The organism is Streptomyces sp. NPDC002787 (assembly GCF_053592095.1).
This window is the reverse complement of record NZ_JBSFVC010000017.1, coordinates 113,090-170,760: the sequence shown is the minus strand read 5'-3', so window position 1 is coordinate 170,760 and position 57,671 is coordinate 113,090. Positions and strand designations below refer to the sequence as shown.

Genomic DNA, 57,671 nt, shown 5'->3' with positions numbered 1-57,671 from the left:
AGCACACAGCGCGCGGTGTCATCGTCCGCGACGGGTGTGAGCGTCTCGGGCACCGCGCCGTCGACGGTCAGCTGCCACCGGCTCAGGTGCCGGGCGTCCCGGACGAACAACCCGTCCGGGGAACTGCCGCCCCGCACCCCGCTGATGTCGCCGCCGTCGCTCACGGCGGCGAACGTCCCGCCGCGCACGAGCAGGTGATGCCGGTCCGTCATCCCCGGTCCCCTCCCTTGTCACCCATGCCGAACCTGACCTTGTCGTCGTGGTGCCGTCCGTCGCCGGCTTCGCGGTCACCGTCACCGGTGCCGTCGTGGTCGCGGTCGTGCGCGTGCCGGTGGCCGTGGTCGTCCTGGTGCAGCAGGTCGAGAGTGAGCGCGGCCGTCCAGCTGAAGCCGAGCGTCCCGCAGGCCTCACCGGTGTACGGGTCCACGTACTCGGCGAACCCGGAAGCCCCCGCCGTCTCCAGCAGCGCCGCCCGCAGCGCGTCGGCCCGCCCCCACTCCCCGTGCAGCCTGAGTCCCCGCTCCAGCATCCAGTTGGTGTTGAACCACGCCGGACCGCGCCAGTAGCGGTGCGGATCGAACGCCTCTCCGGTGAGGTCGTACGACGGCACGAGCCGGGTGGTCTCGCCCAGCCCGAAACGGGGGCCGTGGACCGTCCGCACGAGCGCGCCGGCGATGTCGCGGGGCAGGCCGGGGAGCAGGAGGGGGAGGAGCCCGGAGACGCCGCGCTCGGGGACGAGGGCGTCGGTGGTGGCGTCCCGGCAGAAGAACATCCCCTCCGCCGGGTCCCACAGCCGCTCCACCAGCGCCGCCGTCAGCCGCTCCGCGCGCGCGTGCCGGGCCGTCCCCGGCGCGCCCAACTCCTTCGCGATACGGGCCAGGGCGTGCTCGGAGGCGATGAGCAGGGCGTTGAACGCCGGGTCCTCGACGGCGAACTCGCCCGCCCCGGCCCCGCTTCTCCCGCCCACCCGGTCCCGGTACCCGGCGTCCCGGTAGTCCGTCGCCAGCCGCACGTACCGTCCGTAGTCCAGATCCGTCGGCCGGTCCTCGGCGGCGCCGTGGTCGAGGTCGGCCCGACGGAACGAGCGGGCCGGGGCCGGGGTGATGCGGGCGAGGGGCGCGTCCCAGGTGGGGCTGTTGTCCATGCCCTGCTCCCAGGGATGGACGACGGAGGCCAGTCCGCCCCGGCCCAGGTCGCGGCGGTCCAGCAGATAGCGGTGCCAGGCGGCGAGCCCCGGATACACCCGGGACAGGAAACCGCGCGCCCGGGACAGCCCGGGGTCGGCCCGGTGCACCAGCCACGCGGCCAGCGCGTGCACCGGCGGCTGCACGATGCCCGAGGTCTGCGGGGCGCGCGGGGCGCCCGTGGCGCGCCCCGCGGTCGAGGAGCGCCAGAAGTCGGGGCTCGGGAAGTACGCGTCGAGCGGCACGGAGGGGTTGAAGACGATGTGCGGGATCCGTCCGTCGCCCCACTGCGCGGACAGCAGCGTCTCCAGCTCGGTCTGCGCCCGCAGCGGCGACAGATGGCGCAGCCCGATCGCGACGAACGCCGAGTCCCACGACCACTGGTGCGGATACAGCTTGTGCGACGGCACCGTGGACCGGCCCGTCCAGTTGGCAGCCAGCACGTCCGCCGCCGCGCGGTGCAGCGAACCGGCCGAGGCGGCCGAACCGGCCGAGGCGGCCGCATCGTATACGTCCGCTTCGCGAGGCACGCTCGTGCCTGGTCGAAGAGGCGTGAGCTGGGTTGTGCGGTCCACGCAGGGCTCCCTGAGGACAAGGTGCCGACCGGTTCGGCAGTAGCTACCGTAGGGTTACGTCTATTTAACACGCAAAACTCAATATGTAATGCAGAGTTGGTGAGCGCAAGAGGGTGCGCGGCAGCGGATTCCCGGGGCCCGCGACAATGGCGGCATGAGCAGAAGGGCCGTGAAGGTGGGCAGTCACGCCGGTGCCGGAGATCTGCTGGAGCTGGTCCGCAGCGGCCGGGCCACCACCCGTGGCGCGCTCCAGCAGGCCACGGGCCTGTCCCGGGCCACCGTCGGCCAGCGCCTGGACCGGCTCTTTCGCGCGGGCTGGCTCCGCGAGGGCGCCGGCGGCCCCGTCGACTCCCCGCTCGGTGGCCGCCCCTCGATCACCCTCGAGTTCGACGACGAGCACGCGGTCGTCCTCGCCGCCGACCTCGACACCCGCCACGCCCGCGCCGCCGTCCTCTCCCTCACCGGCGAGATCCAGGCCGAGCACGCCGGCACCCTGGTCATCGAGGAGGGCCCCGAGGCCGTACTGGACGAACTCGGGCGGTGGTTCGCCGAGCTCCTGGAGAAGGCCGGCCGTCCGGCCGACGCGGTCTGCGGCATCGGCCTCGCGGTCCCCGGCCCGGTGGACAGCGACACCGGCCGCGTCGTCCAGCCGCCGATCATGCCCGGCTGGGACGGCTACGACATAAGAGGCCGCCTGGCCCGCGCTTTCACCGAACACGCGTCCGGCCTGGCCGGGATCCCGGTGCTCGTCGACAACGACGCCAACCTCATGGCGTACGGCGAACAGCGCACGGGATACGCCGACTGCTCGGCGTTCGCGCTGGTCAAGGTGTCCACGGGCATCGGCGCGGGGGTTGTGGTCGGGGGCTCGATATACCGGGGCGTCGACGGCGGCGCCGGCGACATCGGCCACATCCGGGTCCCGCAGGGCGCTCAGGCGCTGTGCAAGTGCGGCTCGTACGGCTGTCTGGCGGCGGTCGCGAGCGGTGGCGCCGTGGCGCGACGGCTGGCGGAGGCGGGGGTTCCGGCGGCCTCGGGATCGGATGTGCGGGATCTGCTGACCGCGGGGCACCCCGGGGCGACGGCGCTCGCACGGGAGGCGGGCCGGGTCGTCGGGGACGTCCTGGCGACGGTCGTGACCCTGCTGAACCCCGGCGTCCTGATGATCGCCGGGGATTTGGCCGGAACCCCCTTCGTCACGGGCGTTCGCGAACTGCTCTACCAGCGGGCCCTGCCCCGCTCCACCGCCCATCTGGACGTGGTGACGTCGCGGTTGGGGGAGCGGGCGGGCCTGGTCGGGGCGGGTGCGCTGGTCGTCGAGCACCTGTACGCGCCGCGGCGGGCGGAGGAGCGGCTGGCGGCGTTGGGGGTGTGAGCCGGTCGTGTGAGCCGGTTGGGCGGTTGTGCGAGCCGGACGTGTGGCCCCGCCCTCGGGGGGCATGGTCGTATGGCGCCCGAGTCCTGTGACGGGCGTGTTTCCGTCCCGGAGACCGGTCCGCATGGTGAAATCCGGGGCCCTCGAACCGCGTGATTCTCGCCACCCCTGATAGGGGTTGCGCTCAGATGAGCGAATCGTGGGCGACTCCGCGACTTCAAAGGGTGGCACTCGGTGCCACCCTTTGATCGTTCATCGAGCGAACTCGTGCGTGTCGATTGCCGCTCATGTGAGCAAAATAGCGGTCGGGTGATGCTGGTCGCGTTCAAGAGGTGAACGCATTCCGCCGTCGTTCCTTGCCAAGCCTTGACTTTCGATGTCCTGGCGGACGGGTGGTTACAGGCGCATGACGCGCAAGTGGACGTACCCAGGTGCCTTCGATCTGGGTATGTTCCTCGCCGTCAGGGCAGCCACCGCGTCCTCAAGGAGTTGGGACCTGTGTCGGAAAACAAAGATCCCCACGTAGGCCACGAAGCTCAGCGCGTTGAGGGCGTGAAGTTCGTCTATGACTTCACCGAGGGCAACAAGGACCTCAAGGACCTCCTTGGCGGCAAGGGCGCGAACCTCGCCGAGATGACCAACCTCGGTCTCCCCGTGCCCCCCGGCTTCACCATCACCACCGAGGCCTGCAAGGTCTACCTCGACAGCGGCGACGAGCCCGTGGCACTCCGTGACGAGGTCAGCGCCCATCTCGAGGCCCTCGAAGAGAAGATGGGCAAGAAGCTCGGCCAGGCCGACAACCCGCTCCTCGTCTCCGTCCGCTCCGGCGCGAAGTTCTCCATGCCCGGAATGATGGACACCGTCCTCAACATCGGCCTCTCCGACAAGTCGGTGAAGGGCCTCGCGGACCAGGCCGGCGACGAGCGCTTCGCCTGGGACTCCTACCGCCGGCTCATCCAGATGTTCGGCAAGACCGTCCTCGGCGTCGACGGCGACCTCTTCGAGGAGGCGCTGGAGGCGGCGAAGACGGCCAAGAAGGTCGTCGTCGACACCGAGCTGGAGGCCGCCGACCTCAAGAAGCTCGTCACCAAGTTCAAGAAGATCGTCAAGACCGAGGCCGGCCGGGACTTCCCGCAGGACCCGCGCGAGCAGATGGACCTCGCCATCCACGCGGTCTTCGACTCCTGGAACACCGACCGCGCCAAGCTGTACCGCCGCCAGGAGCGCATCCCGCACGACCTCGGCACGGCGGTCAACGTCTGCTCCATGGTCTTCGGCAACCTGGGCCCCGACTCCGGCACGGGCGTGGCGTTCACCCGCGACCCCGCCTCCGGCCACCAGGGCGTCTACGGCGACTACCTGCAGAACGCGCAGGGCGAGGACGTGGTCGCGGGCATCCGCAACACCGTCCCCCTCGCGGAGCTGGAGTCGATCGACAAGAAGTCGTACGACCAGCTGATGCAGATCATGGAGACGCTGGAGAACCACTACAAGGACCTCTGCGACATCGAGTTCACCATCGAGCGCGGTCAGCTGTGGATGCTGCAGACGCGGGTGGGCAAGCGGACGGCGGGCGCGGCGTTCCGCATCGCCACGCAACTCGTCGACCAGGGCCTGATCGACGAGGCGGAGGCCCTCCAGCGCGTGACGGGCGCCCAGCTCGCGCAGCTGATGTTCCCCCGCTTCGACGAGGACGCGAAGGTCGCGCAGGTCGGCCGCGGCATCGCCGCCTCCCCGGGCGCGGCGGTCGGCAAGGCCGTCTTCGACTCGTACACGGCGGTGAAGTGGTCGCGTTCGGGCGAGAAGGTCATCCTGGTCCGCCGCGAGACCAACCCCGACGACCTCGACGGCATGATCGCGGCGGAGGGCATCCTGACGTCGCGCGGCGGCAAGACGTCCCACGCGGCCGTGGTCGCGCGAGGCATGGGCAAGACGTGCGTCTGCGGCGCCGAGGAACTGGAAGTCGACACCAAGCGCCGCCGTATGACGGTGCCGGGCGGCCATGTGGTGGAGGAGGGTGACCTCATCTCCATCGACGGTTCGTCGGGCAAGGTCTACCTGGGCGAGGTCCCGGTCGTGCCCTCTCCCGTCGTGGAGTACTTCGAGGGCCGGATGCACGCGGGTGCCCAGGACGCCGACGAACTGGTCGAGGCGGTCCACCGCATCATGGCCTTCGCGGACCGCAAGCGCCGACTGCGGGTCCGCGCCAACGCCGACAACGCCGAGGACGCGCTGCGGGCCCGTCGCTTCGGCGCCCAGGGCATCGGTCTGTGCCGTACGGAGCACATGTTCCTCGGCGACCGCCGTGAGCTGGTGGAGCGCCTGATCCTGGCGGACACGGAGGTGGAGCGCGAGGAGTCCCTGAAGGCGCTGCTCCCCCTCCAGAAGCAGGACTTCGTCGAGCTGTTCTCGGCGATGGACGGCCTGCCGGTGACGGTCCGTCTCCTCGACCCGCCACTGCACGAGTTCCTCCCGGACATCACGGAGCTGTCGGTCCGCGTGGCCCTCGCGGAGTCCCGCCAGGAGCCCCACGAGAACGAGCTGCGCCTGCTCCAGGCCGTCCACCGTCTGCACGAGCAGAACCCGATGCTGGGTCTGCGGGGTGTCAGGTTGGGCCTGGTCATCCCGGGCCTGTTCACGATGCAGGTACGGGCGATCGCCGAGGCGGCGGCCGAGCGGAAGAACGCCAAGGGCGACCCGCGCGCCGAGATCATGATCCCGCTCGTCGGTACGGTGCAGGAGCTGGAGATCGTCCGCGAGGAGGCCGACCAGGTCATCGCGGAGGTCGAGGCCGCGACCGGTACGTCGCTGAAGCTGTCGATCGGCACGATGATCGAACTCCCGCGAGCGGCCCTGACGGCGGGCCAGATCGCGGAGGCGGCGGAGTTCTTCTCCTTCGGCACGAACGACCTCACGCAGACCGTCTGGGGCTTCAGCCGCGACGACGTGGAGGCCTCCTTCTTCACGGCATACCTGGAGAAGGGCATCTTCGGGGTGTCGCCGTTCGAGACGATCGACAAGGACGGCGTGGGCTCCCTGGTGAAGCTGGCCGCCGAGGCCGGCCGTGCCACCCGCCCCGACCTCAAGCTCGGTGTCTGCGGCGAGCACGGCGGTGACCCGGAGTCCGTCCACTTCTTCCACGAGGTGGGTCTCGACTACGTCTCCTGCTCCCCGTTCCGCATCCCGGTGGCCCGCCTGGAGGCGGGGCGCGCGGCCTCGCAGTCGGCGGGCAGCGACCACCGCTGACCCGAGGCTCGCGCCTCGCGCCTTGAAAACCCCGGAACCGCCGCTTGTCCCCGACCGACCCTCACCGATGGGCGGCGGTTCCGGCTCACGAAGAGAGGGCGGCACCCCGTGCGGGGGGTGCCGCCCTTTCGTTCGTCTGTCGGGGCCGCGCTGCTGTGCTGCGGCGATCACCTGATGTGATGGCGCTGCGAAAGAAGATCGTTTCTCTATGCGTGTGACACATTACATTCCGTGATGTGCGGTGTGTCGACAGTGACGGCCGCCGAATCACGGAGGCATGCATGAAGAAGGTATGGGTGGGTGTCGCGGCGGCTGGTCTGATCCTCGGCGCGTCGGTGACGGCGTTCGCGGCATCGGTGAAGGGGGACATCCCGCTGCTCCATACGGCAGGCGTGGAATTCAGGGGCGGTGAGTACAAGTTCAACGAGCCCGGCACCAACCACGGAGCCTTCGAATGGTGGGGGAGGCTCAAGGACAAGTATCCGAATGACGGTCACAACGTCTATGTGCAGGTACGGGTCGAGGGGCACGGCTGGGCCCGCTACTACGGCAAGCAGCGGGCGACGGTCTCGATGCACCACGCCGACTGGGACGGTGCTCAGCGTTACACGGACAACGCCGAGATCCGCGTGTGTCGTGACCGGGGTTCTCTGCGGCCGGACAACTGTTCCCCGACGCAGAAGTACGCGTACAGGCGCGACTGAGCCTGGCCATTGTCCAGAGCCCAGGCACCAACGCCTGGGCTCGTACTCTTTCTAGGGGAACAAGATCAATACGTCAGAAGTCCTGTCTGCGAAGGGTGTTGACCTCTTCTATGGGGAGACGCTTGCTGTCAGGAACGCGGAGATCTCCCTCCGGCGGGGAGAAGTGGCGGCAATCACCGGGCAAAGCGGGTCCGGCAAGTCGTCGCTGTTGTACTGCCTGGCCGGCGTCCTGCCGGTGGCCTGCGGCGAAGTCCGCTTCGAGGGGCGTTTGCTCGCGGACCTCGATGACGAGGAACTCAGTGCGCTGCGACGCGAACGGTTCGGTTTTGTCTTCCAGTACGGCGAACTCCTGCCGGAGCTGACCGTCGAGGAGAACACGGCACTCCCCCTCCGGCTGGCAGGGCAGCGCAAGGCCGAAGCGCTCGTCGCCGCCGGCGAGGTCCTTGGACGGCTCGGCCTCGCGGAGCTGCGTGAGCGGCGGCCGTCCCAGGTGTCCGGAGGCCAGAGCCAACGCGTCGCGGTCGCACGTGCCTTGGTGCACAAGCCCGCCGTCGTCTTCGCGGATGAGCCGACCGGCTCGCTCGACAGTGCCAATGCCACGGCCGTGCTGGAGGAATTCCTGGCCCTTGCCCGGTCTCAGGGCACGGCCGTGGTGCTGGTGACCCATGACGCCCAGGTGGCGGCCTGCGCGGACAGTCGGTACACCATGCGCGACGGTGTGCTCTCCAGCCATGTGCGGGAGGCGCCGTGACGGAACTCTGCCTGGGCCTACGGCTGCTGCTGGGAAGTGGCCGAGGGAGCCGGGTGCGTTTCCTGCTCATGGTCGTGGGAAGCGCCATCGGGGTGTGCTGCCTGTCCGTCGTCCTCGCGATCCCCGGGATCCTTGCCTCTCAGGACGCACGCAAGGCGGCACGCCAGCCCAACTGCTCGAACGGGCGCGGTGTCTGTACATCAACTGTGGGGGACAGCTTCGCGCTCAACCGACTCGACCCCTATGGTTCGGAGCCCCTCACCCGGATCTTCGTGGCCGTGGGGAAGAGGCGCGTCGATCCGCCTCCTGGCATCTCCGCACTTCCGCAACCCGGACAGGTATGGGTCTCGCCGCGGCTTCACGACCTTCTCCGTGATGACCCTGGTCTTGCCCGACTGCTCCCCGGTAGGGAAACAGGGACCATCTCAGCCGCAGGGCTGGCGCATCCTGACGAGTTGTACGCGTACATCGGCGTCAGCCATGGCGAACTCAAGGGCGGTGCTCGCCTGACCGCCTTCGGGGCCGCATATACGAGAGATCCCACCGTGGAACCCTCGACACTCGGCATCCTCCGCTTCACCCTGGCCGGTGTCGTACTGCTGCCGCTGGCCGTCTTCCTCTCCGTCTGCGCCCGACTGTCCGCCGCGGCTCGGATCAGACGACTCGCGGCGTTGCGACTGCTGGGACTGAGCCGAAAGGGGACACAGCGCGTCAACGCGGCCGAGACGGTCGCGGCCGCCCTGCTGGGTGCGGTCGTTGGCTTGGGCGCCTACTGGACACTCAACCAACTCGTCGCGCGGGTCGGACTGCCGGGATTCAAGTGGTATCCGTCCGACGGCGCGTTGCCTGTGTCAGCGCTGCTCATCTGTCTCGTGGGCTGTCCCGCGCTCGCGTGGTTCGTGGGCCGGGCCGGAGCGCGGAGAGCGGCGACCGATCCGCTGGCCGTGCGGCGCAACGCGGTGGAGAAGCCACCTGGCATGTGGGGTCTTCTGCCGCTGGTACCAGGACTGGCCATCGTGATCGGGTACTGCGTGGCCGGTGCGACGGGGCACATCCCCGAAGACACCTCACTCTCCTCGATCCTGATCCCCCTCGCCGTGGTGTCGGTCGGCGCCGGACTCGTCCTGACCCTCCCCCTGCTCTCGCGCACCCTCGCCCGCAAGGTGGCTCGTTCCACCGGCTCGCTCTCCCTCGGTCTCGCCATGCGGCGCAACGAGGTGGAACCCGGCGGTGCCCTCCGTGTGGCAACCGGGCTGGTGCTGCTCGTCTATGCGGCTTCACTCACACAGGGGGTGCTCGTCGAACTGGACCAGGTGTCCAAGAACACCTCACCCATCCAGGTCTACAGCATGTCGCTCGATGACGTCTCCCCGGAGAAGCAGCGTGCCCTTACACAGGTGTCGGATGTCCGTAGCGACGCGGTCTTGGCGTACTCGTGGACGAAGCCCTTCACGAACGCGCCGAGCGTCAGTGCCGTGTTCGCCACTTGCGACCAACTGCGCAGGGTGGCTTCAGCGCTCGACAACTGTGTGGAAGGACATCCCGCACGGCTGATCGTTCCCGATCAGACCTACGACGAGCCCAGCAAGCCAGGAAGCCGTTACCCCTTCCACCTGCGGAACCCTGAGGGACAGCGTCACATCATGACGGTCCGCGTGCCGCGGCAGACGGTCCGCTACCACGACGCGTCGGGGTTGCCGGTGATCGACAGCGGTGCCGTTCTGATTCCTCCGTCATCCCTGCCGGCGGGCTTCCGCCCCCAAGAGGCCACCCTCGTTCTCGTCAGTGATTCGGCCGGGGAGAGCGTGAGTGCCGTGCTTGAAGGGATCGCACGCGTGGACCCGACGATCGAGGTCATGACCGAGGGTGTAGACGTCGCCTCACTGCAGCAGATCACCGTCATCAAGACCCTCCTCGCCGTAGGCATGGTCCTGGGCCTGGTGATCGGTGTCGCCGCCTACGTGGTGGCCGCCACCGATCGCGCCGTCGAACGCCGACCACAGGTCACCGCGTTGACCCTGCTGGGTGCGCGCCCCCGCACCCTGCGGGCCGTCCAAGTGGCGCAGCTCGTGCTGCCCTTGGCCATCGGACTCGCCCTGGCCGTGGTGACCGGCAAGATGGCCGAGTCGAGCTATCTGGTGACCGGCGGTGGGGCCGTCTACTGGGACGGGGACGGGGTGCCGCTGTTGTTGGTGTGTGCGGTGGGGGCCGTGGCTGTGGCCGCGGTCGGGGCGTTGCCGCTGGTCGGGCGGCGGATCGACCCCGAGCTGATCCGGAGGGACTGAGTGGTGGTGAGGTGAGGAAGGGCGGCGCCCCCTGCGGGTGCCGCCCTTTCGCGTATCGAGGCTGAAGTGTGGCTGGTTCCGCTGCGGTGTGCGAGCAGGGCCTTGACTGGCACTCGTCGTTCTCCATCGCACCGATGGCCGAGGGCACGCCCAAAACCGCTTCGCAGAGAGGTACTTGGCATCGGAAGATACGGGCAGCGCCGTGGGACGAGTTCGAGGGAACCGGAGGGATCGTGATGCACGATGCCGCGCAGAGGTTCCTGGAGGAGTTCGGTGGACTGACCGTGGTCGTCAACGGCCCGGGATCAGCTGTGCGCGCACGCCGTTCGAGTTGGATCCGGATCTGGCCGTGGGCGAGGAGGACCGGTTCTCGGAGTGGGGCGAGACGATCGGCCGGTCTCCCTTCCCGCTCGGGGAGCTCGATCACGGCCGGTTCTTCCTGGGCATCGACGAGGTCGGCGAGATCCACCTCGTGGAGGGCTGGATCGCCGGCTTCGGGCCGATGCCGCAGGCCCTTGAGAACCTGGTCCTCGGGGTGACCGCTCGCTCGATCGATGCCGGTGGCGCGCTGTAGGGGGAGGCTGGGTACCGTCGTGGTTTCGGTTGGCCGAGCCGTGGTTGCCGAGTGGGTAGAGAGCGATGGGAAATCCGTGAGCAGGCAGCTGGAGACGACCACACTGTGGCGGCCCACCGGTCCCGTCGAGTTGGAGTTGGTGCGGGAGTCGGGATGGCGGGCCTGGCCGCCTCGGCTCCCTGAGCAGCCGATCTTCTATCCGGTGCTCAATGAGGCCTACGCGGTGAAGATCGCTCGGGACTGGAACGTGAAGCACGACGGCGCCGGGTTCGTGACGCGGTTCGAGGTCGACGCCGAGTTTCTGCGCAGGTATCCGGTGCGGCAGGCCGGTGGCGAGTCGATACTCGAGTTGTGGGTGCCGGCGGAGGAGCTCGGGGAGTTCAACGAGCACATCGTGGGGGAGATCGAGGTCGTCCACGAGTTCCGTTGACGCCCAGTGAGTTTCGCTCGGGGCCCGGTGGGTTTCGTCGCGCGTCATGGCCGTCGTCGCTCCCCGGGCCTAGGAGTTGTCTTCAAATGTCACGCCCACATCAGGAGCGAGGCGAGGGTGACGGCTGCCTGGTAGGGCTCGGCGGTCTTCTCGTAGCGGGTGGCGATGCCTCGCCACCGCTTCAAGCGGTTGCACGTTTCGCCGCTTGTAGAGCTGCTTGTCGAAGGCGGGGCGCTGGCGGCACCCCGCCAGATGGCCCCGCGCCGGTCGACGGATTCCGCGACGAGGGTCCAGCGGCGGGCGTCGACGGCCGGGGCGGCCCGCACGGGACGTCGGCATCCTGGACGTGCCGTTGTTCCGCGAAGGCGACAGCAACACCTCGCCAAGAACCAGGCTGGGAGGTGGTCGGCCGAGCCACGTCGGCCCATGGCGCATCACCCCTCACGTCGGCGGCGCGCCAAGCCGTTGCGGGGCAGCCGTTCTGCCGTCTCGCGTGAGGGGGGCGGGTGGCTTGCTAGCCACCCGCGCGGTGTGCACCTACAACGGTGTGTGTCTGGCGGATGCGGTCAGCGACGGCCGCGGAATTTGCCCAGCAGGCTCTTGGCCTGGCCCCGACGACGGGGGTCGGCAGCGGCCCGCCGCGCCTGCTCGGCCGTACGACGCCCTTGGGGGCTCCTTGCGAACTGCTTGATACGTTCCATCATGCGTGGCATGCGGTTCCATCCCCTCGGTACCGGCGAGTGCCTTCCTCGACTCGACTACCCCTTGTGGGACGACTCAGCCGTCCCAGTGGCTGGGATGTGCGGCTCGTGGACGGGACAGGGGGTGGGCGGCGTGGATGTCCCCCGTAGTCTCCCGACGTCATTCACTGTCACAGGGCAGTGCCCGTTTGAATCCAGGGTCGGTAGGACACGAACGATCCGGGGGGAAGTGCCCGAGCCCCTGCCGGCCGCGGCACGACACCGCGAGGTCTGATCAGCCGAAGGCCCCGACGAGTCGCACACCGTCCTCGCCGAATCGGTGCATCGCCCGGCCCCGACTCGACCAGGCTGAAGACACGACGGTAACCGGCTGCGAGCAGAAGTGCCGTGGCGTCCTGCTCGGAAGCCACGGCGTTCGCGCCGATCACTGCCGCCGCGTCGTTCCACGCTGTTCGGCAAAGTGGCGGATCCGCTGTTCGGTCCAGCTCAGCATGGCTGAGCCGATGCATGCTCGGGGCAAGAAGTAGCCGCGGTGGAGGTAGAGCCGCGTATCGTCCCGCTCTTGCCACCAATGGCGCTGTGGCCTTCATCGTCGCGGTACGGCCGGAACCCGCAGCCGATCGGAAGGCCATGTCCTGGCGTGCCACCCGACATGACCGGATGATCTCGAACTTGAGGCAGGCGCCGCCCCCTATCCATGCAGCGGCGTCTGCGGCCGTTCCACGAGCTGGCCGCGTTCAAAGCGGGTCCGGTCCCGGCGCGGAGAAGGGCGACGGCGGGGGGCGAGTTCAACGCCCGACAACGGGCCTGGACGGACTCGACGAGCCTGAAGACCACGGCCAGGTCGGCGGCGGGAGAGGCACCGCGAGTGCCCCTGGTCCGCAGCCGGACGGTGTAGAAGGCGGACTCGATCGATTCCTGGTCCGCGGGTGGATCCAGTGCTCGGCCGGGAGGTCACCCGACGACAGGCGGTGTGGGTGGAGCAGTGGCAGCACCTCTCTGACCGCCGGGGGCTTGCGGCACCAAGGCGGCAGGATCGCCTAGGAGAACCGCTTGCGCTCGCCAGTGGCCTCGTCGACGAGCGTGTCGTTCAGGCGTGGGACCTCGACCGCGACCGCACCGGCCGTGGTGGTGACCTTCCGAGGCTGGTGGTAACCGTTGCCGGACCACGAGCCGTCGCCCGGTCGTGTCCCGCTGGTCGCCGAACGGGAATCGCGATCGGGTGATCGCTGCGCAGGCACGGCGACTGAGGCCTCCTGGGCTGCCGCTGCTCGCGGTGCTCTTCTCTCCGGCAGTACGACGGTTCGGGCGCCTGAAAAATGGTTCGGCGAGGAGTGGAACCCGGACCCGGTCTGCGGTGTACCAGATGTAGCACGTGGCAGCCGGCCACCGCAGATCGGGGGATCCATGAGGGCTCATATGCTGAGGGCGCTGTTCGGGGCTGTCGCCGCAGTCCTGCTCCTGGCGGCGTGCGCCGTCGAACCGGCGGGCGGGTCGGCGGGTAACTCCGTGAAGCCCGGCCGAACCGCCGTCCATCCACCGCCCATCCCGTCGGCCCCCGGCCTCCCGGGATGGTCCCACAGCCTCGGCTTCGCCGCGGACGGATCCGGCTTCGCCCTCCTTGCCGAATGCACTGACGAGCGTTGCCGTCAGCATGTCGCCGTACTGGACAGGAACGCGGGGAGGTGGCGCCTGGCCGAGTCCCCGTTGCCGGATGTGATGGGCGACTTGGGCATCACCGCGGGGCTCCATGTCCTGGGGGCGGGCCGCGCCGTCATCATCGACCATCAGGAGGACTGGACCCGACCGGGTTCCACCTGGTTCACCCGCGACGGCGGCGGTACCTGGACGGCCGGCACCCAGAAGCCGCGGGGCACCACGGCGACGGTCCCCGAGGGTGCCCTCCTCGTCGACGAGTGCTTGGAGCTGGACGCGTCCGACCCCGCCAACACCTGCGCGCGCAACCGACTGCTCGTCGTGATGCCGGACACCGGCGAACACCGCGTGCTGGAGCGGCAGCCGCCACTGAAGGGCGTCCTCACACCCAGCGGCGACGTGGCGCGTAACGCGCTCTTCGTGTCCGGCGAAGACCCCGAATCCGGCCTGCCGACACTGGCAAGGAGCAAAGACCGCGGCCGCACCTGGCATCTGACCGATATGGCGAGCGCCTCGAAGGAGGGGCGGGGTTTCCAGGTCGTTGCCGGAGGGGGCGACCTGTACGCGCAGCAGACGGGCCGGCTCCCCGACCACGAAGGGGTGAAGAACGGCCTCCGCGCGCTCCACACCAGCGCCGACGGCGGCCACACCTGGACCCGCCTATGGACCTACCGCGGCGGCATCGAGCCGCTCTCCTCGCTCGGAGACGTCGTCGCGGCCGACGACGGCAGCCTCACGGTGTACGGAGAGCGTGGGGTATGGCGGAGCACCGATCGCGCCAGGACGTTCCAGCGGATCGGCGGTACGCACGGCGCGGCGGGGTCCATAACCAGTACCCCGAGCGGCTGGCTGTGGGCTGACAGCTACGGCAACGGGCACTACCGGATATCCACCGACGGAATCCACTGGCAGGAGTTCACCGTCGGTTCCGACTGAGCACTGTCACCACCGGCTCGACGGCGGTCGACACCGGGGGCCGTGAGTGGATCACAGCGTGCACGACAAGGTGAGGTCGACATGGACGACGAGGCCCCAGCCGCTTGCGGTGGCGGTTGCCGTGGAGACAAGTCAGATGAGGAATGCCCCGGCGAGCAGGGTTATGCCGAGTGTCTGACGCAGGCTTTCGGTCAACGCCGTCAACGCCACGGCGGTACAGACGAGGACGGTCAGGATCACCTGACCCGCGACGCGGTGCCGGATACGGCACAGGCGCTGTTTCGACGAAGGCTCTAGCGATGAGGGTGGCGGGACGATGTGGAGCAGCAGATGCTTGCCGAGATAGTCACTGATGCGTTCCACAGAGGCCTACCGCCCCGTCATCGTCGCGCCCGGCGGCGCGCGACGACCAAACGCATGGCCAGAGCGACGGCCAGCAGAGCCCAGGCCACGGCGCAGTACCCCCAAGCGGTCGTTCCCCGCACGGCACCGACGGAGGTCCACACCGTCCACAGGACGACCACGACACACAGCGCGGTCCAGGCGATGTCTGCGATAGGGGTAGGTAACTGGGCGCGCTGTACGGTCCCGCGTTCGAGTGTGCCAAGCCCCGACCGGTGTGGTGTCTCCCATCGCTTCATGGATGACTCCTCCTTGTTGGCGGTGTGGGTGTTCCGGGTGCCCCGAGGGTGGGGCACCAAGCGGTGAAGTGCCGGGTCAGAAGCGGAAGGCGGAGCTCCGTGGGTGCCGGGTTGATGACGATGGAGCTCCCGAGGTAGCCGGTGCCGCCGGTCAGGCCAGCGATGGCGGTAGGCGGGGAGGGGGCCGCGTGCTGTGCGCTGGCTGGGGCCGACGTCGTTGCCGCGCTGAGCTGGGATGGGATCTTCGCGGCCGTCCTGGCCGACGCCGACGCGGAGGGCCGGGTCGACTGGTCGATGGTGAGCGTCACGAGTACCGCATGCCGCCAGGAGAACCAAAGTTTTGCGTGGAAATGGGTTCGGTGAATTCCGGGGAGCGCGGAGCAGGGGGGCGCCCCCTGGCTCCGCGCTCCCGAGTTCTGTCGTCAGGTGCGGAACGGGCCCGTCACCTCGTAGGTGATGCCGCCCGATGAACTGCCGCTCGTGCCGCGCTGGCTGGAGAAGTACAGGCGGCGGCCGTCGGGGGAGAAGGCGGGGCCGGTGATCTCGGAGGAGGACTGGCCGTCGATGCGGAGGAAGGGGGCGATGACGTCGTTCGGGGTGATGACGCAGATCTCCATGTTGCCGCCGTCCTCCGCGACGAAGAGGTCGCCGGAGGAGGTGCCGGTGACGTTGTCGACGCCGGTGAGCGGAGCGGTGCCACCGGTGACCAGGGAGTCGTCGTAGGCGAGTTCGATGGTCTGGGCGGCCGCGTTGTACTGCCAGACGCGGTTGTCGCCCTTCGTCGTGAACCAGCAGGTGTCGTCGGCGTAGTAGCAGCCCTCGCCGCCGTTGAAGCGCTTGGCGCCGGAGACCTGGTTGCGGGTGGCGGTGGCGCCGGTCGGGTCCGGTACCCGGGACCAGGTCACCGGGCCGCTGGTGCCGGTGCCGGCGACCAGGACCTCCAGGGTGCCCGAGGACAGGTCGCCCCAGGTCGTCGGCCGGAAGCGGTAGAAGCAACCGTCGGTGACGTCCTCGGTCATGTAGATGACGCCACGGGTGGGGTCGGCGGCCGCCGCCTCGTGCTTGAAACGGCCCATCGCGTCCCGGCGGACCGCCGCCTTCACGCCCCACGGGTCGGTCTCGTAGACGTAGCCCCGGTCCACCTCCTCGCAGGACAGCCAGGTGTTCCACGGGGTCTTGCCACCGGCGCAGTTCTGACGGGTGCTGGACAGGATGCGGTACGCGGACGTGACCGTGCCCGTCGAGGAGAACCGCACCGCGCTCGCGCCGCCGGACGGATTGATCTCGGAGTTGGAGACGTAGATCCAGCCGGTGTCGTCCGCGTAACAGGCGCCGCCGTCGGGGGCGTTGTGCCAGGTGTACGACGTGCCGGGCACCGTCTGGCCGGAACGGGCGATCACCCGGCTGGTGAACCCGCTCGGCAGTCTGATGCCGTTGGCGTTCGGTGAGCCGAGGGCCCCGTAGGGACCGGCGCCCGGCTGGGCGGGCGCGGCATACGCGGCGCCGCGCCACAGGGTCCCGCCGAAGACGGTCGATGTGCCGCCGAGAACGGCCGCGCGCAGGAGAGTACGACGTTCCACTGTCGCTCCAAGTAGTGCCTTGACCGGCCCGCCTGCCGGTCGGCGGCGGGGTCGCGCGGTGTTGGAACTTAGGGGAGCATGGTTGACGGGGCATGGACAGTCCATGACTCCGCGGCGGCGTTCACAGGTGGTGCGTGGGCGACGCACAGGCGGGGGCGGGCCGGAGGCCCGAAAGCGGCGCCGGGAACCGCGCGATCCGCTCACGCCGGCAGCGGTGGGGCCTCGCGGCGGCGCTGGTTCGGGCGGCCTCCGAAGCCGTGGCCGTGGGTGTGGGGCGGGGGTTCCGCCGACGGCAGGCGGACGACGGCGTCCAACCCGCCCGTGGTCGCCTCGCGGAGCGACACCTCGCCGCCGCTGGCGTGGGCGAGGCGTTGGACGAGGGTGAGGCCCAGACCCGACCCGCCCTTGGGGGCGCCGGGTGCGCGCCAGAAGCGGTCGAAGGCCCGGGCCCGCTGCTCGGCCGTCATCCCGGGCCCCTCGTCGGTGACATGGAGGTCGACCCAGTTGGGCCGGGCGTCGCGCAGCGGCCGGCGGGCGGGGACGTGGAGCCGTAGCTCCATGGTGACCGTGCTGCACGCCGGGGAGGTGCGCAGCGCGTTGGAGAGGAGGTTGTCGAGGATCTGCTCCACGGCTCCGGGCACGGCCGTCACCGGGCCGACCGTACCGGCGAAGAGGACGAGCGAGACACCCTCCCGTTCGAACAACGGCGCCCACGTACGGTGCCGTTCCGCGCAGATCGCGCCCAGGTCGACCTGTGCCGGGGTGGCCGCCGTCTCCTCCAGGCGGGCCATCGCCAGCAGGCCCTCGACCATCCGGGCCAGCCGGTCCGTCTCGGTGACGGCCGCGTCGAGGCTCGGCCGGGCGCGCCGGGCGATGTCCGGCTCCAGGTTCTCCAGCCGTAGCCGCAGCGCCGCCAACGGTGTCTTCAGCTGATGCGAGGCCTCGCCCGCGAAGGCCCGCTGGGAGGCCAGCAGATGTTCGAGGCGGGCGGCGGTCGTGTTGAAGGCCGCCGCGAGGCTCCGTACCTCCGGCGGGCCCGAGGTGACCACCACACTGGTGGCCGCGCCGCCCTCGGCCAGCCTATGCGTAGCCTCCTCCAACTGCCGGATGGGGCGGCCCGTCCAGCGCGCGAACGCGAACGCCACCGCCGCGACGCCGGTCAGCACCGCGAGCCCCACGAGGGCCAGCAGCAGCCAGACCGCGAAGACCCGCGCGTGCACCATGGTCGTGGGGAGGGTGACGCGTACGGCGCCCTGGGTGGGGGCGGTTGTGGTGGCGGCGGCGGTGGCGATGGAGGCTGTGGTGGTGCCCGTGCCCGTGTCCGCGCCCGCGGTCGCCGTCGTGTGGCCGACCGGGGCCGCGACGGACAGGTAGTGCACGCCGCCGGTCGTCGTCGTACGGACGTCCGTGGTGGCCCGGCCCCGGAGCGCGGCGGAGATCTCGGGGAGGGAGGACAGGGTCTGTTCCTCGTCGTCGGACAGGGAGTGCGAGGAGGCCAGCAGACTCCCGTCCGCGTCGACGATGACGACCTTCCCGCCGATGCGCTCGGCGCAGTGCCTGGCCCGTTCGACCAGCTCGTCGGGGCGGTGGGCGGCCAGGGACAGCGCGGCGTACGCGGCGACCGACTCCGCCTCGTCGTTGGCCGAGTTGACGATCCGCTCGCGTTCGGCCCGTGAGTAGACGAAGCCCAGCGGGATCTCCAGGCCGAGCAGGACCAGGGCGGCGAGGCTGAGGTAACTCAGCAGCAGACGGCGGGTCATGACGCCCTGGACTCGGTTGTGTGGTCCCTCCCCGACGACGCCCCCGCCTGCCCACGCCCTCGCCCGCGGCCGGGCCCATGACGCCGGGGCTGCCCCTGACCCGGCCCGGGGGTGCGTACGGCGAGCCGGAAGCCGACACCACGCAGGGTCTGGATCCACGCCGGGTCGCCCAGCTTGCGGCGCAGGGTCGCGACATGCACGTCCAGCGTCTTGGTCGGGCCCTGGTAGTGCTCGTCCCAGACGCGGTTGAGGATCTGCTGCCGGGAGTAGACCGCGCCGGGGTCCTCGGTGAGCAGCGCCAGCAGTTCGAACTCCTTCGGCGTCAGCGCGACCGGCACCTCGCCCACCCACACCTGCCGGGTCCGCCGGTCCACGACCAGCGGGCCGGGCGGCGGAGCCGAGGCGTCACCGGCCGCCGTCGCGTCGGAGGGGGTACGTGGTTCCGGCGGGGCCTGCTCGTACGACGGGGGCTCGTAGGCGGGGCGCTCGTAGGCGGGGGAGTCGTAGAGCGGCGTCCCGTGCGCTGGGGTGCCGTGGGCCGGGGCGCCGTACGTCTGGCTCCCGATGGCGGGAGTGCCGTGCGCCGGGATGCCGTACATCTGCTGCGCGCCGTATGTCTGCGCGCCGTATGTCTGCGTGCCGTGCGGGGGAGTGCCTTGTGTCGCGGCGCCGCCACCGCCGCCGCCGAAGGCAGGCGTCCCGAAGGCCGCGTTGTCGGGGACGGCCGGGGTTCCGTGCGCGGGGGTTCCCTCGAACGGTGCTCCGGAGGCCGAGTCGAACGGCGCTCCCTGCACAGAGGTCGCCTCGAAGGGTGCTCCTCGCATCGGCGTTCCGTGCGCAGGCGTTTCCGAAGCGGGTGTCTCATGCGCGGCCGACCAGTCGTACTCGGACCCGCCAAGCCCCGACCCGCCACGCCCGGCACCGCCAAGCCCGGCACCGCCAAGCCCGGCATCGGCGGCAGACCGGCTCGTGCCTCCGGCAGCCGGCCCCCGGCCCGCGCCCCCGAGATCGGCGCCCCCGAGATCGGCGCCCCCGAGATCGGCGCCCCCGAGACCGGCGCCCCGGCTCGCGTCGCCAGGACCGGCCCCCCAGTCCGTGCCCCCGACGCCGGAGTGACTCGTGCCCTGGGTCCCGTCGCGCCCCGCGCGCTCGGCCGCGAAATCGCCGTCGGCCGCCGTGAAGTCACTCCCGGCCGACCCGAAGTCACTCCCGGGCCGGAAGGCGCTCCCGGACCCGGAGTCGCTCCCGGCCCCGAAGTCACTTCCGGGCCCGAAGGTGTCGTTCTCGCCCCGGCCGCCGATGCCGCCCCGGGTGGCCGACTCCCGCAGTGCCGCCAACTCCTGGGAGGACAGCACCTGTTGCCCGTGCGGCTCGATCCGGGCCCGGGCCCGGGCCTCGACGCCGGCATCAAGCCCGATGCCCGCTTCAACCCCGTCCCCGTCCCCGCCCCCGAACCCGATGCCGTTGCCGGACCTCCCAGACCTCCCGGACCTCCCGGACTCGGTCAGCGCGACCCCGCCTCCCGGCCGCTGATGGCGGCGTGACACCGCCCTGATGCGGGCGACCAGTTCTCGGATGCTGAATGGTTTCGCCAGGTAGTCGTCGGCGCCGAGCTCCAGACCCAGTACGCGGTCGGCCTCCTCGCCGCGCGCGCTGAGGATGATGATGGGGACGTCGGAGGTCCGGCGGATGCCGCGGCAGACGTCGATGCCGTCCATGTCGGGCAGGCCGAGATCCAGCAGGACGACATCGCCGTGCGGACCTCTCAACCCTTCCGCGCCGGTGGCCACGTGGTGGACCGTCAGGCCGAAGTGCCGCAGCCCGTCGGCGAGCGGTTCGGCGATCGTCTCGTCGTCCTCGATGAGCAGCACTCGTACGCCCATGGCGGCCTGTCTCTCCAGAAGGTCGGGACAACACGAGTCCCGTGCTGTGGGGTCGCCACGCTACAAGAGAACGAACAGAAACGTGCAGGGAATCCGGAGCATTGTGAAATGACCCTCAGAAACCGCTTGTATTCGGTCGCTCGACCTGCGGCGAAGGGGTGTCTGGCCGAAATCTGTGGAAAACCTGGCGGCGCTTTAGTGTTCGCTTAACCTTCCTCTGGTCATCGCCCCCCTACGGTCGTAAGAGCTGGTCGGAGCACCTCAGGGAGGCATGATGAAGGCGTTGCTGGATCGCGCCCGGTCGTTCAAGCGACGGGTGGACTTCGAGAGTGACGAATACCGGAAACTGGCCGTCGGGCAATTTCCCGAGGCGCTGTTCATTACCTGCTCGGACTCGCGGGTGATTCCCGCTCTGATCACCGGAGCACGGCCCGGCGAGATATTCGAGCTGCGAAACGCGGGTAACATCGTGCCGCCGCACGACGCGTACGGGGCCGCCTCCGGTGAGGCCGCCACCATCGAGTACGCGCTGGAGGTGCTCGGCGTTCACGACATTGTGGTGTGTGGTCATTCCCACTGCGGGGCGATGGGCGCGCTGAAGTACGGCGCCGACCTGTCCGGCCTGCCCAGGGTGGACGCCTGGCTCGACTACGCCCGGCCCGCGCTCGAACCGGTGCTCGGCGGCAGCGGCGGTGACGGCGGCGCTGACAGTGGCCGTGACGCCACGTCGTCGTCCGAGGACCCCGCTCTGCGCGAGGTCGTCCAGCTCAACATCCGCAACCAGCTCGCGGTTTTGCGCGACTACCCCGTGGCCCGGCAGCAACTCGATGCCGGACGGCTCCGGTTGCACGGCTGGTACTACGAGATCGACACCGGCAAGGTCCACGAGCTGGGCGCGGACGGCGCCTTCCAGGTGCACGGCTCATGAGCGGCGCGCACGGCCGCCGGCACGCGGCGGGCGCCCGCAGGCATGCCACCGCCCCCGGCCATCCTCCCGACATGCCCGACTATGCCCCCAACGTACCTGCGGACATGGGGGGTTGGTCGGACCCCGACGACGCTTGGCGGGAGCAGAGCGGCCGTGGGCGAGAGCAAAACGGCGATCACCGAGAGCCGGACGGCCCCCGGCGGGCAGACCGAGGTGCCAAGAAGTCCGGCGCGCCCGGCCGAGGTGCCAAGAGGTCCGGCGCGCCCGGCCGAGGTGCCAAGAGGTCCGGCGCGCCCGGCCGAGGTGCCAAGAGGTCCGGCGCGCCCGGCCGAGGTGCCAAGATGCCCGGCGCCCCCGGCCGTATCGACCTCGGTACCGAGATCACCGCGTCCCTCGTCGTCTTCCTGGTCGCGCTGCCCCTCTGTATCGGCGTGGCCGTCGCCTCCGGGGTGCCGGCCGAGCTGGGCATCATCTCCGGCGTGATCGGCGGTCTGGTGGTCGGCGCCGTGCGCGGCAGTACCCTCCAGGTCAGCGGACCGGCGGCCGGTCTCGCGGCGCTCGTCGCGGAGACGGTCATGGAGTTCGGTGTCGCGATGCTCGGCGTGATCGTCCTTTTTTCCGGCATCCTCCAGATCGTGCTGGGGGTGGTGAAGCTGGGCCGGATGTTCCAGGCGATCTCCCTCGCCGTCGTCCAGGGCATGCTGGCGGGCATCGGACTGCCGCTGATGTTCAGCCAGCTCTACCCGATGTCCGACAACAAGGCGCCGGGCACGCCGTTGGAGAACATGGCGGGCGTTCCCGGGCTGATCGCCGACACCGTGACCAACCCGCAGGCGCTGATCGCCGCCGGGCTCGGTGTCGTCACGATCGTGCTGAGCTTCATGTGGAAGAAGGCACCGGGGCCGGTCAGGAAGATCCCGGCCGCGCTCGTGGCCGTCGGGATCGGTATCGCGGTCGCCTCCTTGCCGGGCGTCGACGTGAAGACGCTCCAGGTCGGCAATCTGCTGGCGTCCGTGGACGTACCGGGGCCGGGGCAGCTGGCCGGGCTGGCCGACGCCGGGATCATCACGGCGATCCTCACCTTCACGGTCATCGCGTCGGCGGAGAGCCTGTTCACGGCCGCCGCCGTGGACCGGATGCACGACGGGCCGCGCACCCGCTACAACACCGAGCTGATCGCCCAGGGCGCGGGCAACACCGTCGCCGGCATCCTCGGCGCACTGCCCATCACGGCGGTCGTCGCGCGCAGCTCGGCGAACGTCCAGGCCGGCGCGAAGACCCGTATCTCCCGTACGCTGCACGGTCTTTGGCTGCTCGCCTTCGCGCTGCTGCTGCCGCAGGTGCTGGCGCTGATCCCGATCTCGGTGCTCGCGGGTGTCCTCGTGCACAGCGGGTGGAAGCTGTTCGGCCCGGAGGAGTTCCCGAAGATGTGGCGGCAGGACCGGGGCGAGTTCGCGGTCATGACGCTGACGACGCTGGTCATCACGGCGACCGCGCTGCTCGAAGGGGTGCTGTTCGGGCTGGCGGCGGGTGTGGTGCTGGCCGCGCTGCGGATGTCGCAGACCGTCATCCGGCAGCACATCGAGGACGACACGGCGAAGGTCGTGATGGCCGGCAACGCGACGTTCCTCCGGCTGCCGAAGCTGATCGACGCGCTGGAGAACGCGGCCGCCTCCGGCAAGCCGCGCATCCGGCTCGATCTGCTGGGGGTGACCCATCTCGACCACGCCTGCCGCAGCCAGGTGGAGGAGTTCGTGGCGCAGCAGCGGGGGGCCGGGCTGCGGGTGGAGCTGTTGATGCCGGATCTCACGTCGACCGGCACGCGGGTGCCTGCGGCGGCTGGGCCGACGGGTGGTGAGGCGGAGCCGGCGTTCACGGGGGGATCGGTGCCGGGTGTGGAGCTGGACCCGACGGAGGTGTGGGACTACGCGACTGTCGGTACGGCGACGGCGACGGCGGGGGCCAGGGGACAGATGCCTTCTGTGCCTGGGCCTGGGCCTGGGCCCGGGGCGGAGTGGTTCTATCTCGACACCCGTCCGATGTCGGAGGCGATGGAACCCCGGTCGCCGTCATGGGGCGCCTAGAGGCTCGTGGGTGACTGTGAGCGGGCGGCCGCGGGTCGTATGTGGTTGCTCGCGCGGTTCCCCGCGTCCCTGAGAAGCAGGGGCTGCGCCCCGTGCTGTCAGGTCCGCGGGGAACCGCGCGACAAGCCCTCACCCACCCGCACCCGACGGACCGGCTCCACGCCACACACCCAGGCGTACGCTGAAGTCGTTCGTGTGTCCCCCTCGGGAGGATGGCGTGATGGCCGGCTGGAACGTGCGGGACATTCCTGACCAGAGCGGTCGTACCGCGGTCGTGACCGGTGGCAACAGCGGCATCGGGTACGTCGCCGCCCGTGAGCTCGCCCGCCGTGGCGCGCACGTCGTCCTCGCCTGTCGCAGCGCGCAGCGGGGCGCGGCGGCGTTGGAGCGGATGAGTTCCGAAGTCCCCGACGGAAGAGCCGAGTTGATGCGGCTCGACCTCGGAGACCTGGGCTCCGTAAGGGAGTTCGCGGAGGCGTACGGAGGGGCGCACGACCGGCTGGACCTGCTGGTCAACAACGCCGGTGTGATGGCCGTGGCGCAGGGGCGGACGGCCGACGGGTTCGAGACGCAGTTCGGGACCAACCACCTCGGCCATTTCGCCCTCACCGGCGTGCTGCTGCCTAGACTCCTCGCCGCCCCCGGCGCCCGCGTCGTGACCGTCTCCAGCGGTATGCACATGAGGGCGAACATCGACATCGACGACCTCAACAGCGAGCGTAAGTACGGCCGTTGGCTCGCGTACGGCCGCTCCAAGACCGCCAACCTGCTCTTCACCCACGAGCTGGCCCGGCGGCTGGCCGCCAGTGGCTCGGAGGTCGTCGCCGCGGCGGCGCACCCCGGCTACGCGGCGACCAACCTCCAGACGGCCGGGCCCAGCGCCGAGGGCCGCAGGGGCGTCGAACGCTTCATGCGCGTCGGCAACCGCTTCTTCGCCCAGTCCGCCGAAGCGGGCGCCCTGCCCACGCTGTACGCGGCGACCGCGCCCGGCGTATCCCCCGACTCCTTCATCGGCCCGTCGTTCTTGATGTGGCGCGGGGCGCCAGGGCCGTCCCCGCGAGCCCCCTGGACCCTCAACGACCAGGCGGGCGAACGTCTTTGGGCCGCCTCGGAACAGCTCACCGGGGTCACGTACGCCGAGCTGAAGGCGTGACACCCTCCCCACGACCTCGCCTCCGCCCCGCGGCGCACCCCGCCTACGCGACCCTCATCCCCAGCAGCTCCCGGAACGCCTCGCTTCCCGCCGGGGTCACCTTCACCGCGCGGCCGGAGCCGACCCGGCGCACCCACTGTCTCTCCAGGGCGGTGGCGCACAGGGCCGCTCCCAGAGCTCCGGCCAGGTGGGGGCGGCGTTCCGTGTGGTCCAGGCAGCTCCGTACCAGGGGGCGTCGGGTGTTCTCGGGCTGCCGGTAGTCCAGGGTGTCGGCGAGCCAGGTCCGGCCCGCCGGGGTGACCGCGAGACCCGAGTCGACGGCGACCAGGCCGCGGGCGATCATCGCGTCGGCGAGGTGCACACCCAGTCGGCCCGCCAGATGGTCGTAGCAGGTGCGGGCCCTGGCCTCGGCGTCGAGCCGTACCGACTGGCTCAGGTTCCGTGGGCGTGTGGCGTCCGGGGCGTACGAGGCGAGCGCCTCGACCAGAGTGGCCGCCTCCGGGCCGGCGAGCCGGACATAGCGGTGCCGGCCCTGGCGTTCCTCGGCCAGCAGCCCGCCCTCGACCAGCCTGGTGAGCTGCTCGCTGGCCGTCGACGCCCGCACCCCGGCATAACGGGCGAGCTCGCCCGCCGTCCAGGCCCGGCCGTCGAGCAGGGCCAGGCAGAAGGCGGCCCGGGTGTGGTCGGCGAGCAGACCGGCGGTCTCGGCGAGGGACATACGGTCATGATGCCGCGCGGACGGTTCGGCCCTCGCCGAACTGTCACGGCCCCAGTATCGGGACCATGACACAGAGGACGAGCACCCCGGGCACGGCGGGCACCCCGAACACGGCGGGCACCCCGAACACGGCGGGCACCCCGAACACGGCGGGCACCCCGAGCACGGCGGGTACGGCGCACGTGCCGAGCCCGGTCAGCACGACGCATCGGTTCGACCGCTACGCCGACGTGCGGGCGGCCCTCGCCGACCCGGCGCTCGTCCCGGAGCGGCCCGCAGCGTACGACGGTCCCGCCGGGGCCGGTGTCGCCTGGTTGCGTGCCACCGTGGCCCGGTTCAGCTCGGGGGAGCCACACCGCCGACGCCGGGCCCTGGTGGAGGCCGAGCTCGCCCGACTGGACCCCGCCTCTCTGCGGCAGGCGGCAGCCACTGGCCCGGAGGGAGAAGCGCGGACCCGGGTGGTGCACATCCTCGCCGAAGCACTGGGCCTGCCCGCCCCGGCAGGGTGGCGGAGGCGGTGACCGTGATCGCCGGCGCCTATTTCGGCGGCGCCGTCACCACGGCGGACGAGAAGGAACACGAAAAGCCACAGGAGAAGGCCCATGCGGAGGCACACGAGAAGGCCCACGCGGCCGCGGACGACGCCGTGGCCCGGCTCATGACGCGTCTCGCCCCGGACCCGGCCGACGAGGCCGCCCTGGAGGCCGCCGCCAACCGTGTCGGGCTGCTCGTCCAGGCCTGTGAGGCGACGGCCGCGCTGGTCGGGTCCGCGGCCGGTGGTACGGGCGTACCGGTGGCCCGGGTGCTTCGGGACACGCCCCCGGTACGGGTCATGCGCCGGGTCGCCGCCAGGGCCACCAGTGTCGCGGGCCGAGAGATCGGCGAGGGCGACACGGTGATCCTCGACGTCGCGGCCGCCAACCGTGCGCACCCGGTGCCGCTCACCTTCGGTGCCCCGCCCCGCGTCTGCCCCGGCCGGCGGCACGCCCTCGCGCTGGCCGACGGACTGCTGCGGCGCCCGCTGACCCCCTTCGCCCGTCTCCACCACCGGCCGGCCCCGCTGCTGCTGCCCAACGCCTGGGACCACGCCTCCGCCGCCGCCTTGGCGGCGCACGGCTTCGAGGCCGTCGGCACGACCAGCCTGGGCGTAGCCGCCGCCCTCGGTCTGCCGGACGGGGCCGCCGCCACCGTCGACGCGACCGTGGCGCTGGCCCGTCGGCTCGGGCGGGGGCCGTTCCTGCTCTCCGTCGACGCGGAGGGCGGCTTCAGCGACGACCCGGCGGAAGTGGCCGAGCTGGCACGGGAGTTGTACGACGCCGGCGCGGTCGGGATCAACCTCGAGGACGGTCTGCCCGACGGCACGCTCGCTCCCGTGGAGTCGCACGCCGCGAAGATCGCCGCCGTCAAGGCCGCGGTGCCCGAGCTGTTCGTGAACGCCCGCACCGACACCCACTGGCTGGGCCGTGAGCAGGAGGAGACCGCGTCCCGCCTCGCGACCTACGAACAGGCCGGTGCGGACGGGGTGTTCGTGCCGGGGCTGGCGGATGCGGACGAGATCGCCGCGCTGACGGGCACCCTCGTCGTGCCGCTGAACATCCTGTACACACCCACCGGCCCGACCCTCCCCGAGTTGGCCGCTCTGGGCGTACGCCGGGTCAGCCTCGGCTCACTGCTCTACCGGGGCGCCCTGGCCGCGGCCGTCGCCACCGCGACCGCCGTCCGCGACGGCCGCCCGACGGACCCGAACGCCCCGTCCTACGCCGAGGTGCAGGGGTACAGCGGCTGAGGCCGATGCGAGGTGCCCGCCCACAGGGCACCGGCACGCGCGTGGCGTGCGAACCGTACAAGGCCACGGTTCGCACGCCACGCGCGTGTGAAAGATCGGACGGGACCGCCAGGGGACTACGCGGCGCGCACCTCGTACGCCGTGATCCTCACCGTCTCGTCGTCCAGGCACTGCCCGGTCTCCAGGTCGAAGCGCTGCTTCAGGAGCGGGGAGGCGACGAAGGGGCGGCCCTGGTGGGAGCCGGTGAGGCCGCGGGAGAGGACGGCGGCGCCGCCGAAGGGGTCGCGGTTGTCGATGGCGTACAGCTTGCCCGCGCGGTCGAGGAACAGCGCGGCCTGGTTGCCGTCGGGGAGCAGGGCGGCCACGCCGCGGCCCGGGATCAGCAGGGCCAGGTCGCAGACCGTGAACCAGCCGTCCGCCAGCCGCAGCTGGACCTTGACATCGATCTTCTCGGGGGCGAGGGTCATCGCTGGGCGCTTCCTTCCAGGACATCGGCGGGCCGCAGGCCGATGGACAGCAGGGGCAGGTCGGGCTTGATCTGGTCGCGCTCGGGGACGAAGCCGACGACGGGGTCCGGGGTGTCCGGGGCGTTGACGAAGGACACGAACCGGGCGAGCTTCTCGGGGTCGTTGATGGTGGAGGCCCACTCGTCGGCGTAGTGCGAGACGTGGTCCGCCATCAGGGACTCCAGCTCCTCGCAGATGCCGAGGGAGTCCTCCACGACCACGTCCCGGACGTGGTCCAGGCCGCCGGGGATCCGCTCCAGCCACGTCGAGGTGCGCTCCAGGCGGTCGGCGGTGCGGATGTAGAACATCAGGAACCGGTCGATCAGCTTGATCAGTTCGGCGTCGGAAAGGTCCTGGGCCAGCAGGTCCGCGTGGCGCGGGGTGGCGCCGCCGTTGCCGCCGACGTAGAGGTTCCAGCCGTTGGAGGTGGCGATGACGCCGAAGTCCTTCGACTGGGCCTCCGCGCACTCGCGGGCGCAGCCGGAGACCGCCGACTTCAGCTTGTGCGGGGACCTGAGCCCCCGGTAGCGCAGCTCCAGGTCGATCGCCATGCGGACCGAGTCCTGGACGCCGTAGCGGCACCAGGTCTGACCGACGCAGGACTTCACCGTACGCAGCGACTTGCCGTAGGCGTGGCCCGACTCGAAGCCGGCGTCCACCAACCGTGTCCAGATGACGGGCAGTTGCTCGACGCGGGCGCCGAACATGTCGATCCGCTGACCACCCGTGATCTTCGTGTAGAGACCGAAGTCGCGGGCGATCTCACCGATCACGATCAGGCCCTCGGGGGTGATCTCACCGCCGGGGATGCGCGGGACGACCGAGTAGGAGCCGTTCTTCTGCAGGTTGGCCAGGAAGTGATCGTTGCTGTCCTGGAGCGCCGCCTGCTCGCCCTCCAGGACGTAGCCGCTGGCGCCGATGGTCGGGGCGAGGGAGGCGATGATCGAGGCGACCGCGGGCTTGCAGATCTCGCAGCCGTCGCCGCCCTTGGCCTCGTCGCGGCCGTAACGGTCCAGCAGACCCTGGTAGGTGTTGATGCGCAGGGCGAGGACGATCTCGTACAGCTCCTCGCGGGTCTGCGAGAAGCAGCCGCACAGGCCCTTGTCGACGACGACGCCGCTGGCCTCCAGCTCGGCGGTGACGAGCTGGCCGAGGACCTTGACGCAGGAGCCGCACGTCGTGCCCGCCTTGGTGCACTTCTTCACCTCGGGCACGGTGGTGCACTGGTGGTCGGTGACCGCCGCGCGGATCGTGCCCTTGCGGACGTTGTTGCAGGAGCAGATGATCGCGTCGTCCGGCAGCGCGGTCGGGCCGAGCTGGGCGGACTCACCGGCACCGGCGGGCAGCACCAGCGACTCGGGCGAGACCGGCGGGACGGACCCGGTGAAGGCCTTCAGCGTGCCGTACGCCTCCGCGTCACCGACCAGGATGCCGCCGAGCAGCTCGCCGTCGCGGCCGATGACCAGCTTCTTGTAGATGCCGGAGCGGGAGTCGGAGTACACGACGTCCAGGCAGTCGGCGGTCGCGCCGTGCGCGTCACCGAAGGAGGCGACGTCGACGCCGAGGAGCTTCAGCTTGGTGGACAGGTCGGCGCCGGTGAAGGCGGCCTCGTCGGCGGCGATGGTCGCGGCGGCCGTCTCGGCCTGCTCGTAACCGGGAGCCACCAGGCCGTACACCCGGCCGTCGGCGGCCAGGGCGCACTCACCGATCGCGAAGACGTGCGGGTCGGCGACCGTACGGCACTGCTCGTCGACGGTGATGCCGCCGCGCTCGCCGACCGTCAGACCGCAGTCGCGGGCGAGCTGGTCGCGGGGGCGGACACCGGCGGAGAACACCACCATGTCGGTGGCGAGTTCGGAGCCGTCGGACAGCTTCATCCCGGTGACCGCGCCGGCCTCGTCGACCACGATCTCCTGCGTGCCCACACCGGTGTGCACGGACAGGCCCATGTCCTCGATGGTGCGCAGCAGGGCCGCGCCACCGCCGTCGTCCACCTGCACCGGCATCAGGCGCGGCGCGAACTCCACGATGTGGGAGGTGAGTCCGAGGCCCTTCAGCGCGCCGGCCGCCTCAAGTCCGAGCAGACCACCGCCGACCACGGCACCGACCTCGACGTTCTTCGCGTACTCCTCGATCGCGAGCAGGTCCTCGATCGTGCGGTAGACGAAGCAGCCCTCGGCGTCCTTGTTCGGGACCGGCGGCACGAAGGGGTACGAGCCGGTGGCGAGGACGAGGATGTCGTACTCGAAGACCTGCCCGGAGCGGGCCGTGACCTTCTTGGCTTCGCGGTCGACGGTCTCCGCCGGGTCGCCGACGAACAGTTCGATGCCGTGCGTCTCGATGAACTCCATGTCGGTCATCGACAGGTCCTCGGGCGTCTTGCCCGCGAAGTACGAGGTGAGCGCCACTCGGTCGTACGCCGGGCGAGGCTCCTCGCACAGCACGACCACGCGGTGCGTGGCGGTCAGGCCGCGCTCGGCGAGCGCTTCGAGGAAGCGCTGGCCGACCATGCCGTGGCCGACGAGCACGATCGTGGGGGTGGCCCCCAGGGTGGCGGTCATCAGGAGCCTCCATCGTTGGTAAGCAGGTGGAGCAGTGGTGCGCCGTTCGCGGGGAGCGGCTCTGCTCCCTCCCAGGCGCGGGCGAGCGCGCCCACGGTGCCGAGTTCGCCGACGAGCACCCCGCCGACCAGGCGGTCGTCGCGGACGACGACCTTGCGGTAGGTGCCGCGCGTGGCGTCGGCGAGCTGGATGACGTCGTCACCCGGCTGGGGCTCGGGCTCGCCGAACGCGGCGAGATCGAGGAAGTCCGCTCCGGCGAGCGTCAGCCGGGTCAGGGCGCGGGTCCCCGTGTAACGGGAGTCGGTGTTCCCCGCCAGCAACTCGGCCAGGACGTCCGCCTGTTCGAGCGCCGGGGTGGCGAGCCCGTACACCGTGCCCTCGAACTGGGCGCAGTCGCCGATCGCGTGGATGCGCGGGTCGGAGCTGCGCAGCTCCTCGTCGACGATGACGCCCTTGTGCACCGCGAGCCCCGCCTCCTGGGCGAGACCCACACGGGGGTGGACCCCGCAGGCGATGACCACGAGGTCCGCGTCGAGCGCGTACCCGTCGGCCATCGACACCGACCGCACGGTCCCGCCGACGCTGCGCACGGCACGGACGCGCGTCTCGGTGTGCACCTCGACGCCGAGGTCGCCGAGGTGTCGACGGACCAACTTCGAGGCGGACGGGTCGAGCTGACGCTCCATCAGCCGCTCGCCCTGCTGGGCGAGAACGACCTGGGCGCCGCGCAGGGCGAGCGCGCGGGAGGCGGAGACCCCGAGGAGCCCCCCGCCGATGACGACGGCCCGCGCCCCCGGCCGTACGGCCTCGGACAGGCGCATGCAGTCGTCCATGGTCCGGAAGGCGTGCACCCCGTCGGGGAACTCGTGCCGCTCCGGGTCCCACAGGCCGCGCAGCGGCGGCAGCACCGGGTTCGAGCCGGTCGCGAGGACCAGCTTGTCGTACGCGATCTCCGCACCGTCCGCGAGATGTACGGCTCGCATCTCGCGGTCGATACGGACCACCCGGCCGCGCGTCAGCTGTGTCAGCTCGGCCGGGGCGGGCAGCGCGATGACCTCGGGCGCGTACCGCCCGGCCAGGACCTCGGCGAGCAGCACCCGGTTGTACGGTGTGTGCTCCTCCTCGCCCACCAGCGTGGCGGGCATGCCGAGCTCTCCGAGCCGCCGGGCGAGACGTACGCCCGCGAGGCCGGAGCCGATCACCACCACACGCTCATTCGAGGTCATGCACTCGAGCGTGCGGTGCCGGTGTTACCCGACCGCATCGCGTCTGTTTCCCACGAGGAACGCTGCCCTCCCCACGGCCCCGAGGTGAGTGTGAGGGGTTTCCGAGAGGGCCGGGTGGGGTGTGAGGACGCCCGGGATCACCGCGCTGACCTGGCGATACGAGGGCCATGCGGGCGTATACGGGAGGACCGGCCGGGGCGCGGGCAGGGGCGGGCACGCCGGGGCACGGTGCCGTAGGTCACGTCGGGCGGGGCCGCGGGGAAGCATTCCGGGGGCGGATCGGCGGGGGAGGGGGGCCGAACCTCAGAAGATCCTCAGGTCGATGGACGGCGCATGTATCCCGCCGCATAGGGTCGCGCTCATGCCCGACATATCGCTGACCATGGTCGTCGTCCTCTGCCTCGCGGCCCTCGCGGCCGGCTGGATCGACGCCGTGGTGGGCGGCGGCGGACTCCTGCTCCTCCCCGCCCTCCTCCTGGGCCTGCCGAACGGTTCCTCGGCCGCCCAGTACGCGCTCGGCACCAACAAGGCGGTCGCGATCGTCGGCACCACGGGCGCGGCGGTGACGTACGCCCGCCGCACCCCCGTCGACGTCAAGATCGCCGTACGGATCGGCCTGGCGGCGCTCGCGGGGTCCACGGCCGGCGCCTTCGTGGCCGCCGGGATGAGCACCGAGGTCCTGAAGCCGGTGGTCATGGTGGTCCTCCTGGCCGTGGGCGCCTTCGTGATCCTCCGCCCCTCCTTCGGCACGGCCCCCGCCACCGGCCCGGTCTCGGCGCGCCGCGTCCTCGCCGCGATCGGCCTCGCCGGCGTCGGCATCGGCTTCTACGACGGCCTCGTCGGCCCCGGTACCGGCACGTTCCTGGTCCTCGCCCTGACCGCCGTCCTCCACCTCGACCTCGTCACCGCCTCCGCCACCGCCAAGATCGTCAACTGCTGCACCAACGCCGGCGCCCTCGCCACCTTCGCCTGGAAGGGCACGGTCTACTGGCAGCTGGCGGCCCTGATGGCGGTCTTCAACCTCGTCGGCGGGACGGTAGGCGCCCACACCGCCCTCAAGAAGGGCAGCGGCTTCGTCCGGGTCGTCCTGCTGACGGTGGTGTTCACGCTGGTGGCGAAGATGGGGTACGAGCAGTGGGTGGCGTGAGCGACGGCGGACGTCTGCGGACGGCTGCGGAGGGTTCGGGATCAGCCGGGGCGGCTGTCGGGTGTTCTGTGATCGGCGGGCGGGCGGCTGTCGGGCGTTCTGTGGTCAGCCGGGGCTGCTGCCCGTGAGGTGGGCGAAGACGACCACGTTCCCCTGGTAGCCGGTCGACCTCGAATACCCGCCGCCGCAGGTGATGACCCGCAACTCCGGCCGCTTCGCCGCCCCGTACACCTTCCGGTCGGGGAAGTCCCGGGCGTCGTACACCTCCACCGCGTCCACCGTGAACACCGCGACCCCGCCGTCCCGCCGGTCCACCTCGACGGTGGCGCCCCGCTTCACCGCGCCGAGGTCGTAGAAGACGGCGGGCCCGTCGGCGTTGTCCACATGCCCGGCGACGATCGCGGTGCCCCGCTCACCCGGGGTGGTCCCGGCCTCGTACCAGCCCGCGAGGTTCTTCTTCTCGGCCGGCGGGACGTCGAGGCTGCCGGTGGGCGTGAGCCCGAGCCCCGTCAGCGGAGCGTCCACGCGGATGGAGGGGATCCGGATGCGGTCGGGAGGGGAGGGCGGCAGCGGTACGGCCGCGCTCTCGTCGTCCCCTGAGGTGCCCGCCGTGCCGGACGGGCTCGAAGTGCCCGGCACGGCGGAGGTGTTGGGCGTACCGGAACGGATGTGGGCCTGCGTGGCCGACGGCTGCGGCGGCGCGTGTGACGCGATGCCGTTGCGCACCAACCACGCGCCCGAACAGAGGGCGACCGCGGTGACGCCGGCTATGAGGGCGTTGCCGAGCCGACGCCCGTTCGCCCTCTCTCGGCGTGGATCTTCCATCTCATTCACCCTCTTGGTCTTCGTCCCCCTGTTCCTCCCCTCCGGGCCGAGGGGCGTCGGACCCGGAGGGGAGGAGGGGACGGCGGTACCGGCGGACGGACGGCGGAGGGTGTCCGTCAGATCCCGTCGCCTCTCGCCCGGCGATGCAGGAGCCAGGTACCGCCCGCGGCGGCGACGGCCAGAGCCGCCACGCCCGCCGCGGTCTGCACGGGGTCGGGACCGAGTGCGCCACCGACCCCCGTCTTCACGCTTCCCCTCGGATATGTCGGCTGCCCGGTGTTCGCCCCGGTGAGCGTGACCACCAGGTCGCCGGTGACCTGCCGGCCGCCGTTCGCGCAGGTCGCGACGATCTCGTACGTCCCCGGCTGCGCGCTCGGCGGCACCTCGAACCGCCCGTCGAGCCGGCGTTGCCCGGCGCCGGGTGCGAGTGGGAAGGAGCCCGCGCCGACCGCGCTGGCGTCCCCCGTCGCCGTACCGTCCGCACCGCAGGCCTCCGTACGGACGGTGACCTCGTCGCCGGGGACGACGTCGGCGGGGGACAGCTCCACCCGGCCCGCGCCCTCACCGCCGTACGCGGGCGCGGCGGCGAGGGCCGCGACGGCGACGGCGAGGGCGGTTGCGGTCAGCGGCCGGGCGATACGTCGCATCGTCAATTGCTCCTCCGAGAGTCCTCCGTGCTCTTCCGAGGTAAGTGGCACACCGCTCCGAGCGCTTCCTGATGGTGTGTCAGAAATGATGTGAATGGGTGTCAGGGGGGTGGGGACGGAAGGCGGAAGGAGAGGTGTTTGGGCAGGTCACGGGGGTGGGGTGGGCGCGGCGGAGAAGGGAACGGGATGGGTGTGGGGTGAGGGGGGTGAACGGGTGACCGGGAGTGGTGGTGGGTGGTGGTTGATGGGTGGCAGGTGGCGGGGTGGGTGGCGGCTCGGACGGGGGCGTTCCTCCGGCCGCTTGACCTCAAGTGAACTTGAGGTACGAGGGTGTTCGCATGAAGACCGCGACAGACACTCATACGGCCGGCCGCGCCGAGCCCACCACCCCTGCCACCGCTTCCCCCTCCCCGTCCTCCTCCGCCACCCCGGTCCGGGTGACGCTGGTCATCGGCAGCAACCGCGTCGGCCGCTTCGGCTCGGTGATCGCCGAGTGGCTGCTGGACCGGGTCCGGGAGCACGAGGACTTCGAGGTCGACGTCGTGGACGTCGCCGAGGCCGACCTGCCGACGACCTTCGTGCCGACGCCGGAGGTGACGGCCCGGCTGGCCGAGATCACTCCCAGGCTGGCGGCGGCGGAGGCGTTCATCGTGCTGACCCCCGAGTACAACCACTCCTATCCGGCGGCGCTCAAGAACCTCATCGACTGGCACTTCGACGAGTGGCGGGCCAAGCCCGTCGCCCTCGTCTCGTACGGCGGCGTCTCGGGCGGCCTCCGCGCGGCGGAGCACCTTCGTCAGGTCTTCGCCGAACTCCACGCCACAACCGTCCGCGACACGGTCTCCTTCCACAACGCGCACGGTTCCTTCGACGACACCGGCGACCTCAAGGACCCGACCGGCCCGAACACCGCGGCCAAGCTGATGCTCGACCAGCTGTCCTGGTGGGGGCAGGCCCTGAGGGAGGCGAAGGAGAGGCGGCCGTACGGGAGGTGAGGGGCGGGGGTTCGTGAGGTGAGGGGCGGGGCTGCGTGGGGTGAGGGCCCGAGAGCGGTGGGTGTGTGCGGTGGTGGGCGCGTGGGGCGGCCGGGGCGTGGGGCGGCGGGGGCCTGCGGCGGTCGGGTGAGGGGAGGGCCCCGTCGCCGACCGCGCCGCCGTCCTGGCCTCAGCAACCGTTCCCCGGCTCCTCGGGAGAGGGTTGGGGGGCTTCGGGTGAGGGCTCCGCAGGAGCGGGGGCCTCCGGCGCGGGGGTGTCGGTGCCGGGTGTGTCGGCCCCCGGGGGCTCGGTGTCCGGCGTTCCGGTGCCCGGGCCGTCGGCCTCGGGCTGACCCGTGTCCGGGGTCTCGGAGTCCGGCATCTCGCCTTCCGGGGATTCCGCGTCCGGTATCTCGCCCTCCGGGCCGTCCGTGTCCGGCGCCCCCGCCTCGGGAGAACCCGTCACCGGGTCTTCGGCGGGCGGCTCTTCGGCGGGCGGCTCTTCGGTGTGCGGGTCTTCGGTGTGCGGGTCTTCGGCCCCTGGTGCCTCGGCCTTTGGTGCCTCAGCCCCCGGTGCCTCGGCCCCCGGTTCATCGGCCTCCGGGTAGCCCGTACCGGGCTCCTCCGCGCCGGGCTCTTCACTCCCGGGTTCTTCTACACCAGGCTCCTCAGCGCCTGGTTCCTCAACACCGGGTACTTCGGCACCAGGCTCCTCAGTACCTGGCTGCTCAACGCCTGGTTCCTCAACGCCTGGCTCTTCAACGCCTGATTCCTCGGCGCCGGGCTCTTCCACCCCCGGCGTCTCCCCGCCCGGAGCTTCCTCGTGCCCGGCGCTGCCCTCGTCCCCGCCACCAGGCGGCGCATCCGCTTCCGTGCCGGGCGCGGTCTCGTCCCCGGGTGCCGTGCCGTCGCCCGCCGGTTCCTTCCCGGAGGGCCCGTTCCCGTCCTCGTCCTCCCCCGCCGCCTGAATCACCACGGTGTCGCGGGCCTCGTCGCCGCCGAAGCCGGCCGATGACGCGGACCCGCTGTCGGCACCCGCCCCGCCCTCCCGCGGCGCGACCACCGCGTCCGTCGCGGCGCCTCGGCGGTCGGCGACCTCGGGCGTGGCGGCCTCCGGCCGGTGCGGCGCCGGGGCCTGGGCGACGGGCACCCGCTGGGGTGGGGCCGTCGCCGAGTCGAACGGACCGAGGATGATGCCGGCCGCGACGGCCGCCGCCGCGACGGCGGTGCTGACGGCGGCCACGGTGGGCCCCTTCGCCCCGCCGCCCGCCGCGGCCTGCCGTACCGCGTGCAGCAGTTGCCCTCCACCGTGCCCACTCGCCGAGCCGAGCGCGGCGGCCGTACCGGCGGAGCCCGCCGTGAGGGAGAGCAGCACCTTGCCCCCGCCCCCGCCCACGACGAACACCAGCAGGGCCGGCCCGACGAGCGCGGGCAGCCGGTCGTTGGTGCGCATCAGGACCGCGAGCCGCGCCCGGCAGTCGTCGCACGCGTCCACATGGCTGAGCAGCTGCTCGGACTGCCGAGGCGTCGCCGTACCGCGCACGTACGCCGGCATACGCCCCCAACGCACCTGGCACGCCGGATCGACCGGCGCCCCGGGCTGCTCGCGCAGGAACGCCTGGCGCATCCCCTCCCGCGCCCGGTGCAACAGCACCGCCGTCGCGCCCTGCTTGGCGCCGATGCGCTGCCCGACCGTCTCCAGCGGCTGCCCCTCCGCCTCGGCCAGCCACAGCGCCCGCACCCACCGCTCGGGCAGCTGGCCCAGCACACGCACCAACAGGTCGACGGAGGAGACCTGTTCGGCCGGGTCGGCGGCGTCGTTCGCGTGGACGTCGACCTCGACCCGCTCCGGAGCCGTCGGATCCAGCGGCGTCTCACGCGCGGCGCTGCCGACGGCGGCCGCGAGATGCCGCACCGTCGTCATCAGATACGCCGGCACGTTGTCGATCTCGTGCCCCGCGGACAGCCGCCGCCACACGCGGAAGTGCGCCTCGGAGACGAGGTCTTCGGCGGTCCACGCGTTCCTGGTGAGGGAGCGCGCGTACGCGACGAGGCGCGGGTGCTGTTCCTCGTAGATCCGGGTGTACGCGGCGGTCGCCGACGCGGACATGGAACTGGGCGCGGACCCCTGGGTGGGAACAGCGGGCATGGTGGCGTGTCCGTCGGTCATGGCGGGGGCGCTCTCTAGTGGCCTGCTGGTGGAATGAGGACGATTTTGTATGCCGCGATGACAAAAATCTCAAGTAATCACACAAAGTGACACGCGTCACAGCGGGTAACTTCGAAAGCGGCGTAATGCACGGGCTCTTGGCGGACTCGAGAGGGCGCGTCGGTCCAGTCGGCTGATCACGCGCACGAGACATCCGCAGAACCTTCACAGACCTCACCGTCCGAAGCACCGTCCGACGAACACACGAAGTCGAAGCACCCCGAAGTGTCCGAACTGGAGATCACCCATGCACCCCGCACAGCCCACCCGGCCCACGCCCCCCGCGCTCGAACAACGCGCCCGCGCCCGCCTGATCACCCCCGCGTACGAGGAAATCCCCGTCCGCACCACCCTGCGCTACACCCCTGACGACCCCTTCGCCGTGCACATCGACTTCCCGGCCGGGGCCTCCGCCGACGACGCGCACGTGACGTGGGCGTTCGCCCGCACCCTGCTGGCGGAGGGGCTCACCACCCCGGCCGGGATCGGCGACGTACACCTGTGGCCCTGCGGCCCGGCGCAGACGGTCGTCGAACTGCGCTCGCCGCAAGGTATGGCCATGATCCGCTTCGACACACCCGCCCTCCGCCGCTTCCTGCGCCGCTCGTACGCCGTCGTCGCGCCCGGCGGTGAGGACCTCGAACCGGCACTCGACGACGGCCTCGCGTCCCTGCTGGGCGGAGTCTGAACCAGCCGCCCGAAGTGCGCGCCCGGTGTGCCCGCCCGCACCATCCCTCCGCAGCGCCCGCTATGTTCGATCCGATCATCCGAGTGTGCGGAGTTTGTGTGCAGAAGACAGATGAACCGGCCGGAGGGGCGGCAACGGCCGGGACCGAAGGGCAGGCAACGGCCGGGACCGAAGGATCGGTGACGGCCGACCCCGCGCCCGACCTCGACGCCGCCCCCGACCTCGACGCCGACGCCGACGCGCCCCCCGGCCGCGACTGGCCCCGTCACTGGCCCCTGCTGCTCCTCGGCGCGGCGGTCCTCCCCGGCGTCGCGCTGTTCGCCGTGGGCCGGTGGATGGAGGAACCGGCCGTGCAGGCGTGGCGGACCGTCTGTCTCTCCATCACCGTGCAGGCGCTGCCGTTCCTGCTGCTCGGTACGGCCCTGTCGGGTGCCATCAACGCGTTCGTACCGGCGCGGGTGTTCACCCGGGTGCTGCCCCGCAGGCCGGCGCTCGCGGTCCCGGTCGCGGGTGCCGCCGGGGTCGTCCTGCCTGGCTGTGAGTGCGCGTCGGTGCCGGTCGCGCACAGCCTGATCCGCCGAGGGGTCAACCCGGCCGCGGCCTTCGCGTTCCTCCTCTCCGCCCCCGCCATCAACCCGATCGTCCTGACCGCCACGGCCATCGCCTTCCCCGGCAGCCCCGCCATGGTGCTGGCCCGGCTGCTCGCCTCGCTCGTCACCGCCGCCGCGATGGGCTGGCTGTGGCTCTGGCTGGGGCGTGCGGAATGGCTCAAGCCGGTCGCCCGGCACACGGGACACCGGCCGGGGCAGAGCCGCTGGAACGAGTTCCGGCTCGGCTTCCAGCACGACTTCCTGCACGCGGGCGGCTTCCTCGTCGTCGGCGCGATGGCCGCGGCCACCTTCAACGTGCTCGTCCCGCGCTCCGTGCTCGACACCTTCGCCGACTCGCCCTGGCTGTCGGTCCTCTTCCTCGCCGCGCTCGCCATCCTCCTCTCCGTCTGTTCCGAGGCGGACGCCTTCGTCGCCGCGTCCCTCACCGGCTTCTCACCCACCGCGCGGTTGACGTTCATGGTGGTCGGACCGATGGTCGACCTGAAGCTGATCGCCCTCCAGACGGGCACCTTCGGCCGGGCCTTCGCCTTCCGCTTCTCCGCCGCGACGGTCGTCGTCGCGATCCTGTGCAGCGTCCTGATCGGAGGCGTACTCCTGTGAAACGACCCCTGCAGGCGCTCCTTCTCCTCCTCAGCGGCCTCGGCCTCCTGCACGCCACCGTCCTCACCGACCACTACCTGAGATACGTCAAGGAGGGCATGCGCCCCCTCCTGATCGCCTCGGGCCTGCTCCTGCTCGCGCTGGGAGCGGCGGAGGCATGGTCACTGTGGAGACCGCGCGGGACCGGCGAGCAGGAGAGCCACGACGACCACGACCACGCCGACGGTGACGCCCAAGGCCACGACCACGCCGACGGTGACGCCCAAGGCCACGACCACGCCGACGGTGACGCCCAAGGCCACGACCACGACCACGGTCACGACCATTCCACCCCGCCCCGGGTCGCCTGGCTGCTGCTCCTCCCCGCGGTGAGCCTGCTCTTCTACGCCCCGCCGGCCATCGGCGCGTACACCGCCGCCCGGGAGGCCCCGAAGGCGGTGGCGGTCACGGAGCAGGACGACTTCGACGCCCTGCCGGCCACTTCACCGCTCCCGATGACCCTGACCGACTTCACGCGGCGGGTGCAGCAGGACCGTGAACGGGCCATCGACGGCCGCACCGTCCGGATGACGGGCTTCGTCACCCCCGAGAAGGGGAGCGACGAGGGCGAGGGCGAAGGCGGCTGGTACCTGACCCGCGCCATCTTCACCTGCTGTGCCGCGGACGCCCAGTTCGTGAAGGTGCGCGTCCACGGCACCGAGCCCCCGCCCGCCGACACCTGGGTGACCGTCACCGGCACCTGGCACCCCGCCGGCACGCTGGGCACGGCCTCCGCCGAGGCGGCCCTCGACGCCCACACGGTCGAGAAGGTCGCCCGCCCGGCCAACGCCTACACCGACGCCCTCCCGCTCACTCCCTGACCCGGCGACCCACGGGGACGACATGCCCTCCAGACCCGCTCCAGCCACCGGCCGCCCCGAGAACGAGGTGATCACCTTCAAGGAGGGAACGCTCCGAGCCACCCTCCCCGTCCTGCTGGGCTTCCTGGCGGGCACCGCACTCCTGTACGCGGGCCTCGCCCTCACCGGCGACCCGATGGGGGGCGACACGCTGCGGCAATGCCTCTCGGGAGCGGTGCTGGCCACCGTGGTCGTCTCAGTGCTGCGCCGGAACGACGAGGTGACCCTGGCCGACGACGCCCTCGTGGTACGCGGCACCCGGCGCCGGCGGATTCCCCGGACCGGCATCCAACGCCTGGAGGTCCGCCGGATCCTCGGCGTACGCCAGATCACCGTCCACACCACGGACGGCCACCGTGCCACGCTGCACACCCCGACGTCCTTCATGGACAGGGAGTTCGACCAGAAGGTCGAGACCCTCACGCGGTGGTGGCAGGCCCGGCGCTGAGGCGCACGCCCTCACACGTACTCCGCCAACACCTCGCCCGCAGTCCGCCGCCCCACCTCCGCCAGCACATGCCCCTTGTCGCGGTAGTAGTGCTCGGCGACGAGGCCGAAGCACAGGGCCCAGCCGCGCCCCCGCGCCCAGGTCGCGACGTCGACGTCGGCGGTCTCCCTGAACGTGGCGCGGGAGTCGGCCGTGCACAGGGCCCAGGCCGGCAGCAGGTCGCAGGCGGGGTCGCCGACGCCCAGACCGCCGAAGTCGATGACGGCGGTGAGCCGGCCGGCGGTGGTGAGGAGGTTGCCGGGGAGGAGGTCGGCGTGCACCCAGACGGGGTCGCCGGTCCACTGCGGCACGCGGAGGGTCTCCTCCCAGACGGCCGTGGCGAGCGCCGCGTCCACCGCGCCGTCCGCGCCCAGCCCACGGATCGCGTCCCGGACCTCGTCGTCCTCGGCGGCCACCGGGCCACCCCGGAAGGAAACCGGCCCGCCGGTCGCGTCCACCTTCCGCAGCGCCGCCACGAAACGCCCCAACTCCTCGGCAGCGCATCCGAGATCGGTGACCGGCGCGTCGTGGGCGTTCTCGCCGTCCAGCCAGCGCAGCACCGACCAGGACAGCCCGTACGCCTCACTCGGCCGCCCCTTGGCGAGCGGTTCCGGTACGGCGAGGGGGAGGTGCGGGGCCAGCAGCGGCAGCCAGCGGTGTTCCTTGTCGGCGTGGTGGGCGCCGTCGGGCCGCCGGGGGAGCCGTACGACCATGTCGTCCCCCAGGTGGTACATGACGTTGTCCGTCCCGGCGGTGGGAGCCGGCGCGAGCGGCAGCCCGGCCCACTCGGGGAACTGCGCCGCGATCAGCCGCCGGACCAGCGCCTCGTCGATGTCGAACTCATCGGCGTGCAGCTTTCCTTGGGACGACATGGATCTCCGTGGGTTCCGTGGCCGGGGGACAGCGGTGAAGCGTAGACACGCCCTCCTCCCTCCGGCCACGGAATTACGGCCCGCCAGCGCCCCTGAGACCACTGTCCGGCCACCACCACGCCACGTCAGGCCACCACGCCACGTCAGGCCACGTCAGGCCACGGAGACCGCGCTCCAGGCCGCCGCCACCGCGTCGTACTCCGTGCTGCCCGCCCCGTAGAGGTCCCGTGCCGCGTTCAGCGTCGCCGTACGCGCGCCCGCGTAGTTCGTGGACGAGGTCATGTAGACCGTCAGGGCCCGGTACCAGATCGCGCCGAGCCTGTCCCTGCCGATGCCGGTCACCGTCGAGCCGTCGCAGGTGGTGCTGGAGTGTTCGACGCCGCCGATGGTCCTGGTGCCGCTGCCCTCGGCGAGGAGGTACGCGAAGTGGTTGGCGACACCCGAGGAGTAGTGGACGTCGAGGTTGCCCACCGACGGGCTCCAGCAGTCCACCGAGGAACCGTCCTTGCTCGGCCGGTCCATGAACCGCAGGGCCGGCTTGCCGAAGCCCGACCGGACGATCTTCTCGCCGACGAGCCAGTCACCGGGGTCGGAGGCGTTGTCCGCGTAGAACTCGACGAGTGTGCCGAAGATGTCCGAGGTGGCCTCATTGAGCCCGCCCGGCTCGCCCGAGTACGTCAGATCGGCCGTCGCCGAGGTCACGCCGTGCGTCATCTCGTGGCCGGCCACGTCCAGCGAGACCAGCGGGCCGAGCAGGTTCCCGTCACCGTCGCCGTACGTCATGCAGAAGCAGCTGTCGTCCCAGAAGGCGTTGTTGTAGCCGTTGCCGTAGTGGACGCGGCTGTAGGAGCCCCGGCCGTCGTTCGCGATGCCGTTCCGGCCGTGGACCTTCTTGTAGTAGTCCCAGGTGGTGTCGGTGCCGTACTGCGCGTCGACGGCCGCCGTGGCACGGTCGGTGGCCGTGCCCGTCCCCCAGTGGTTGTCGGCGTCCGTGAAGAGAGTCGCGGGGGCCCGCCGTACGCAGATGCCGAGGAGGCAGAGATCGGTCTGGTTCGCGGCGTCACCGGTGTAGGTGTTGCCGCGGGTGGGGTCCTTGAGCTGGTACGCCGCCCCGGAGAGGGTCGTCTCCAACGGAACCGTGCCGCCGTAGAGCGACTTGCCGTCGCCGGTCGCGGTCTCCAGCGCGTCCCAGGCGTCGATCTGCTTCCCCGTGGTGGCGTCGGTGACGACCGTACGGGCGACCGGGTTGCCGGCCTCGTCCTGGCCCAGCACATCCGTCTGCCAGGCCAGCTTCGGGGCGCCGTGCAGGGCGTCGACGACCAGCCGGGGCTTGGACGTCACCTTGCGCAGCGTCTCGCCGACGTTCACGGCGCGCAGCGCGGCGGCGGCGATGTCGGCGGCCCTGGGCGCCTTGACCGCGGGCGTGACGGAGGGGACGGTGATCTCACGGGTCGTCGCCCGGTTCGCACTCCGGAACTCGCCGGCAGGGGTGAGGTGGACGACGAAGTCCCCGCCGATTACCGGGAGTTGGCGATACGTCCGGTCGTAGCGGACGTGCCGGCTGCCGTCCGCGTCCACGATCACGTCTCGTACGGTGGTGTCCTGGGCGGAGGTGAGCCCCAGGCTCGTCGCGCGGTCCCGCAGGACGTCGGCGGCGTCGGCGATCGCCGTGCTCCGGGTCGGTCTGTCGGCGGCCCCCGCGGTGGGGGTGAGCGTCGCGGCCAGCAGGGCGGCGGCCGCGACCGCGGTGCCGGTGGTGGCGACGTGCGGGCGTCGGAGGTGCCGTATCCGGCTCATCTGTCTCCCAGGGAAGGTGGGGGGTGCAACCACTGATGTCGGACAGATTTACGTGAGCATGACAGTGGGTGTCCAGGGTGGGAGCGGGCGGGATGTGTGAGGAGTGAGAATCGTTTCTGCAACGGCGCGCACGGCCCGCTCAGCCCAAACCCGCCGAGTCCGTTCAGTCCGTCCGGCTGAGTCCGCACCCTTGGAGAGGAGAACGGTGCTCCCCTTCTTCGTCTACGGCACCCTCCGCCCCGGCGAGCACAACCACGACCTCTTCCTGCGCGGCCGCACCCGCGCCGAGGAGCCCGCCCGGATGCGCGGCATGGTCCTTTACGACGGCCCCGGATACCCGTACGCCGTGGAGGAGACCGGAGCGGTGGGCGGCGGGGCAGGAGACACGGTGAGCGGCGAACTCGTCACCGCCCGTCCCGAGGCCTATGACGAACTGCTGCGCGCCCTGGACCGCTTGGAGGACTACGCCCCGGGCGACCCGGCGAACCTGTACGAGCGGGTGGCACGACCGGCGACCCTCGACGACGGCACGGACGTACGGGCCTGGGTGTACGTCGCCGCCCCGGCCGTCGCCGCCGGACTGCGGGCGCGGGGGAAACCGATCGAGGGCGGGGACTGGCGTACGCGCCGCTGAGCCGACTGTCGGCGGTTCCCCGCGCTCCCTCCTCAGGGCGTGGCTGTCGTCAGCCTCAGCAGCAGGACCGACGGGGCTTCGGGCAGGCTCAACCGGAGCTTCGAACCGTCCCACTCGGCCGTGCCCGTCGTCGTTCCCGTCGTGGTCCCCGGATGCAGGATCTCCACCCGTACGTCACCCGCGTCTCCTCCGTCCTGCTCCGCCAAGTGCGGGAGTGGGAAGGTCTGTTCGGCGGCTCCGCCCCGGCGCCACACCGTCACGTACACCGGGCCCGTGCCCGCGACCGGCGGTCTCAGGCCCAGCGCGATCCAGTCGTCCGTCCAGCCAGGGAGGCCGAGGGGCCAGAAGGGCAGGGCGGTGCGCAGGTCACCCCGGATCGACTTGTAGGTCACCAAGGCCTCGCGCACCAACGCGAGTTGATGGCCCGTCATCCGGTCCAGATGACCGGACAGATGGATGCGGCCGAGGAGGGCGGAGCCGAGGGCGAAGGCGATCTCCGCGTCGGTGCAGGACGGTTGGGGGTAGGCCCAGACGGCGCCCTGTTCCGGGGGTACGGCGGTGGGGGCGGCCGCGGCGATGGGCGGGTAGCGCAGGGGGTCCTGCTGGTCGGAGGTGGACTGGAGCTGGGCCACGGCCAGGGAGGCGCCGTCCATGCGCATGCCGCCGGAGGCGCAGTTCTCGATGACGAGGCCGGGGTGACGGTCCAGGACCGAGGACAGCCAGGACAGCCAGGCCCGGGAGTGGGCGAGGTGGGCCGGTGCCGAGGTGGTGATGTTGTAGTCGAGCTTGAGATAACCGACGCCCCACTCGCCGACGACGCGGTCGACCGTCGCGTCGAGGTGGGCGCGGGCCGCCGGGTGGGTCAGGTCCAGCTGGTGGCGGCCCTGTTCGGTCACCCGGGTGCCGTCCTCGTGGCGGAGGAAGGCCTCGGCGGGCAGTTCGTGGGCAAGCGGGCTGCGCACCCCGATGACCTCCGGCTCCAGCCACAGCCCCGGCACCATGCCGAGCTCCCGGACGCGGTCGAGCACGACCCGGATGCCCCCGTCGCCCGGGAAGCGACGCGCCGACGGCAGCCAGGCGCCGACGCTGTCCCACCAGCCCCCGGGCGAGTCGGCGTTCTCCGTATCGCCGCTCTCGCCGCCGACCCCGTTCTCACCTCCCTCCCCACTCTCTCCGCTTTCTCCGCTCTCCCCGTCGTCGTACCACCCCGCGTCCACCACGAAGTACTCCGCGCCCGCCCGCGCCGCCGCGTCGATCAGCGGCAGCAGCTTCTCGGTGGTCGGGTCGCCCATCAGCGTGTTCATGTAGTCGTTGAAGATCACGGGGAGGGCGTCGTGGTCGGGGTGGGGGCGGCGTACGACCCGGCGGTAGGCGGTCAGCGCGGCCAGGGCCCCGTCGAAGCAGGTGCCGAGCGCGAGGGCGGCCCACTCGGTGGTGAACTCGGCGCCCGGTTCCAGGGCCTGGCGCCACTGGTGGTCGTCGTGGTTCGGGCCGCCGAGCGCGAGGTACGTCCGGCCCGCCGACTCGCCGGCCTCCCAGGCCCAGCTCGACGCCGACTCGACCTGCCACAGCCAGCTGCGCGCGTCCGTACGGTGCTGGAGAGCGCCCATCGCGAGGTGGCCGTCGGTGGGCCAACTGCCGCGCCCGGCGCAGCGCGCGGCGGCGTGGCCGGTGCCGCCGTGCGCCACGGGGTTGATGTCGGGGACGGAGTCCCGCAGCGGCTCGGCGTACCAACGGCACTCCGCGAGCCAGTCGTTGCGCGCCCGGAAGACGGACAGCTCGTCGGGGGAGGGCAGCCCGCCGAGGAGCAGGCTGGCGACGGAGCGCACGGTGACCGTCCTGGTGCCGTCGTTGCGCAGCCGGACGCGGGAGCGCAGGACGGGGATGCCGTCCGGTGAGGCGTACTCGACGAAGGCGGTCAAACCGCTGGCGGGGTCGTGGAGTTCGAAGGTGAGCTGATGCCAGGCCCCGCCGTCGTCGGGGCCGCGGGTGCCGGCGCACGTGGAGTGGTGGGCGCGGTACCGCAGACGGCCGCCGATCGCCGTGCCGGTGAAGCGCGGTCGCGCCCAGCCGGTGCCTTCGCCGAGCAGGACCAGGTCGACCAGGGGTGGCGAGGGATCGGACTTGGTCTCCTCGGGGCCGGGCTCGGGTTCACCGGGGCGTCGGACGCGCAGCAGCCGGGGGGTGTCGCCGCTCAGGTCGAAGTCGGCGGTCAGCGCGGAGTGGCCCCAGCGGTACGAGAGGCTCCACGGGAACGAGTCGGTCCATCGGTGACTGTCGTGCTGCGGCATGCGATCCCCCCGGGTCGGCTGGACTCCCAAGTGTTCACGGTGAGCTGTGTGTCGCTGTCCCATCCTCTTGCGAACGTCGGGATACCACACGAGATCTACGTACAGAAAAGCATGAATGTTCAAGCAGGTCGGGTATCGATGCTGATCACGACAGCACCACCCGTACCCACAGCGCCATCCGCACCGCCGGCGCCGGCCGCGTCACGAGCACGAGGAGCCCCACATGAACGCCGTCGCCCTGAACGAGACCGTCCTGAGAACGCCCGCCCCGAAGTCGGCGGATGGCTGGCCGAGTTCGTCGAGCGGAACGGCGGTTTCCACCACAGCCCCGAAGCCGGACCTCGGCGGCCGGGGCGGCCCGGGCATCCCCGTCCGCTTGCGGCCCGGTCCGCTTCCGGCGCCCCGTCTCGGGCCGACTCGCGGGCTGGTGTCTGGGCCGACTGCCGGGCTGGTCTGCGGGCGGGCTTGTGGGCTGGTGTCTGGGCCCGACTGCCGGGCTGGTCCCCGGGCCGACTGCCGGGCTGATCTCCGGGCCAACTCCCGGGCATTCCTTCAAGCCGTCTCCCGGGGCTCCTGGGTGCGCCCGCGAGCCCGCCCCCAGGCGGCCTCTCGCGCTCGGGGACGGCGGTCATCCTCCCCGTTCCCGCCCCCGCCCCCGGCACGGGCCCCGCCTCACTTCCCCACAGCCTCCACCCGTACCGCGCACGTCTTGAACTCCGGCATGCGGGAGGTGGGGTCGAGGGCGGGGTTCGTGAGGGTGTTGGCGCGGCCCTCGCCCGGCCAGTGGAACGGCATGAAGACCGTGTCGGGGCGGATGCCGGTCGTGATGCGGGCCGGCGCCACGGCACGGCCCCGGCGGGAGACCACGGCCACCGGGTCGCCCTCCGCCGCGCCGAGCCGCTCGGCCAGCCGGGGGTGCAGTTCCACGAACGGGCCGGGCGCGGCGGCGTTCAGCTCGTCGACCCGCCGGGTCTGGGCGCCGGACTGGTACTGGGCCACGACGCGCCCGGTGGTCAGCAGCACCGGGTACTCCGCGTCCGGCTCCTCGGCCGCCGCCCGGTGCGAGACGGGCACGAAGCGCGCCCGGCCGTCCTCCGTGGCGAACCGGTCGAGGAAGAGACGCGGGGTGCCGGGGTGCACGTCGTCGGCCGGGGCGGGAACCGTAGCCGAGGCCGAGGCCGAGGCCGTGGCCGGTGTCGTGCAGGGCCAGAACACCCCGTTCTCCTCCGCCAGCCGCCGGTACGTGATCCCCGAGTAGTCGGCCGGACCACCCGCGCTGGCCCGGCGCAGCTCCTCGAAGACCTCCTCGGGGTCAGTGGCGAAGCCCTTCTCGACGCCCAGCCGGTCGGCCAGCTCGTGCATGACCTCCAGGTCGCTGCGGACGCCGTCGGGAGGACTGATCGCCCGCCGCCGCAGCAGCACCCGGCCTTCCAGATTGGTCGTCGTGCCGGTCTCCTCCGCCCACTGCGTCACCGGCAGCACGACGTCCGCGAGGGCCGCCGTCTCCGACAGCACGACATCGCACACGGCCAGGAAGTCCAGCGACCTGATCCGGTCCTCGATGTGCGCGGCGCGCGGCGCCGACACCACCGGGTTGGAGCCCATCAGCAGCAGCGACTTGATGTCGGTGCCGAGCGCGTCCAGCAGCTCGTACGCGCTGCGCCCCGGCCCGGGCAGACTGTCCGGTTCCACTCCCCACACCTCGGCGACATGCCGCCGCGCCTCGGGGTCGACCAGCTTGCGGTAGCCGGGCAACTGGTCGGCCTTCTGACCGTGCTCGCGCCCGCCCTGCCCGTTGCCCTGCCCGGTGAGGCAGCCGTACCCGGACAACGGCCGTCCCGCACGGCCCGTCGCCAGCGTGAGGTTGATCCACGCGCCGACGGTGTCCGTGCCCTTGGACTGCTGCTCGGGCCCGCGCGCCGTGAGCACCATCGCGTGCTCCGGCTCGCAGAACAGCCGTACCGCCTCGCGGAGTTCGGGAACGGACACCCCCGTGATCCGTTCCACGTACTCCGGCCAGTGCGCCATGGCCGCCGCCCGGGCCTCCTCCCATCCGCTGGTCCGCTCGCGGATGTACTCCTCGTCCGTCCGCCCCTCGGCCACGATCAGGTGCAACAGGCCGAGGGCCAGGGCGAGATCGGTGCCGGGACGCGGGGACAGATGCAGGTCGGCCTGCTCGGCCGTACGCGTGCGGCGCGGATCGATGACGATCAGCTTGCCGCCGTTGTCCTTCAGCTCGGTGAGATAGCGCAGCGCCGGCGGCATGGTCTCCGCGAGGTTGGAGCCGACGAGGACGACACACCCCGTCTTGGGGATGTCCTCCAGCGGGAACGGCAGCCCCCGGTCGAGTCCGAACGCCTTCATCCCGGCGGCCGCCGCCGAGGACATGCAGAAGCGGCCGTTGTAGTCGATCTGCGAGGTGCCGAGCACCACCCGCGCGAACTTGCCGAGCGCGTACGCCTTCTCGTTCGTCAGCCCCCCGCCGCCGAACACTCCGCACGCGTCCGGGCCATGTTCCGTACGCGTGCGGGTGAGCCCCTCGGCGATCCGGTCGAGTGCCTCGTCCCAGGAGGCGGGTTCCAGGTTGCCCGCCCTTCTGACCAAGGGACTGGTCAGCCTGACCCGGGACGAGAGCACCGCCGGCGCCGTACGGCCCTTGCCGCACAGCGCTCCCCGGTTCACCGGGAAGTCCGCGCGCTCCGTGACCACTACGACACCTTCGGTCCCGTCCGCACCGGGCGTCAGGTTCATTCCGCACTGCAGGGCGCAGTACGGGCAGTGGGTGGGCGTCGCGGAGTTCGGCATACCACTCAGCGTGCGTCGGACGTGTTACGCGCCGGGACGCTCCCCGTTACGCCACCGGCACGGGGACCTCCCGGCGGCCCCGGGCCCGGCGTGAGGAGCCCGCGGCAGGATCACCGAGCGGGCGCCCGACAGGCACTACCCCGCCGACGCCAGCGCCTTCTCGACCCCCGGTTCCTCGGGCCCGAGGAACCGGGGGTCAGGCTCGAACAGGGCGTCCAGCGAGGCCTTGCCCGCGGCGAACAGCTCCCGCGTCGCGCCGTAGTACCAGGTCCCGTCGTGCCGGTCCCGCACCCCGACGCCGTACGACTCCACGCCCGCCTCCTGGCACAGGGCGACCGCCCGGCGTATGTGGAAGCCCTGGCTGATGAGCACCGCGCGGTCCACACCGAAGATCTTCTTGGCACGGACGCAGGAGTCCCAGGTGTCGAACCCGGCGTAGTCACTGACTATGCGACCGTCGGGCACGCCGTGCTCGGTGAGGTACGCGCGCATCGCGTCCGGCTCGTCGTACTCCTCCCGGCTGTTGTCCCCGGTCACCAGCACCACCTTGATCCGGCCCGTGCGGTACAGCTCGGCCGCCGCGTCCAGCCGGCGCGCGAGATACGGGGACGGCTCGCCCTGCCACAGCCCCGCGCCGAAGACCATCGCGACCTCGGTGCGCGGCACGTCGGCGGTGGTCCGCAGCCGGTCGTCGGCGGCCGTGAACATCCACGTCGAGGGCAGCAGCGCCAGCACGCACAGCAGCATCGCCGCCTGCACGGCCCGCCGCCGCCCCGTACGCGTACGCGGCAGCCGGACGACTCGCCAGACCCGCCTCACCGAGGCCCCCCGTTCGTCGGACGCACGAATGTGTCCTGGTTGTTTCCGACAGGCCCGACACGGCCCGTCTTTCCGACCAACGAAGACGCCGTCCGCGGTGATCCGGTTCATCGCCCCGCGTGACAAGTTTCACTCGAAAGAGCCGAAACCCCAGGTCGGGGAGGTTCACAGGCCCCTGCGGCGCAGCGTGAACCCCCGGAAAACACCCGTCACCACCGTGCAACGGGAAGGCAACGTCCCCCCGGCACCATCGGTGCATGACGGCGACGACGAGTAAGTCGAACGCGGACCTCGACAGTACGGCGCACATCATGAACCGGATCGGTGATCAGTTGGCCAGCCAGCTCAGCCTCGTCTCCCGCAACGGAACCCGGCGCCCCACCCCGCCCGCCCTCGTCCTCGTGGCGCACGGCAGCCGCGACCCGCGCGCCCTGGCGACCGTACGCGCCCTCATGGACCGTGTGCGCGAGCAGCGTCCCGGCCTCCGTGTGCACCTCGGCCACATCGAGCTGAACGAGCCCCTGCTCCCCGACACCCTCGCCGCCCTCGGCGACCGGGAAGCGGTCCTCGTCCCCCTCCTCCTCAGCCGCGGCTACCACATCAAGCAGGACATCCCCGAGATGGCCGCCGCGGCCGACGCCCACACCCGTCTGGCGGCACCTCTCGGCCCCCACCCCCTCCTCGTGGAGACCCTGCACACCCGCCTCGTCGAGGCGGGCTGGCCTACGAGGACGGACGACGCCATCCGCCGCACCAGCGCCGTGGTCCTGGCCGCCGCGGGCTCCCGCGACCCCGAGTCCAAGGTCGACACGGGCCGCACCGCCCGCCTCCTCGCCGAACGCCTCGGCGTTCCCGTGGTCCCGGCCTACGCCACCACCGCCGCACCCGACGTCCCCGAAACCATCCGCGCCCTGACCGCCCGAGGCCGCACCCGCATAGCCGTGGCCTCCTACTTCACCGCCCCGGGCCGCTTCGCCACGGAGTGCGCGGCGGCGGCCCCGTGGATCGCGTCGGCCCCGTTGGGCGCCCACCCGGCGATGGCGAAACTGATCCTGCACCGCTACGACCAGACACTGGCGACGCCCGGGACCACGGTGGAGCGAGCCCTGGCGTCGGCGTAGGGGCGCCGTGGGACTTCCGGCCGGCAGCCGCGCCCTTCAGGGGCGCGGGGAACCGCGCGACCAGCCACAACCGACCCGCACTCGCCCAAGCACGGCACCCGGCAGACGAGTAGGCACCCATTTGTCACTCCCTCCCCGTACTGTCGAATCATGGAAGGCACCGCACCCCCCACTTCGTACGACCACCCCTCCACCGAACGATGGGCCCCGGAGCCCGACAAACGCCCGGGCCGCACCGCCTTCCAACGCGACCGCGCCCGCATCCTGCACTCGTCCGCGCTCAGAAGACTCGCCGGCAAGACCCAGGTCGTCCCACCCGGCGAGCGCAGCGTCCCCGCCTGGGACGCCAGCCCCCGCACCCGCCTGACCCACTCCCTGGAGTGCGCCCAGGTCGGCCGCGAGCTGGGCGCGGCACTCGGCTGCGACCCCGACCTCGTCGAGGCCGCCTGCCTCTCCCACGACCTCGGCCACCCCCCGTTCGGCCACAACGGCGAACAGGCACTCAACGAGTTCGCCGAGGACTGCGGCGGCTTCGAGGGCAACGCCCAGTCCCTGCGCCTGCTGACGAGGATCGAACCCAAACGCTTCGTGCAGTCGGACACCACGGGCGAGCTCGTCAGCGTCGGCCTCAACCTCACCCGCGCCGCCCTGGACGCCGCCACCAAGTACCCCTGGCCCCGCGGCGGTCACCCCACGGACCGGAAGTCCCCCAAGTTCGGCGTGTACGACGACGACCGCCCCGTCTTCGACTGGGTCCGCAAGGACGCCCCCGGCACGAGCACGACCTTCGAGGCTCAGGTCATGGACTGGTCCGACGACGTGGCGTACTCCGTGCACGACGTCGAGGACGGCCTGCACGCGGGCCACATCGACCCCAACTGCCTGCACGCCGAGCCCGAACGGCAGGCGGTCTTCGAGGTGGCGCGCGGCCGGTACGTACCCGCCGACACGGACCCGGCCGAACTCGCCGAGGCCCTCGACCGCCTCCTGGACCAGGAGTGGTGGCCGCACGGGTACGACGGGACGGCGGTCGCCCAGGCCCGGTTGAAGGACGCCACCAGCCAGCTCATCGGCCGCTTCTGCCTCGCCGCCGAGGGCGCCACCCGGCAGGCGTACGGCGGCGGCCCCCTCACCCGGTACGCCGCCGAACTGGTCGTCCCGCGCGGAACGCGCCTGGAGTGCGCGGTCCTCAAGGCCGTCGCCGACCGGTATGTGATGCAGCGGGCCGAGCAGGAGCTGCTCCGCGCCGACCAGCGGATCGTCGTCGCGGAACTGGCCGGGGCGCTCACCGCCCGCGCGCCGGAGGGACTGGAACCCCAGTTCCGCGCGCTCTTCGACACGGCCGCGGACGACCGTGCCCGCAAGCGGGTGATCGTCGACCAGATCGCCTCGCTCACCGACACCTCGGCCCGCTCGCTGCACGCGAGACTGACGGGGCGGGTGTGACACGGATTGACTGACACGTGACCCTCCGTGGCCTGATCGGGTCACTCCCTCTTCCCGCATCACGCTCCGTGCGGGACGCTCGCATGTGGACGCACCCTTAAGAGGAGGCATCAAGTGGTCGACGCGGATCAGACATTCGTCATCGTCGGAGGCGGTCTCGCCGGCGCGAAGGCGGCCGAGACGCTCCGAGCGGAGGGCTTCACCGGCCGCGTGATACTGATCTGCGACGAACGGGACCACCCCTACGAGCGCCCGCCACTCTCCAAGGGCTATCTGCTCGGCAAGGAGGAACGCGACAGCGTCTTCGTCCACGAGCCCGGCTGGTACGCGCGCCACGACATCGAACTCCACCTCGGCCAGACGGTCGACGCGATCGACCGTACGGCGAAGACCGTCCGCTTCGGCGACGACGGCACCCTCGTCCACTACGACAAACTGCTGCTCGCGACCGGCGCCGAGCCCCGCCGCCTGGACATCCCGGGCACCGACCTCGCGGGCGTCCACCATCTGCGCCGCCTCGCCCACGCCGAGCGCCTCAAGGGCGTCCTCGCCGCCCTCGGCCGCGACAACGGCCACCTCGTCATCGCGGGAGCCGGCTGGATCGGCCTGGAGGTGGCGGCCGCGGCCCGCGAGTACGGCGCGGAGGTCACGGTCGTGGAGCCGGAACCCACCCCGCTGCACGGCGTCCTCGGCCCCGAGCTCGGGAACCTCTTCGCCGAGCTGCACCGCGAGCGCGGTGTCCGCTTCCACTTCGGTGCGAAGCTCACGGAGATCGTCGGCCAGGACGGAATGGTGCTGGCCGCCCGGACGGACACGGGGGAGGAGCACCCGGCGCACGACGTCCTCGCGGCGATCGGGGCGGCCCCGAGGGTGGGCCTCGCCGAAGCCGCCGGGCTGGAGATCGCCGACCGGGCGCACGGCGGGGGCATCGTGGTCGACGCCCAGCTCCGTACGTCCGACCCGTCCGTCTACGCCGCCGGTGACGTCGTCTCCTTCCCGCACGCCCTCTTCGACACCCGGCTGCGGGTCGAGCACTGGGCCAACGCGCTCAACGGCGGGCCGGCGGCCGCCCGCGCGATGCTCGGGAAGGACGTCGTCTACGACCGGGTGCCCTACTTCTTCTCCGACCAGTACGACCTGGGGATGGAGTACTCGGGGTGGGCCCCGCCCGGCTCGTACGACCAGGTGCTGATCCGGGGGGACGCGGGGAAGCGTGAGTTCATCGCGTTCTGGGTGAAGGAGGGGCGCGTGCTGGCCGGCATGAACGTGAACGTGTGGGATGTCACTGAGCCGATCCAGGAACTGATCCGGTCCCGGGCGCGGGTCGATGTGGACGCGCTCTCGAATCCTCAGGTGCGGTTGGAGAGTCTGATCGCCTAGAGGGTCGCCGGTTCGGGGCGTAGAGCGACTGCGGGCCGTATGTGGCTGGTCGCGCCCACGCGGCGGAGCCGCATATCGAAACAGCCCCCCGCCCCTTCGGGGCACAGGGATGTCAGAACGCCACCGTAGAATTCACGCGTGGCAGGACGGATCAACGACGAGGACGTGAAGGCGGTACGGGACGCGGTCCCGATCGACGCCGTGGTGTCCGAGTACCTCCAGCTGCGGAACGCGGGCGGGGGGAACCTCAAGGGACTCTGCCCGTTCCACGACGAGAAGTCGCCGTCCTTCCAGGTCAGCCCGAGCAAGGGGCTCTTCCACTGCTTCGGCTGCCAGGAGGGCGGCGACACCATCACGTTCGTGATGAAGGTCGACCACCTGTCCTTCTCGGAGGCCGTCGAGCGCCTCGCCGGCCAGGCCGGCATCACCCTTCGCTACGAGGAGGGCGGGTACAACCCGTCGCACCAGCGCGGTGAGCGCATCCGCCTGGTCGAGGCGCACAAGATCGCCGCCGAGTGGTACGCGGAACAGCTCGCCACCAGCCCCGAGGCCGACACCGGCCGGATCTTCCTCGCCGAGCGCGGCTTCGACCAGGCCGCCGCCGTCCACTTCGGCGTCGGCTACAGCCCCCAGGGCTGGGACCATCTGACCCGCTTCCTGCGCGGCAAGGGCTTCACCGACAAGGAACTGCTCCTGTCCGGCCTCGCGCAGGAGGGCCGCCGGGGCCCCATCGACCGCTTCCGGGGCCGCCTGATGTGGCCCATCCGCGACATCGGCGGGGATGTCGTCGGCTTCGGCGCCCGCAAGCTCTACGAGGCGGACAACGGCCCGAAGTACCTCAACACCCCCGACACGGCGATCTACCGCAAGTCCCAGGTCCTGTACGGCATCGACCTCGCCAAGAAGGACATCGCCAAGGCCAGCCGGGCCGTCGTGGTCGAGGGCTACACGGACGTCATGGCCTGCCACCTCGCCGGGGTGACCACGGCCATCGCGACCTGCGGCACCGCCTTCGGCGGCGACCACATCAAGATCCTCCGCCGGCTGCTGATGGACAACGGCTCGGCCCGCGTGATCTTCACCTTCGACGGCGACGCGGCCGGCCAGAAGGCGGCCCTGCGCGCCTTCGAGGACGACCAGAAGTTCGCCGCCGAGACGTACATCGCGATCGCGCCCGACGGCATGGACCCGTGCGAGCTGCGCCTGGCGAAGGGCGACGAGGCGGTGGTCGAGCTGACCGAACCCCGCACCCCGCTCTTCGAGTTCGCGCTCCGCCAGATCGTGGCGCGGTACGACCTGGAGACCCCGGCCGGGCGCGCCGCCGCCCTCGACGAGGCCGCGCCCGTCGTGGCCCGCATCAAGAACAGCGGCGCCCAGCACGAGGTCGCCGTGCAGCTCGCCGGCATGCTCGGCATCCTCGACACCCAGTTCGTCGTCAAACGCGTCGCCCAGCTGGCCCGCTGGGCCCGCGACCGCGGCGGCCAGGGCCCGGCCCCGGCCGCCCAGCGCCCTTCGCAGCCGTACGAGTCCGCCGCCCGGCCCCCGTCCGGCCCGGCCCTCACCCTCCGCAACCCGGTCTTCGCCACCGAGCGCGAACTCCTCAAACTCGCCCTCCAGCGCCCCGAGTTGGTCGCCCCGGCCTTCGACGCGTACGGGGTCGACGAGTTCACCGCCGAGCAGTACGCGGCCGTCCGCCTGGCCATCATCGAGGCGGGCGGCGTCGAGTACGGCGCCGAGGACCCGCAGGAGTACCTGGTCCGGGTCCGCGAGGCGGCCCCGGACGACACGGTGCGGGCCATGGTGACCGAGCTGGCCGTCGAGGCGATCATGCGCAAGACGGTCGACGACGTGTACGCGGGCGCCCAGCTGGTCACCGTGCGCCGCCGGGCCGTGGAACGCCGGGTGCGTGACGTCCAGGGCAGCCTGGCGAGGGCCGCCGCCCAGGGCGACCCCGCCCAGCTGGCCGCCGTGCAGAACGAGTTGTGGGTCCTCCAGCAGTACGACCAGGCGTTGCGGGAGCGGGGCGCGGAGGCGCTCTGAGCCCGGCCCGGCCCGCGCCCCCGGGGGTGAACGTCCCCGACGCACATGCCAATTCACGCCGGAGCCACCCCACTCCGTACGGCCTTCAAACGGTTTACGGCCCTCCCAGCAGCGCACTCGTACGGCACAGTAACCGTGAGGTCACGGACCGGACGCAAAAAGTCACCGCACGCCCCTCGTGGCGGCTGTGTGTCGTACTCCACACTGGGTTCCGGTGCCTGAGTCCTCGGAGCGCGGCCGACCCGTCCATGGGTTCGAGATCCCCGCGGTTCCGCTCGATGAGTACGGGATGGACGGCGGCGAGGCCGCCCGCGCCATCCCAGACGTACCGCTGTCGTACGCCTTGGCAGCGACATTCCTGGAGGTCGCCCCCGTGCAGACCCAGACCCTCATACAGAACGACATCAGTACGGCCATCAGTACCGACGGCGCGGAGCCGGACGTGGAGACCGACGTCATCACCGCGGTGCCCGCCCAGAGCCGCGCCGCGCACCACCCCGAGACGGCCCCCGACGGCCCGCCCGACCTGGACGAGCCGCCGGCCGCCGTGGTGGAGGCCATAGAAACGGCCGATCCCCCCGAGCCCGTGGAGCTGCCCCGCACCCGCACGGACACCAGCGCCCCTTCCTCCGACCTGTTCCGCCAGTACCTGCGCGAGATCGGCCGCATCCCGCTGCTCACGGCAGCGGAGGAAGTGGAACTGGCCCGCCGCGTGGAGGCCGGTCTGTTCGCCGAGGCGAAACTCGGCAGCGCACCCGACCTCGACACCCAGCTCGCCCTCGACCTCGACAAACTGGTCGTCATGGGCCGCATGGCCAAGCGCCGCCTCATCGAGGCGAACCTGCGGCTCGTCGTGTCGGTGGCCAAGCGCTACGTCGGCCGCGGGCTGACCATGCTCGACCTGGTCCAGGAGGGAAACCTCGGTCTCATCCGCGCCGTCGAGAAGTTCGACTACGCCCGCGGCTACAAGTTCTCGACCTACGCGACCTGGTGGATCCGCCAGGCCATGTCGCGCGCCCTCGCCGACCAGGCCCGTACGATCCGCGTCCCCGTCCACGTGGTCGAGCTGATCAACCGGGTCGTCCGCGTCCAGCGCCGCATGCTCCAGGAGCGGGGCTACGAGCCCACGCCGGAGGAGGTGGCCGCCCACCTGGACCTCCTGCCCGAACGCGTCAGCGAGGTCCTCCGCCTCGCCCAGGAACCGGTCTCGCTCCACGCCCCGGTCGGCGAGGAGGACGACGTGGCCCTCGGCGACCTGATCGAGGACGGGGACGCGACGAGCCCCGTGGAATCGGCGGCGTTCCTGCTCCTGCGCGAACACCTGGAAGCGGTCCTGTCGACCCTGGGCGAACGCGAACGCAAGGTCGTCCAACTCCGCTACGGCCTGGCGGACGGCCGCCCCCGCACGCTGGAGGAGATCGGCCGCATCTTCGGCGTCACCCGCGAACGCATAAGGCAGATCGAGTCCAAAACCCTGAACAAGCTCAGGGACCACGCCTTCGCAGACCAACTGAGGGGCTACCTGGACTGAGGGGCACGCTGTCGGGTGCGGGGTGCGGGTGCGGGCCGAAAAGCAAGGGGCGCAGCCCCTGCTTTCCAGGGGCGCGGGGAACTGCGCGACCAGCCCCCACCCACCCGCACCAAAGAACGCACCCAAGGCGGGGTCGAAGGGGCGCAGCCCCTGGATGGGGGCACCTCCCGCTCGAGCGAAGCCGAGAGTGGGGGAGGGACGGGTAGGGGCGGCGGGGGCGAGAAAAGCCCGCCCGCTGCCGCCGCCGCCGACCTCACTCCACCTCAACCACCGCCTCAGCGAACTGCGCCTTGTACAGCCGCGCATAAGCCCCATCCGCGGCCAACAACTCCTCGTGCGCCCCCTGCTCCACGATGGCCCCGCTCTCCATCACCAGAATCGTGTCCGCATCCCGAATCGTCGACAACCGATGCGCGATCACGAACGACGTACGCCCATGCGCGAGTTTCGCCATCGCCTTCTGGATCAACACCTCCGTCCGCGTGTCCACCGAACTCGTCGCCTCGTCCAGCACCAGAATCACCGGATCCGACAGAAACGCCCGAGCGATCGTGATGAGCTGCTTCTCACCCGCGCTCACCCCGCTCCCCTCGTCGTCGATCACC

The 57,671-nt window shown here is 71.5% G+C and carries 41 protein-coding genes and 5 pseudogenes (2 of these 46 running past the window's edge); 24 read left to right on the top strand and 22 right to left on the bottom strand.

What is annotated here, in order from left to right; genetic code table 11:
• Positions 1 to 212, bottom strand: partial view of an amylo-alpha-1,6-glucosidase gene (locus tag ACWD26_RS24585; protein WP_451273440.1) — the 5' end (the start) only. It extends 1,729 nt beyond the left edge of the window; the window shows 212 of its 1,941 coding nt (coding positions 1–212); the start codon lies at positions 210 to 212; its stop codon lies beyond the left edge, outside the window.
• Positions 209 to 1,759: an MGH1-like glycoside hydrolase domain-containing protein gene (locus ACWD26_RS24580; RefSeq protein ID WP_451273438.1), complete on the bottom strand. Its 1,551-nt coding sequence runs from the start codon at positions 1,757 to 1,759 to the stop codon at positions 209 to 211. The genes ACWD26_RS24585 and ACWD26_RS24580 overlap by 4 nt, the downstream gene beginning before the upstream one ends.
• Positions 1,760 to 1,913: 154 nt before the next feature.
• Here ACWD26_RS24580 and ACWD26_RS24575 point away from each other — a divergent pair, with 154 nt between their 5' ends.
• The 7 genes and pseudogenes from ACWD26_RS24575 (at position 1,914) to ACWD26_RS24545 (ending at position 11,124) form a co-directional block, all read left to right on the top strand.
• Complete coding sequence (locus ACWD26_RS24575) at positions 1,914 to 3,134, top strand: ROK family protein (RefSeq protein ID WP_451273436.1); 1,221 nt, start codon at positions 1,914 to 1,916, stop codon at positions 3,132 to 3,134.
• 498 nt (positions 3,135 to 3,632) lie between these two features.
• Positions 3,633 to 6,380, top strand: coding sequence for a pyruvate, phosphate dikinase (ppdK, locus tag ACWD26_RS24570; RefSeq protein WP_451273434.1), 2,748 nt, complete (start codon positions 3,633 to 3,635; stop codon positions 6,378 to 6,380).
• A gap of 281 nt (positions 6,381 to 6,661) precedes the next feature.
• Positions 6,662 to 7,084: a hypothetical protein gene (locus ACWD26_RS24565; RefSeq protein WP_451273432.1), complete on the top strand. Its 423-nt coding sequence runs from the start codon at positions 6,662 to 6,664 to the stop codon at positions 7,082 to 7,084.
• 64 nt (positions 7,085 to 7,148) lie between these two features.
• Positions 7,149 to 7,835, top strand: coding sequence for an ABC transporter ATP-binding protein (locus ACWD26_RS24560; protein ID WP_451273568.1), 687 nt, complete (start codon positions 7,149 to 7,151; stop codon positions 7,833 to 7,835).
• Positions 7,832 to 10,120, top strand: a complete 2,289-nt coding sequence (locus ACWD26_RS24555; RefSeq protein ID WP_451273430.1) for an FtsX-like permease family protein — start codon at positions 7,832 to 7,834, stop codon at positions 10,118 to 10,120. The genes ACWD26_RS24560 and ACWD26_RS24555 overlap by 4 nt, the downstream gene beginning before the upstream one ends.
• A gap of 134 nt (positions 10,121 to 10,254) precedes the next feature.
• Positions 10,255 to 10,694, top strand: a pseudogene (locus ACWD26_RS24550) (SUKH-3 domain-containing protein).
• A gap of 76 nt (positions 10,695 to 10,770) precedes the next feature.
• Positions 10,771 to 11,124, top strand: a complete 354-nt coding sequence (locus tag ACWD26_RS24545) for a hypothetical protein (RefSeq protein ID WP_451273428.1) — start codon at positions 10,771 to 10,773, stop codon at positions 11,122 to 11,124.
• Positions 11,125 to 12,163: 1,039 nt separating this feature from the next.
• On the opposite strand, the pseudogene ACWD26_RS24540 reads toward ACWD26_RS24545, so the two are convergent.
• Both ACWD26_RS24540 and ACWD26_RS24535 read right to left on the bottom strand, forming a co-directional pair.
• Positions 12,164 to 12,396 (bottom strand): annotated as a pseudogene (locus ACWD26_RS24540) (GNAT family N-acetyltransferase); the annotation flags it as partial.
• Positions 12,397 to 12,778: 382 nt separating this feature from the next.
• Positions 12,779 to 13,022 (bottom strand): annotated as a pseudogene (locus ACWD26_RS24535) (IS256 family transposase); the annotation flags it as partial.
• Between the two features lie 222 nt (positions 13,023 to 13,244).
• On the opposite strand from ACWD26_RS24535, the gene ACWD26_RS24530 reads away from it, so the two are divergent.
• The gene (locus ACWD26_RS24530) at positions 13,245 to 14,417 is read left to right on the top strand and encodes a WD40/YVTN/BNR-like repeat-containing protein (RefSeq protein ID WP_451273578.1); all 1,173 of its coding nucleotides are present in this window, start codon (positions 13,245 to 13,247) and stop codon (positions 14,415 to 14,417) included.
• Positions 14,418 to 14,549: 132 nt separating this feature from the next.
• Here the strand turns inward: ACWD26_RS24530 and ACWD26_RS24525 are convergent, their stop codons facing one another.
• From ACWD26_RS24525 to ACWD26_RS24505, 5 genes and pseudogenes are all read right to left on the bottom strand, one after another.
• Entirely contained in the window at positions 14,550 to 14,780 is a 231-nt protein-coding gene (locus ACWD26_RS24525) for a hypothetical protein (protein ID WP_451273426.1), read from the bottom strand.
• 700 nt (positions 14,781 to 15,480) lie between these two features.
• Positions 15,481 to 16,638 carry an alkaline phosphatase PhoX gene (locus ACWD26_RS24520; RefSeq protein ID WP_451273424.1) on the bottom strand — a complete coding sequence of 386 codons (1,158 nt, stop codon included), beginning with the start codon at positions 16,636 to 16,638 and terminating at the stop codon, positions 15,481 to 15,483.
• Positions 16,639 to 16,838: 200 nt separating this feature from the next.
• Positions 16,839 to 18,398, bottom strand: a complete 1,560-nt coding sequence (locus ACWD26_RS24515; protein WP_451273422.1) for a sensor histidine kinase — start codon at positions 18,396 to 18,398, stop codon at positions 16,839 to 16,841.
• Complete coding sequence (locus ACWD26_RS24510; RefSeq protein WP_451273566.1) at positions 18,395 to 18,997, bottom strand: winged helix-turn-helix domain-containing protein; 603 nt, start codon at positions 18,995 to 18,997, stop codon at positions 18,395 to 18,397. The genes ACWD26_RS24515 and ACWD26_RS24510 overlap by 4 nt, the downstream gene beginning before the upstream one ends.
• 927 nt (positions 18,998 to 19,924) lie before the next feature.
• Positions 19,925 to 20,281 (bottom strand): annotated as a pseudogene (locus ACWD26_RS24505) (response regulator transcription factor); the annotation flags it as partial.
• Between the two features lie 274 nt (positions 20,282 to 20,555).
• Between ACWD26_RS24505 and ACWD26_RS24500 the strand changes: the two are divergent.
• The 3 genes from ACWD26_RS24500 (at position 20,556) to ACWD26_RS24490 (ending at position 24,446) form a co-directional block, all read left to right on the top strand.
• Entirely contained in the window at positions 20,556 to 21,209 is a 654-nt protein-coding gene (locus tag ACWD26_RS24500) for a carbonic anhydrase (RefSeq protein ID WP_451273564.1), read from the top strand.
• Between the two features lie 341 nt (positions 21,210 to 21,550).
• On the top strand, positions 21,551 to 23,293 hold the full coding sequence (locus tag ACWD26_RS24495) for a SulP family inorganic anion transporter (protein ID WP_451273420.1): 1,743 nt from the start codon (positions 21,551 to 21,553) through the stop codon (positions 23,291 to 23,293).
• A 220-nt stretch (positions 23,294 to 23,513) separates the two neighbouring features.
• Positions 23,514 to 24,446 (top strand): oxidoreductase, encoded by a 933-nt coding sequence (locus tag ACWD26_RS24490; RefSeq protein ID WP_451273418.1) that lies wholly within the window; start codon positions 23,514 to 23,516, stop codon positions 24,444 to 24,446.
• A gap of 43 nt (positions 24,447 to 24,489) precedes the next feature.
• Here the strand turns inward: ACWD26_RS24490 and ACWD26_RS24485 are convergent, their stop codons facing one another.
• Positions 24,490 to 25,164 carry an ArsR/SmtB family transcription factor gene (locus ACWD26_RS24485; RefSeq protein ID WP_451273416.1) on the bottom strand — a complete coding sequence of 225 codons (675 nt, stop codon included), beginning with the start codon at positions 25,162 to 25,164 and terminating at the stop codon, positions 24,490 to 24,492.
• Between the two features lie 182 nt (positions 25,165 to 25,346).
• On the opposite strand from ACWD26_RS24485, the pseudogene ACWD26_RS24480 reads away from it, so the two are divergent.
• A pseudogene (locus tag ACWD26_RS24480) lies at positions 25,347 to 26,950 on the top strand (isocitrate lyase/phosphoenolpyruvate mutase family protein).
• A gap of 116 nt (positions 26,951 to 27,066) precedes the next feature.
• Here the strand turns inward: ACWD26_RS24480 and nirD are convergent.
• The 3 genes from nirD to ACWD26_RS24465 are packed head-to-tail and all read right to left on the bottom strand — an operon-like array spanning position 27,067 to position 31,243.
• Positions 27,067 to 27,417, bottom strand: coding sequence for a nitrite reductase small subunit NirD (nirD, locus tag ACWD26_RS24475; RefSeq protein ID WP_220648905.1), 351 nt, complete (start codon positions 27,415 to 27,417; stop codon positions 27,067 to 27,069).
• On the bottom strand, positions 27,414 to 30,017 hold the full coding sequence (nirB, locus tag ACWD26_RS24470; protein WP_451273414.1) for a nitrite reductase large subunit NirB: 2,604 nt from the start codon (positions 30,015 to 30,017) through the stop codon (positions 27,414 to 27,416). Before nirB ends, nirD begins: the two co-directional genes overlap by 4 nt.
• A complete protein-coding gene (locus ACWD26_RS24465; RefSeq protein WP_451273412.1) occupies positions 30,017 to 31,243 on the bottom strand; it encodes an NAD(P)/FAD-dependent oxidoreductase in 1,227 nt (408 codons plus the stop codon). The genes nirB and ACWD26_RS24465 overlap by 1 nt, the downstream gene beginning before the upstream one ends.
• A 361-nt stretch (positions 31,244 to 31,604) precedes the next feature.
• Here ACWD26_RS24465 and ACWD26_RS24460 point away from each other — a divergent pair, with 361 nt between their 5' ends.
• On the top strand, positions 31,605 to 32,390 hold the full coding sequence (locus tag ACWD26_RS24460; protein WP_451273410.1) for a sulfite exporter TauE/SafE family protein: 786 nt from the start codon (positions 31,605 to 31,607) through the stop codon (positions 32,388 to 32,390).
• 105 nt (positions 32,391 to 32,495) lie between these two features.
• Here the strand turns inward: ACWD26_RS24460 and ACWD26_RS24455 are convergent, their stop codons facing one another.
• Positions 32,496 to 33,215 (bottom strand): class F sortase, encoded by a 720-nt coding sequence (locus ACWD26_RS24455; RefSeq protein WP_451273408.1) that lies wholly within the window; start codon positions 33,213 to 33,215, stop codon positions 32,496 to 32,498.
• Positions 33,216 to 33,331: 116 nt separating this feature from the next.
• Positions 33,332 to 33,862 (bottom strand): hypothetical protein, encoded by a 531-nt coding sequence (locus ACWD26_RS24450; protein WP_451273406.1) that lies wholly within the window; start codon positions 33,860 to 33,862, stop codon positions 33,332 to 33,334.
• 338 nt (positions 33,863 to 34,200) lie between these two features.
• Here ACWD26_RS24450 and ACWD26_RS24445 point away from each other — a divergent pair, with 338 nt between their 5' ends.
• The gene (locus ACWD26_RS24445; protein ID WP_451273404.1) at positions 34,201 to 34,857 is read left to right on the top strand and encodes an NADPH-dependent FMN reductase; all 657 of its coding nucleotides are present in this window, start codon (positions 34,201 to 34,203) and stop codon (positions 34,855 to 34,857) included.
• A gap of 169 nt (positions 34,858 to 35,026) precedes the next feature.
• On the opposite strand, the gene ACWD26_RS24440 is transcribed toward ACWD26_RS24445, so the two are convergent.
• A complete protein-coding gene (locus tag ACWD26_RS24440) occupies positions 35,027 to 37,006 on the bottom strand; it encodes a sigma-70 family RNA polymerase sigma factor (protein ID WP_451273402.1) in 1,980 nt (659 codons plus the stop codon).
• Between the two features lie 286 nt (positions 37,007 to 37,292).
• Here ACWD26_RS24440 and ACWD26_RS24435 point away from each other — a divergent pair, with 286 nt between their 5' ends.
• From ACWD26_RS24435 to ACWD26_RS24420, 4 genes are all read left to right on the top strand, one after another.
• A complete protein-coding gene (locus ACWD26_RS24435; protein ID WP_451273400.1) occupies positions 37,293 to 37,733 on the top strand; it encodes an SsgA family sporulation/cell division regulator in 441 nt (146 codons plus the stop codon).
• A 62-nt stretch (positions 37,734 to 37,795) separates the two neighbouring features.
• Entirely contained in the window at positions 37,796 to 38,944 is a 1,149-nt protein-coding gene (locus ACWD26_RS24430; RefSeq protein WP_451273398.1) for a permease, read from the top strand.
• Positions 38,941 to 39,804 carry a TIGR03943 family putative permease subunit gene (locus tag ACWD26_RS24425; RefSeq protein ID WP_451273396.1) on the top strand — a complete coding sequence of 288 codons (864 nt, stop codon included), beginning with the start codon at positions 38,941 to 38,943 and terminating at the stop codon, positions 39,802 to 39,804. Before ACWD26_RS24430 ends, ACWD26_RS24425 begins: the two co-directional genes overlap by 4 nt.
• A gap of 22 nt (positions 39,805 to 39,826) precedes the next feature.
• Complete coding sequence (locus ACWD26_RS24420) at positions 39,827 to 40,291, top strand: hypothetical protein (RefSeq protein WP_451273394.1); 465 nt, start codon at positions 39,827 to 39,829, stop codon at positions 40,289 to 40,291.
• Positions 40,292 to 40,302: 11 nt separating this feature from the next.
• On the opposite strand, the gene ACWD26_RS24415 is transcribed toward ACWD26_RS24420, so the two are convergent.
• Positions 40,303 to 41,202, bottom strand: coding sequence for an aminoglycoside phosphotransferase family protein (locus tag ACWD26_RS24415; RefSeq protein WP_451273392.1), 900 nt, complete (start codon positions 41,200 to 41,202; stop codon positions 40,303 to 40,305).
• 153 nt (positions 41,203 to 41,355) lie between these two features.
• A complete protein-coding gene (locus ACWD26_RS24410) occupies positions 41,356 to 42,999 on the bottom strand; it encodes a M4 family metallopeptidase (protein WP_451273390.1) in 1,644 nt (547 codons plus the stop codon).
• A gap of 205 nt (positions 43,000 to 43,204) precedes the next feature.
• Between ACWD26_RS24410 and ACWD26_RS24405 the strand changes: the two genes are divergently transcribed.
• Positions 43,205 to 43,633 (top strand): gamma-glutamylcyclotransferase family protein, encoded by a 429-nt coding sequence (locus tag ACWD26_RS24405; protein ID WP_451273388.1) that lies wholly within the window; start codon positions 43,205 to 43,207, stop codon positions 43,631 to 43,633.
• Between the two features lie 32 nt (positions 43,634 to 43,665).
• Here the strand turns inward: ACWD26_RS24405 and ACWD26_RS24400 are convergent, their stop codons facing one another.
• The 3 genes from ACWD26_RS24400 to ACWD26_RS24390 form a co-directional block, all read right to left on the bottom strand.
• Positions 43,666 to 45,924: a glycoside hydrolase family 36 protein gene (locus ACWD26_RS24400; protein ID WP_451273386.1), complete on the bottom strand. Its 2,259-nt coding sequence runs from the start codon at positions 45,922 to 45,924 to the stop codon at positions 43,666 to 43,668.
• A gap of 672 nt (positions 45,925 to 46,596) precedes the next feature.
• Positions 46,597 to 48,729, bottom strand: coding sequence for a molybdopterin oxidoreductase family protein (locus tag ACWD26_RS24395; RefSeq protein ID WP_451273384.1), 2,133 nt, complete (start codon positions 48,727 to 48,729; stop codon positions 46,597 to 46,599).
• A gap of 135 nt (positions 48,730 to 48,864) precedes the next feature.
• Positions 48,865 to 49,476, bottom strand: a complete 612-nt coding sequence (locus ACWD26_RS24390; protein ID WP_451273562.1) for a SanA/YdcF family protein — start codon at positions 49,474 to 49,476, stop codon at positions 48,865 to 48,867.
• Between the two features lie 329 nt (positions 49,477 to 49,805).
• On the opposite strand from ACWD26_RS24390, the gene ACWD26_RS24385 reads away from it, so the two are divergent.
• The 5 genes from ACWD26_RS24385 (at position 49,806) to ACWD26_RS24365 (ending at position 57,066) form a co-directional block, all read left to right on the top strand.
• Positions 49,806 to 50,669, top strand: coding sequence for a sirohydrochlorin chelatase (locus tag ACWD26_RS24385; RefSeq protein ID WP_451273382.1), 864 nt, complete (start codon positions 49,806 to 49,808; stop codon positions 50,667 to 50,669).
• 150 nt (positions 50,670 to 50,819) lie between these two features.
• Complete coding sequence (locus ACWD26_RS24380; protein WP_451273380.1) at positions 50,820 to 52,115, top strand: deoxyguanosinetriphosphate triphosphohydrolase; 1,296 nt, start codon at positions 50,820 to 50,822, stop codon at positions 52,113 to 52,115.
• Positions 52,116 to 52,229: 114 nt separating this feature from the next.
• The gene (locus ACWD26_RS24375; protein WP_451273378.1) at positions 52,230 to 53,495 is read left to right on the top strand and encodes an NAD(P)/FAD-dependent oxidoreductase; all 1,266 of its coding nucleotides are present in this window, start codon (positions 52,230 to 52,232) and stop codon (positions 53,493 to 53,495) included.
• A 138-nt stretch (positions 53,496 to 53,633) separates the two neighbouring features.
• Positions 53,634 to 55,535, top strand: coding sequence for a DNA primase (gene dnaG / locus ACWD26_RS24370; protein ID WP_451273376.1), 1,902 nt, complete (start codon positions 53,634 to 53,636; stop codon positions 55,533 to 55,535).
• A gap of 214 nt (positions 55,536 to 55,749) precedes the next feature.
• Positions 55,750 to 57,066, top strand: a complete 1,317-nt coding sequence (locus tag ACWD26_RS24365) for an RNA polymerase sigma factor (protein WP_451273374.1) — start codon at positions 55,750 to 55,752, stop codon at positions 57,064 to 57,066.
• A gap of 253 nt (positions 57,067 to 57,319) precedes the next feature.
• Here the strand turns inward: ACWD26_RS24365 and ACWD26_RS24360 are convergent, their stop codons facing one another.
• Positions 57,320 to 57,671, bottom strand: partial view of an ABC transporter ATP-binding protein gene (locus tag ACWD26_RS24360; RefSeq protein WP_451273372.1) — the 3' portion only. Its footprint extends 1,583 nt past the window's final position; 352 of the gene's 1,935 nt are visible here — the last part of the coding sequence; its start codon lies off the right edge, out of view; the stop codon is at positions 57,320 to 57,322.

Excerpts from the sequence above, each read along its gene's own strand:
- ACWD26_RS24485 (WP_451273416.1), bottom strand. The coding sequence starts at position 25,164 with ATGTCCCTCGCCGAGACCGCCGGTCTGCTCGCCGACCACACCCGGGCC.
- ACWD26_RS24510 (WP_451273566.1), bottom strand. The coding sequence starts at position 18,997 with ATGTACGGCATCCCGGCGCACGGCACTCCCGCCATCGGGAGCCAGACG.
- ACWD26_RS24435 (WP_451273400.1), top strand. The coding sequence starts at position 37,293 with ATGCACCCCGCACAGCCCACCCGGCCCACGCCCCCCGCGCTCGAACAA.
- ACWD26_RS24455 (WP_451273408.1), bottom strand. The coding sequence starts at position 33,215 with ATGGAAGATCCACGCCGAGAGAGGGCGAACGGGCGTCGGCTCGGCAAC.
- ACWD26_RS24495 (WP_451273420.1), top strand. The coding sequence starts at position 21,551 with ATGCCCGGCGCCCCCGGCCGTATCGACCTCGGTACCGAGATCACCGCG.
- ACWD26_RS24575 (WP_451273436.1), top strand. The coding sequence starts at position 1,914 with ATGAGCAGAAGGGCCGTGAAGGTGGGCAGTCACGCCGGTGCCGGAGAT.
- ACWD26_RS24430 (WP_451273398.1), top strand. The coding sequence starts at position 37,796 with ATGTTCGATCCGATCATCCGAGTGTGCGGAGTTTGTGTGCAGAAGACA.
- ACWD26_RS24410 (WP_451273390.1), bottom strand. The coding sequence starts at position 42,999 with ATGAGCCGGATACGGCACCTCCGACGCCCGCACGTCGCCACCACCGGC.
- ACWD26_RS24500 (WP_451273564.1), top strand. The coding sequence starts at position 20,556 with ATGAAGGCGTTGCTGGATCGCGCCCGGTCGTTCAAGCGACGGGTGGAC.
- ACWD26_RS24440 (WP_451273402.1), bottom strand. The coding sequence starts at position 37,006 with ATGACCGACGGACACGCCACCATGCCCGCTGTTCCCACCCAGGGGTCC.
- ACWD26_RS24415 (WP_451273392.1), bottom strand. The coding sequence starts at position 41,202 with ATGTCGTCCCAAGGAAAGCTGCACGCCGATGAGTTCGACATCGACGAG.
- ACWD26_RS24530 (WP_451273578.1), top strand. The coding sequence starts at position 13,245 with ATGCTGAGGGCGCTGTTCGGGGCTGTCGCCGCAGTCCTGCTCCTGGCG.
- ACWD26_RS24390 (WP_451273562.1), bottom strand. The coding sequence starts at position 49,476 with ATGCTGCTGTGCGTGCTGGCGCTGCTGCCCTCGACGTGGATGTTCACG.
- ACWD26_RS24380 (WP_451273380.1), top strand. The coding sequence starts at position 50,820 with ATGGAAGGCACCGCACCCCCCACTTCGTACGACCACCCCTCCACCGAA.
- nirB (WP_451273414.1), bottom strand. The coding sequence starts at position 30,017 with ATGACCGCCACCCTGGGGGCCACCCCCACGATCGTGCTCGTCGGCCAC.
- ACWD26_RS24460 (WP_451273410.1), top strand. The coding sequence starts at position 31,605 with ATGCCCGACATATCGCTGACCATGGTCGTCGTCCTCTGCCTCGCGGCC.
- ACWD26_RS24490 (WP_451273418.1), top strand. The coding sequence starts at position 23,514 with ATGGCCGGCTGGAACGTGCGGGACATTCCTGACCAGAGCGGTCGTACC.
- ACWD26_RS24420 (WP_451273394.1), top strand. The coding sequence starts at position 39,827 with ATGCCCTCCAGACCCGCTCCAGCCACCGGCCGCCCCGAGAACGAGGTG.
- ACWD26_RS24515 (WP_451273422.1), bottom strand. The coding sequence starts at position 18,398 with ATGACCCGCCGTCTGCTGCTGAGTTACCTCAGCCTCGCCGCCCTGGTC.
- ACWD26_RS24565 (WP_451273432.1), top strand. The coding sequence starts at position 6,662 with ATGAAGAAGGTATGGGTGGGTGTCGCGGCGGCTGGTCTGATCCTCGGC.
- nirD (WP_220648905.1), bottom strand. The coding sequence starts at position 27,417 with ATGACCCTCGCCCCCGAGAAGATCGATGTCAAGGTCCAGCTGCGGCTG.
- ACWD26_RS24395 (WP_451273384.1), bottom strand. The coding sequence starts at position 48,729 with ATGCCGAACTCCGCGACGCCCACCCACTGCCCGTACTGCGCCCTGCAG.
- ACWD26_RS24445 (WP_451273404.1), top strand. The coding sequence starts at position 34,201 with ATGAAGACCGCGACAGACACTCATACGGCCGGCCGCGCCGAGCCCACC.
- ACWD26_RS24465 (WP_451273412.1), bottom strand. The coding sequence starts at position 31,243 with ATGACCTCGAATGAGCGTGTGGTGGTGATCGGCTCCGGCCTCGCGGGC.
- ACWD26_RS24400 (WP_451273386.1), bottom strand. The coding sequence starts at position 45,924 with ATGCCGCAGCACGACAGTCACCGATGGACCGACTCGTTCCCGTGGAGC.
- ACWD26_RS24450 (WP_451273406.1), bottom strand. The coding sequence starts at position 33,862 with ATGCGACGTATCGCCCGGCCGCTGACCGCAACCGCCCTCGCCGTCGCC.
- ACWD26_RS24385 (WP_451273382.1), top strand. The coding sequence starts at position 49,806 with ATGACGGCGACGACGAGTAAGTCGAACGCGGACCTCGACAGTACGGCG.